Source organism: Sphingomonas sp. BK345, from assembly GCF_014193845.1.
GTDB lineage: Bacteria > Pseudomonadota > Alphaproteobacteria > Sphingomonadales > Sphingomonadaceae > Sphingomonas.
The window spans coordinates 1-57,671 of the sequence record NZ_JACHZX010000007.1; the positions used below are offsets into that span (position 1 = coordinate 1).

Below are 57,671 nucleotides of genomic sequence, written 5' to 3' on the forward strand. Positions count from 1 at the left end.
ACCAAGTTCGACGCCCGCCGTGCCCACCACGGCTATGGCTACGACTATGGCTATGCCTACGGCCGCACCGACCGTGCCAAGGCCTGAGCACACCAAAGCGCGGGAGTGGCTGACGCCGCGGCGCCGCGGCGAGTGGATCGCGCGCGGGATCGTGACGGCACTGCTGGCGCTGCTCGGCTACGAGGCGGTGACCTTCTCCGTCGCACAGACGATCAGACGCGCCCAACCGGCCGCGGCATACGCACTGGCCCCTTACGACGGCCGCGTGGCCGCGGCGTACGCAACCTCGCTCGCCGGCCCCGAGGCGAGCAGGAGCGACCGCTCGCGCGCCGATCGCCTCGCCATCGAGGCGCTGCGCCACGACCCCACCGCGGTGATCGCCGCCGCGACGCTTGGGCTCGACGCGCAGGTCCACGGAGATCTCGCCGCCGCGCGGCGCGCCTTCGGCTACGCGCAGACGCTGTCGCGGCGCGACGTTCGCGTCCAGCTCTGGTCGATCGAGGATGCGGTCGCGCGCGGTGACGTCCGCGGATCGTTGCGCTGGTACGACATCGCGCTGCGGGTCAAGCCGGACATGGGCGAGCTGCTCTTCCCGATCCTCACCGCCGCTGCCGCCGAGCCGTCGATCCGTCCGGCGCTGATCGACACGCTCGCCTCGCGGCCAATGTGGGGTGAGGGCTTCATCAAATATGCCGCCGGGCGCGGTACCGATGCGCGGGACACCGCCGCCTTCTTCCAGAGCCTGCAACGACGCGGCGTGGCGCTGCCGGCGAGCGCGCAGGCCGCTGCGGTCGACGCGCTCATCCGCCAGGGTGCCAACGCCACGGCCTGGTCCTTCTATGCCGCCACGCATCGCGGCGCCGATCCACGCCGCTCGCGCGACCCGACTTTCGCGGCGCTCAGCGACTTTCCCACCCAATTCGACTGGGTCGCGGTGACCAACGGCGAGGCGACCGCATCGCTCCAGCACGGCGCGTTCGACTTCTCCGCGCCGCCGAGCGTCGGCGGACTGCTACTGTGGCAACGTCAGATGCTGCCACCCGGGCGCTATCGGCTGAGCGGCGCCACGGAGGACATCGATCAGCCCGCCAGCTCGCGTCCCTATTGGACGGTGACGTGCGAGGGCGACGGCGAGGTGATGCGGTTCGATCTACCCGATTCGGCTGATCAGGGCGGCCGCTTCGCCGCTGCTCTCACGATCCCGGCGAACTGCCCGATCCAGCGGCTCTCGCTGTTCGCGCGGCCGAGCGACTCGGTCGACGGCGTCACCGGGCGTCTCACGCGCGCCGAAGTGACGCCTGCGGCATGACCGGGCCATCCGCACGCGCGCGCCGGTCGTGGCGTCGCTGTCCCGCCCTCCTCGCGCTGGCGGCGTTGCTCGCCAGCGCGGGCGCGGCCGCGCAGTCGGCGGGCGCAGCGTCGCCCAACGCGCGCAACGCCCAGACCGTGACCGGCCAGGTCGGACAGCGCCAGCGCCGCGATCAGGTGGTCGGCGTCGTGCCGACCGCGCGGATCGACAGCCGTATTCAGAACCGGGTGATTTCCAGGCTACAGACCCGTCTCGATGAGAATTATGTCGGCGTGCAGAGCGGCGCCACCGTGATCGAGAACGCCGGTGAGCGCAGCCGCCGTACCGGCGTGCGCCGCTGACGGGACCTGCGGCAGGCGGGGAACGTGACGAGGCAGAGGGCGCAGCGGTCGAGCGCGGCTGGTCGCGTGCGATCGCTGGGTTGAGTTCATCCTCCGGTCAAGCCCGCGCCGCCATGATCCGGCGAGAGCCAGTTCGGGAGTAGCATCATCGTGACCGATACCGACGCCCCCTCGCGCCGCGGCGTGCTGGCCTATGGCCTGTCCGGCGCGCTGCTGCCCGCTACGGCGACATCGGCCGGAGCGGCGGGGCTCTCTCCCGCATCGCCGCCCGGGGTTGCCGCTGGCGCGCCGGGACAGGCGAGCGTGTCGGTGCGCGACTTCGGTGCGCGCGGCGACGGCGTCGCGCAGGATCAGGCAGCCTTCGCCGCCGCGGCCGCGGCGCGGCCGCGGGGGGGGGCGCTGGAGATTCCTGCCGGCGTGTACCGCGTTGGCGGCCAGACCTATGGCCCGGCACGCGGCAACGTGCACGCGTTCGACCATGCCGAGATCGGCGACGAGGAGGTCATCGCCGTACCCGATCTCGCCGGCGGTGCGCGCGGCTGGTCGCTGCGCGGCTTCGTCCCGGCGTCGGGCGGGATCGCGCGCGACGGTGGCGCGGCGGCGCGCGCCGTGACGGGGGTAGAGATCGCCGCCTACACAACCTACCTGATCACGCTGCGTACGCGGACCGACGCGGTCGGCGGTCTCGCCTTCGCGCTCGCGGGCGAGCCGCTCTTCACTGTCCGCGACCATAGCTATCTGCCGAGCGGTCGCGATACCTATCAATTCGCCTTGTTCAGCTATGCCACTGCGGGCCCCGTCGAGTTCGAGATCACCGCCGACCCCGAGTGGCGCGGCGTGATCGAACGCGTGTCGCTGCGCCGGGTGCGGTGCGAGGCGCCGTACGACTTCATCAGCCTCTCCGCCGACCAGCGGAGTTTCGCCAACCCCCAAGGCATCAAGTTCGGCCGTTTCCTCGCCGGCAATATCGCGATCGGGGACCGCCTCGCCGGATCGCTCTTCTCGGAGAAAGCGGCGTGGAACGTCGCGATTGGCGCGCGGGCGCTGTCAACGACCACTGACGGCTTCGAGAACACCGCGCTCGGCGCCTTCGCGCTCGAGTATAACCAAGTCGACCGCAACACGGCTGGCGGCTATTCCGCGTTCCGCTACAATACCAAAGGTATTCAGAACACTGGATGGGGCTACAAGACCTTCGGCCGCAACTCGACCGGCAGCAACAACACCGGCGTCGGCTTCTGGGCGAGCATGTATAACAAGACCGGCGGGTTCAACTCGTCGTTCGGCGCGCTGGCGGGCTATTACAATTGCCACGGCGAGTATAATTCGGCGTTTGGCGCTCAGGCGGGTCTGCAGAACGATGGCGGCAAGGGCAACACCTATGTCGGCGCGATCGCCGGCCCCTACACGGCGGGCGCCAAGACCTTCGCTTATGACCTATCGACCTGTGTCGGTGCCGAGAGCCACGCTTATGGCTCGCACACTACCGCGATCGGCAGCCGGGCGCGCTGCGGCGCGGATCCTCACGCCGGTGGCAGCGCGCTCGCCGACGGCGCCACGGCGGTCGGCCATGCGGCGGTGGCCGGCGGCGAACGCACGTTGGCGGTGGGGGGACGCGCCAGCGCCACGGCTTCCGCCAGCGTCGCGCTCGGCCATGACGCGCGCGCCGGCGCGCCGGGTGCGATCGCGATAGGCCATTCGGCCGGGATCAACCTGACGGCAGCGCGATCGATCAGCATCGGCGAGGATGCCAACCACTTCGCCGCCGAGCGACATCATGAGAATTGCGTCGCGATCGGGCACGGCGCGCGAAACACGCGCAGCGATCAGGTCGTGCTCGGCAACGCCGCTACACAGGACATCTCGATCGGCCAGGCGGACCTCACGGTCGCGGTGGATCCGGCGCGGCAGCGCGCGCCGCGTCCGCTCGTCGCGCGTGACGCGAGCGCCTTTGTCAGGAACCTCGCGCCGATCGCCTGGGAACAGGACCGCGCGCCGGCACGGCTCGGTGCCGGGTTCGACGCGGCCGCCCTGCTGGCGCTGCAGGGACGCTCCGCGCTGCGCACCGCGCCCGTCGTCACTCGAACGGAGGCGGGGGACCTATCCTACGCGCCGATCAATCTGATCCCCGTGCTGGCCGCCGCGCTGCGTGACGCGCTGGACCGGATCGAGGTGCTGGAGGCGCGATCAGCTTCCCGATCGCGGTGAGGCTGCGGCTGAGCGGCGCGATGCGGCGCGGGGGAACGCGCGCGCCGTCTTGCCAGCGGCAGCGCTGGCGGCGGGCGCGGAGAGGGCGACCGCGGCGACCAGCGCGACCAGCATGACCAAGCGAGCATGATAGAAGACGCCGTCCACGAGCGACATGATCAACAGCGCGTCGAGTGCCATCTGCAGCGGTAAGATATTCTCCCGGGCGCGGTCGCGTCGCTGCACCGCCGCCCACAGCCTGGCGATCAGGTACAGCGCCGCGGCCGTCGCCGCGATGCCCCAGCTCTCCAGCATCTGTATCGGTGTGTTGTGCGGATGCGCGAAGCTGACGCCGTGCCAGTTGACCAGCCACATCATCGAGCCTTCGCCCCAGCCCGTCAGCGGTCGCGCGCGGAACAGGTGCAGCGCGGCTACCCACAGGTCGACGCGACCACTGGTGAAGCCGCCGACCCCCGTCGCCGGCGGCGTGATGCGGAAGCCGAACGACTCGCTCGGGGGGAGCAGCTGCTGTGCCACCGCACCGCCGAGCAGCAGCGCGGTGGCGACCAGCAGCACCGAGGCCGGGCGCGGCAGATGGCGCCGCCCGACGATCGTCAGCGCGATCGCTCCGGCGACGCCGAACAATGCCGCCCGCGTTCCGGACCAGCAGACCGCGCCGCCGAGCAGCAGCAGCGCGGCGAAACCGAGGCGCACCCCGCCCAGCGCACGCGGGTCGCGCCAGACCAGACCGATCGCGAGCGTCAGCACCGCACCCCACTCGATCCCGAAATGCCGGACGCTGAGGTAGCCCGGCAGCGCCGAGGTCCACACGATCGCCTCCAGCGCCGCCGGCGAGCCTGTCGGCGCAGTGAGGAAGTGGACGGCGAGCAGCGGCAGATAAGCGATGCTCCCGGCGACCAGCAGCATGATCCAGCGCCGCACCGCGTCGGCGTCCGGGGAAGGGCAGAGGTGCCATAGCGCGGCGCCGAACAGCAGGTGGATCGGCCAAAGTGCGGCGCGCATGAGCGAGAAGGGCATCGGCCCGGTGACGAAGACGGTACCCCACCAGAAGGTCGCGAGGAAGAGGACCAAGGCGACACGCGCGCCGCGCGGCATGCGCCGGAAGGTCGCCGCGTAGGAGAAGCCGCGATGCCGGGCGAGCAGCACCACCGCGATCTCCACCGCAGCGTAGAAGAGGTCAAGCTGGCGTACGACCTCGAACCACGACGGGTGCACACCGTAGGAATAGGTCCGGAACGTGAGTCCCGCAGCGATCGGCAGCAGCGCCAACGACGCGACGAGTCGCGTCCAACGATCGCTCGACGAGAGCTGCTCGATCCAACCACGGGCGGCGCGATATACCATGCGGCGGATCCTGCCCGACCGCGGATAACATATCGTAAACAGATATTTGCCATGAAAGCGCCGATGCACTCCGGCTCAATCGCCCCGCCCGCGCGATCGCGCGGCATCGCGGCACCCGCGCCGCTGTGGCTGTACGCGAGCATCGTCGTCGCGGCGGTCTTGATCCGAGCGCCCGCCTTCGGTGACCCCAATTACCACATCGACGAGGGCTTCTACCTGCTCGTCGGCGACCGGATGCGCGATGGCGCGCTTCCCTATGTGGACCTGTGGGACCGCAAGCCGTTCGGCCTGTTCGTGATCTACTGGGCGATCGCGGCGATCGGGGGCGCCAGCGCGAGCGCGGTACAGCTCGCCGCAGGTGCGAGCGTGGCAGCCACCGCGATTGTGCTCGCGCGCGTCGCGCGGCGCTGGGTCGCCGACCCGGTCGCGCTGCTCGTCGCGATCACCTACGTTGCTGCACTGGAGGCGCTGGCCGGCGGCGGGGGGCAGACACCGGTCTTCTACAATCTGGCGATCGCGGCGATGGCGGCGTGGTCGGTGCGCGCGCGCGACGCGCCCGACCACGCGCAGCTCACCCGCGCCGCGGTCGCGGCAGCGCTGTGCGGCGGCATAGCGCTGACGATCAAGCCGACCTGCCTGCCCGAATGTGTCGTGCTGGGAGGGTTCATCGCCGCTCAGCTCACGCGGCACAGCGGAAGCATGCGTGGCGCGTTGCCCCGCATCGCTCTCATCGCCGCGATCGGCGTGCTCCCGTCGCTCACCTGCGTCGCTTACTTCATCGCGATCGGGCACGGCGCCGACTATCTGTTCGCGACTGTCGTCTCGGCGACGCGCCGCTTGCCGCCGTCGCTGGACGAGCGCGTCGCGCAGGCGCGCTACCTGGTACCGCGCCTCGCGCCGCTGAGCCTGATGGCGGCGGCCGGCGTGGCGCTGCTCTATCGCACCGACCGAGGCGACGCGACGTGGCTGGCCGCCTGGATCGGTGCGGCGCTCGTCGGCTTCCTCATGGTGCCGAACTTCTACGACCATTACGCGCTGCCGCTGTTACCCAGTCTTTGTGTCGCGGCGGCACCGGTGTTCGCGCGCCCGGCAACCGGCGCGATCTTCGCCGCCATCGTTGCAGGTTGGGCCCTGCTGCTGGCGGGCTGGCCGGCGATCGAGCGGACGCAGCGATCGCGCGCAGCGATGGCGACGGCGACCGAGCTGATCCTCTCGAACCGCGGCGGCCACTCGCTCTACGTCTTCGATGGACCGCCATCGCTGTACACGCTGACGCGCGCGCCGCTACCGACGCGTTGGGTCTTTCCCGAGCATCTCGCCACCAGCGAGGAACGGGACGCGATCGGGGTGGCGCCACTCGGCGAGCTCGCCGTCATCCTCCGTCGCCATCCCGCGGTGATCGTCGCGGCGGACGGCGACGGCCCACGCCACCCGTCGCCCGCCGCGCACCGACTGGTCCGGGTCGTGCTGGCGAGGCGCTACCGACGCGTCGCCAGCGTCTACCTTCCCGATCTCGCCGGCGGACGACGTGTCGGGATCTTCGCGCTCCGCGGGTCCGTTGCGCCACCCGCGGCAAGCGCACCCGCCACCCCGCTCAGAAGCGCAGCCGCACCCCGGTCGTGATCGACTCCTGGTGGTCGTCGCGCCCGGTCTGCGCCGTGGCGGCGCTGAACAGGTTGACCGCGGCGCTCAGGCGATAGTCGATGCCCGCCGCGGCGGTGCCCACCACCGACGCGCGCGACGCGCCGACCGCGTCGAGCCCGAGCGGCCCGCCGGTGAAGCCCGCCAGCGCGCCGACGCGGCGCCCCTCGACCTGGTGGCGCAGCCCGAGCGCGACGTGCGGGCGGAAGCGCGCGTCCGAGGCGTCGTCGCGCGCCAGCGTCAGCCCGGCGTCGACGAAGCCGGCGACGTGGCGCTCGCGCGCGACCTGGAGCGCGAACGGGCTCGCCCCGTCCTCGCTCAGCCCGTCGCGCGTGGTGCGCACGTAAGTGACACCGACGCGCGGGCGCAGCGTCCAGTCGCCCCCGACCGCGAGCGTGTGGTGCAGCGACGCGTCGCCGACCCAGCTGTGCAGCCCGTAGCGCGCGCTCGCCGCGACCGTGCCGGGCAGCGCGCGATCGGTGCGCGCCTCGCCGCCGTCGTACAGCAGCGAGCCGCTGAAGCCCCAGCCCGCCGGCGCAGTGTAGCGCGCGTGCACGCCGGCCACGACGCCGTCCGCGCGCGTGCGTGCGCCCAGCGCGCCGATCTGCTGGCGGCCGTTGAGATAGCCGGCGAACGCGCCGACCATCCAACCGCGATCGCCGTAGCCCAGCCCGCCGAGGAAGCCGTAGCTCTGGGCGCGCGCGGCGCTGCTGCCGCTGGCGGCGTCGCCGGCGAGCCGGTGCCACTGGCCGACCGTCTGCGCGAAGGTGAACGCGCCCGCCTCGGCGCGGTCGGTCGCGAAGGCGCCGCCGCGCGCCACCTGCGCCAGCGACAGCGCCTGGTCGACGCCCAGCTGGGTCGCCGAGGCATAGGCCTCGGGGGTGAGCCGCGCGAAGGCGCGCGCGTCGGTCGCGCCCGCGGCGTCGAGCAGCGCGGGCACCGCGGCGAGCAGCGCGGCATCGCGCGGCGCCGCGGCGAGCGCGGCGTTGACGTAGGCGACGCTGTTGGCGGCCTGAGGCGCCAGGCTGGTCGGCTGGGCGAACTGCGCGAGCAGGCGCAGGCTGCCCGCGTCCTGCACGACAACGCCGGGCTGGCTGCCGGGCAGCTGCACCGTCGTGAAGGCACCGTTCACCCCGCCGGTGGCGGTGATCAGCTGGTAGCTGGTGCCCGCGCGCAACGGCGTGTCGGAGACGAGCTGCAGCGTCGCGCCGGACGCGATCGATACCGCGCCGTTGACGACCAGCCGGTCGTACACGCTGGGCGTGATCTCGAACAGCGCGGTCGCGCCGCCGGCGAGCGCGACGTTGCCGTTGACGGTCATCGTGCCGGGCGAGGCGCCGGGGCTCAGCGTGCCCGCGATCGCGAGGTTCGCGTCGACCGTGCCGGCCGAGCCGAAGGTGGCGCCGCGCGCGACGGTGATCAGCGGCGCGCTGATCGTCGAGCCTGCCAGTCCGACCAGCCGCCCGCCGCTGACGTCGAGCTGGCGCAGCGCCGCGGCGCCCGCGATCGTCGCATAGCCGCCGGTCACCGACAGCTGCTCGACGTCGGTGAGACGGGTGAAGGCGATCGGCGTCGCCGCGGTGCCGCCGGTGACGGTGACCGTGTCGGTGCCGGCGCCGCCGTCGATCGCGCCGCCGAAGCTGCCCGCCAGCGTGACACGGTCGTCGCCGTCATCGAGGAAGATGTCGCCGATGAGGCGGCCGGTGCTCTCGATCCGGTCGGCACCGGTGCCCAGATCGATCGAGCCGATGATCGTGCCGATGTTGACGATGGTGTTGCCGCCGTCGCTGCCCTGGATCGCGCCGGGAAGATAATAGCTCTGCCCCAGGGAGTCGCCCGACGCGATCGTCGCGCCCGCACCGCCGCGGATCGTGCCCGCGTTCACCAGCGTGAGCACGCCGCCGTCGGCGGTGATCGCGGTCGACTGGCCGCCGGTCGACTCGATTACGCCGCGCGCGTCATTGGTCACGGTCAGCGCGGCATCGGCGTTGCCGTAGAGCGAGAGCGCGGTGGCGGGGATGGCGAGATACGGATCACCGACGTTGACCGTGTCGCTGCCGCCGTTGGCGCGGATCGTGCCGCCGTTCGTCACCGTGACCGAGCGCGCCGCGGGATTGCCGGAGAGGCTGAGGACGCCCAGCCGCACCGCGCTGCCCGCGGCGCCCGTGGCCTCGATCAGCCCCTGATTGTCGAGCGACAGCGCGGCGTCGCGCGCGAGATAGCTGCTGGCGGTGACGCGCAGCGTCGCGTCGGCCGCCGACATCGTCCCGCTGTTGGTGAAGGCGAGCGTCAGCGCGCGCGGGTCGGTCACGCCGAAGGAGAAGTCGGTCCGGTCGAGCGCGGTCGCGCCGCGAATCGTGCCCGTGTTGCGCGCGGTCAGCGCCGCGCCGGCGCTCAGATAAAGCGCCGACTGCTGGCCGCCCGGCGCGGCGGTGATGCTGCCCTCGTTGGTGAAGTCGCGCACCGTGCCGACGATGCTGCCCGTGACGTCGCCGCGATTGACGAGGCTGGCCAGCGCGCTCATGTCCGCGTCCGGCAGCAGCTGAGTGCTCACCGCGCTGATGGTCCCGGTGAGCGTCGCGGTGTTGACGATCGTGGCGTCACCCGTGAGCAGCAGGTCGGTGGTCAGCGGTGCGTCGGCGCGCAGCGTCAGCACGGTGCCCTCGCCGGTCGCGCGCGCACTCTCGCGCTCGAAATCGGCGAGCAGCGGCGCGCCCAGCGTCACGGTCGCGCTGGTGTCGCGCGCGTGGACGACGGTGTCGTAGCCGTCGCCGCCGTCGATCGTGCCGCTCACGCCGGTATCGTCGCCGTAGCTCACGAACTGGTCGTCGCCGCTGCCGAAGCGCAGGTCCCCCGCGATCGTGCCGCCCTGCGCGACATAGGTCGCCGGGGCGTAACTGCTGCCGTAATCGTTGAAGCCGAGCAGCACGTCGCCGGTGATCGTGCCCGCGTTCGTCAGCGTGCCGCCGTACATCCGAACAGCAGTGCCGCTGCCCGCGATCACGCCGCCGGTACGGTTGACGATCGTGTCGGTAGAGCCGCCCGCGATCACCGCGGCGGTCGCGCTGCTGACGAGCCGGCCGCTGTTGTCGATGGTCGTGCCGCTATACTGACCGCGAACAGCCGCGCCGGCGACCTCGATCGTGCCGGTGTTGACGAGGTCGAGCCGACTGTAGCTGCCGATGATGCCGTCTGAGGCCGAGCCGCCCTCGACCTGGCGGATCGCGCCGGTGTTGACGATGCGCCCTGCGCTCGCGGCGCTGACCGCGCCGCCGAGCAGGATCGTGCCGGCGTTGGTGTAAGTGTCGCGCTCGCCCAGGCTCACCGCGGTGGCGGGATAGAAAGTGGCGCCCGGCGCGCGCACCAGCGTCAGCGTACCACGGCTGGTGACCGCCACCGCGCCCGACGTGGCCGGCTGCTCCCCCGGCGCATAACTGACGAAGCCCGATCCGATCGCGGGCGAGATGTCCGCGACGATGTCGCCGCTGACGTCGACGCTGCCGTTACCCGCGAACAGGAGCGGCGCGCTGGCACCGGTCAGCGTCAGCGCCGCACCGTCGAACAGGTCATAAACGATCGAGGCGAAGCCGGCCGGGGCCGCGGCCTCGGCGGCGCGCGTTTCGCGGACGCGATAATGCAGCGCGCTGTTGGTGGCGTCGACCGTACCATTGATCCCGGCAAAGGTGCCCGTGCCGCTGCCCGCGAGCTCCACCACCAGCGTGTCGCCGCTGCCCAGCGTTAGATTGCCGTTGAGAACGCCGCCCGCCGCGGCGAAGTAGCGGTTGCCGTTGTAGCTGTCGCGGCGCGTGTCGCCGCTGAGCGCGACATCGCCGTCGATTGTCCCGGCGTTGATCACGGTGGCGTAATAAGGCGACCTGCCGCCGCTGGCGCCGATCGCGAGCGTGCCGCCGCTGATCCGTCCGCCCGCCCGATTGTCGATCGTGACAGCGCCATCGAGCTCCACCGCCGTTCCGGGCGAGCTGAGCACGCCGGTGTTGACGAAGTCCCGCCCGAGCCGAATCGCCGCGGCCGCCCCGGCGATCGTGCCGCTGTTGCTCGCCGGCCGACCCGATCCGTCGAGGACCGCGCCGATCCCGCCGTAGGAGTTGATCGTCCCGCGGTTGGCGAAGGCCATGCCAAAGCCCGAGACGCCGGTACCGCCCGCGGTGATCGTGCCGTTGTTGACGAAGTCGATCCCCGCGGCGGTGACCCCCGATCCGACCGCGGTGATCGTGCCGTTGTTGGTGAAGGTCGCCGCGTTGTTGTCGATCCGCACACCGTCGCCGGCGGCGTCGATCAGACCCCGATTGTCAAGCACGCGCGCGTTGGTCCACACCGCGGTGCCGCCACTGACGGTGGTCCGCAGGGTGCCGGCGTTGACGAAGACGGGCGGCTCGGAGAAGCCCACCCCGGTCACGACCTGCACCCCCCCGGTCAGCGCCACCTGGTTCACGATCGTGCCGGGGCCGCCGATCTGGATCGGGCCCGTGAAACCGTCACCCAGCGTGACGGTGACGCCGGACGCGGCGACCAGCCCGGTCTGCTCGAAGTTGGTCGGCAGCGGCACTGCGCCGAGCGTGACGTCGGCGTCGATGCCGAGGCGCAGCGTGTCGACACCCTCGCCGCCGTCGATCGCGCCGGTCACCCCGGTGATCACCTGGCCATCGACGTACTTCGCCACCAACGTGTCGTTGCCGCGGCCGAAGGTGAGATCGCCGCGGATCGTGCCGGCGGATGAGTCGACCGTGGCGTCGTAACCGTTCCCCGACTGCGCGAGCACCGCCCCCTCGATCGTGCCGCGGTTGGTGAGCGTATTCAGGAACGAGTCGATCGCGACCCCGCCGGCATCCCTGATCAACCCGTCGTTGACGATACCGCGGACCAGACCCGAGATGCCGTCGATCACGCCCGTGGCGGTGTTGGTGATGAGCGGGTATGGACCGGATCCGATCGCGCTGTCGATCAGGATCGCCGGGCCGGCGGTACCCCGCATCGTGCCGGCATTGGTGAGATCGGCGGTCACGTTCGCATCGAAATTCCAGAAGTCGCGGCTGAGCACGAGCGCGTGCGCACCCGTGACGAGCGCGCCCTGCGCCACGCTGATCGTCGCGGTCGCGGTCGGCCTCACCAAATAGACGTGACCTGGCTCGCAGAATCCCGGAGCTACCGTGTAGCCGGCGCAACCCGCGCTGTAATACGCGGCCGCGTTGACGCGGATGCCGGCCACCGCGCCGCCGTCGACGATGCCCGCGATCGCGACGCGGACGTCGCTCGCGCCGACGTCGATCGCCGCGGCCTGGCCGGCGCGGACGATCGCGTCGGCGGCGACGTCGACAATCGTGCCGCGCGTCTGGACGAACAGGCCGTCAGGGTCGGTACCGACGCAGCTGGTCGTCGCGTCGGCCACGGTCGGGTCCGGGCTACACTGCGCTGCCGCCGGGCTGCTGGCCGCGCCGATCGCCACGATGCTCGCGCCGAGCGCGAGCGTCCACCGGCGCACGCGCACCGAACCCTGCTTGTTCAAGTTAGTTAACCCCCGGATAACACGCGATTCCCCAATCGCAGGTCAGCGTGCTAGTCGGTTCCGGGCCGTTCCGTCGAGTGAATTTTTCGACCCAGATTGACCCAAGCGCCCATCAGGAGCGCCGGCAGCGATGACAACGGCTTCCTTCGTGGGTCTAGCAAGAAGGTCCGCGATCCGCATCGGCGATCGCGTCGGACGATCGGGTCTGAACGCGCGATCGGAAGCCTGGCGTGCGAACCTGCCGAGCGGCCGCGACCGCGCGTCGTCCCAGGTTACGCCACCTGCTCGATGAACGGCAGCGTGACTTCCCAATCGAGCGCACCCGTCACGACGGCCCTGATCTCCACCCCGCTGACCGGGGTGGCGAGCTGAATGCGCCGGACGAGCAACTTGCCATCGACGAACTGATCCGCGGGAAGCGCCTCTTTCCAGTGCGTGGTCGTACCCCGGTCGCTCACAACATCGATCTCGATCGACGCGCCCGACGTGGCGCTCCCGGCCTTGCAACGGCCGGAGAAATTGAACTCGTACGTTCCCGCGTTCAGATCGATATAGGGCCCGTAGAGCAGCGCGCCCTCGCGTCCGTCAGTCTGGCGGAACCCGCGCTGGCCCAGCACATCGCTGCGGTGACCGGCGAGGCTGTGGAAGCGGCTCTCGGGCAGATTGAAGCCATTCGGACGTACCGGACTGAGGCCGATCGCCGTCGCCTGCTGGGCGATCTCGGCCCGTCTGCCATCGTCCATCGTCGCCACGGCGATCTCTCCACCGAGCACGCCGCCCGAGAAGAAGGCCAGGGTCATGCCGCAGCGCGCGAAGCAATCGCGGATGAAGTCGTGCGACCAGCCGGACTCGAACCATCCGAGCGAGCGCGCCACGAAGAGCGATTCCTCATCGAGGCGGAGACCCCAGTTGCGCCACCAGATCGCCTGCACCGGCTCGCCGGCGAAGGCGATGACCCCGCCCGCCTTGAGCTTCTTCTTCAGTGTCGCGATCAGCTCCCACGGTTTCAGGCAGTGGTGCAGCGACTGGAAGAAGAAGGCGGCGTCGTAGTGATCGTCTTCCAGTACATCGACGTCGTCATAGTTCATCTCGCTACGAACGAGGTCGAGGTTGCGGATCGCCGCGCGCTCCCGGCTGACCGCGCCGAGACCAGGATCGATGTCGATGGCGTGAACTTTGCAATCGGAGAAAGCGAACAGCTCGGAACTGAGACCATGGCCGGCCCCCATATCGAGGACCCGCGGCTGTCGCGGCAGCGCACAGAGCGAGAGCATCGTGGCGAGGGCGCGGACATGCTCGCTCGTCGCGCGCGCATCGTTCAGCCCGAGCGGGTTGGCGCTCGCGAGGAGCGCGTCCCTGTCGATCGGATGAAGCTCGCCCTCATGCTGGTTCAGCTCTCGCCCGGCGATCTCACGATACAAGGCCAGCTGCTGCTCGAAATACTCCGCCGAGTAGGGCGACAATGACTGATCGACCTTTGTGTCGAATGTCAGGTCGATCGGGAGAAATCGGCTGGCGACATCGGGGTGGCGTAACTCACCATTCCTCGCATTCACCGCCTCAACGAATTGGTCGAGTTGAGAGACGTGGAGCTCGGCCATGGTTCATTCCTACTCGATCGCGGGCTGCGAAGATGGCCTGCGGGACAGGTCGCCCGTTACCAACGTGGGACGCAGATTGGCAATCGCTCTCCTGCTGTCGCTGGCAATTCGACGGCGGGTGCAGATCGCTCGCGTGCGCCTCCCCTCGGCCGACGCGAGCCCGTGCGCGCCGTCGCGCTGTGCCGCCTGCTGTTCGCAGACCGTTTCGGCGGCGTCGAGCGGCGGAACGGAGCATCGCGCTCGCGGCGACGCTCGCGGTCCTGGCCGGGCACGGTCGCGTCTGGCTGGCTGCGTGCTGCGCCGGCGCTCACCCGATCGGCATGCCCGGCGGGACCGCGGGCGGCCGCGACGCCGGCGCGAGCGCGCGGTCGAGCGCGTCCTTGTCGCCGAGCAGCCGCGCCACGCCCTGCGCCCAGGTGTCGCGCCGGTCGTGCGCGAGCCGCTCGCGCGTCGCCACCAGCGCGGCCTCGAGCCGTAGCGCCACGTCCGCGCCGGTCGCGGTCGCGCGCGCCGCCGCGGCGATCGCCAGCAATGTGCGTAGCGCGATCCGCTGCGCCACGGCGTCGTCGTGGCGCGCCACCACGTCGCGGTCGAGCCGGTCGAGCAATGTCTCGACGCCGGGCAGCGCCGGGTCGGCGGCGTGCTGGAGGTGGAGCCGGGTGAGCCGCGACGGCGCCAGCAGCGTCTCGAGCGTGACCTGCGCCGCCACGTCGGTCGCGACCAGGGGATCGAACACCGCGCCGCCCGCGGTGTCGAGCACCTCGCTGTCATATTGCGGGTCGGCGCTGCCGTTGACCCCCGCCGACAAGGTCAGCGCCAGCGCGGGCGGCACGGTGAGCGCGGCGGGGCTGAGCGTCGCCATCAGCGCGTCGAGCGCTTCTCCCTGCTCCGCCGCGGTCGCGCGGGTCGGGGGCGGGGCGCTGTCGCCCGCGGTGGCGTAGCTGTAATGGACCCCCCCGAGCGTCTTGCCGATCGCGGCCACGGCGTAGCGGTGGAACAGCCACAGCGGCACGAAGCTGCGGCGCAGGTCGGCGAGCGGCGCGCCGGGGTGGAGCACGCCCGGGCCGAAGCGCGCCAGCGCGACGCGGCGCACCGCCATCACGTGCGCGAGGTCGGCGGGCGAGTCGGTGCCCTCGGTCCACATGCTGTCGCCCGGCACCGCCAGGCTCGAGTCACGCCCGTCGATGTCGGTGAGGTAGCGCATCCCCGCGCGCTGCGCGGCGTCGGCCTTGGCCATGGCGGCGACGTCGGGATCGGTGCCGGGGACGGGCTGGCCGTAGAGCCAGTCGACGGTGAACTTGTCCCACGCGCCGATGCCGCTGGCGTAGGCGTCGGAGAGGTCGATCGCGTCGCCGTCGAGCGCGATCTTGGCGAAGGGATAGTCCATCACCGAGGCGCGCTCCTGCGTGCTCGCCGCGAAATTGTGCGCGAAGCCGAGCGCGTGGCCGACCTCGTGCGCGCCGAGCTGGCGGATCCGCGCCAGCGCGACGCGGACCGGATCGTTGGCGGTGCCCTTGTTCTCCTCGGCGGTGCCGACCAGTCCCTCGAAGATCCAGATGTCCTGGCGCAGCCGCAGCCCCTCGAGCACGACATTGCCCTTGATGATCTCGCCCGTGCGCGGGTCGGTGACGCCGCCGCCATAGGACCAGCTGCGCGTCTGCCGCTCGTTCCAGTTGACCATGTTGTAGCGCACGTCCTGCGGGTCGGCGTCGGCGGGCAGCACGCGCACCTGGAAGGCGTCGACATAGCCGGCCGCGTCGAACGCCTGGTTCCACCACGCCACGCCCTCGGCCAGCGCGGTGCGGATCGGCTCGGGCGCCTTGTTGTCGATGTAGAAGACGATCGGCTTTCGCACGCGCGAGCGCGCCGCGCCGGGGTCAAGCTTGTCGAGCCGGAAGTGGTTGGCATATTGCTGCAGCACTGGCGCGCCCAGCGGCGTATTGAACTCGTACACCGGCGTCGCGAAGGTGCCCGAGCGGATGTCGAAGCGGCGCGGCACGAAGCCCGGTGCGGGCAGCCGCACCAGCGAGTGGTGGACGGTGAAGCTCACCTGCCGCCCGTCGGGGGCGATCGTGTCGACCTCCTGGCCCGGCGTGTCCGAGGCGTAGGTCTGTACCGCCTCCATCTCGATATTGTCGGGGAAGGCCTTGACCGAGCCGGGGTCGACCGCGCTGAGCGAGTCGACCAATTTGAAGCCCTTGGCCGCGGCGTTGAGCTTGTCGGCCAGCCGCATCGTGTCGCGTAGCAGCAGCGGGGCGAGGTCGACCGTCACGGCGCCGCCGGGCGCGGTCGCGGCGACGTCGAGCATCGCGACCGTGCTGAACGGGAAGTCCGCGCTCGCGCCGCGCCGCTCGAGCGCGTCGCCCGAGGAGCGGTAGCGCGGGTTCTCGAACACCACCGCCACCTTCCTGCCGAGCCGGCGGAAGGCGAGCAGCTGGGTGTCGCCGACCATGCCGTGATCGATCCGGATCGGCGCCGAGCCCAACCCGGTCTTGAGCGCGGTGGCGTAGAGGAAGCGCCCCGAGACGCCGTCGGCGTCAGGGGCGGGGAGGGTGACGAGCAGCTTGCCGCTCTCGCGCTCGACCGTGACCGGGAGCAGCGTGGCGGTGGTGGCTGGCACCGCCGCGGCGGGGGCGCGCTGCGCGAACACGGCGGGGGCGGCGACGCTCCCCGCGAGCAGGAGCGACGCGCCGAGCGCGCGGCAGAGACGGTCGGTGCTGGTCATGCGGCCCCTTCGTGTTGCGACCTGACCGAGGCTAGCACGCCGGGCGCCGAGTATCCTGCCTCTTCTGCCGGGGGCGGGCACGACACCATGCAGGTCGCGGCATCATGCAAGAAGAGGCTGGCCGATCCTCCCTCTCCGGTGATCGTCGCGTCATCTCTGCACGTTATCCTGCGCACGCAGGAGCCCAGGGTCACGCACATCGTGAGGGGTGGTTCTGCGTGACCCTGGTTCCGGCTTTCGCCGGAACACGGGCATGCGCCGACCGTGCCGAGCGGTCGCGCGACGATCCCCCGCGACGTGCGGGGCGGCGCCGGCCGCTCCCCCTACTTGGCCGCCGCGGCATTGCCGGCGACCGCGTCCCCGCCCTCCGCGGCCGGGGTAGGCGCGGGGGTGGCGGCCGGAGCGGGCGCGGGCGCAGGCGGGGGCGGCGCGACATGCACCTCGACGCGGCGGTTCTTCTGGCGCGCGACGGGATCGTCGCTGCCGTCGGGGTGCGCGTTGGGGACGAGCGGGGTGGTCTCGCCGAGTGCGATCACGGTCAGGCGCGCCGGGTCGATCCCCTTGGCGGCGAGATAGTCGCGGACCGTCTCGGCGCGGCGGCGCGACGCGCGCAGGTTGGCGCGATCGTCGCCCCGCGAGTCGCTGTGGCCGCGCAGCGTGAAGGCGCCGCCGGCGCGCGCCGCGGGGCTGGCGACCAGCGCGTCGAGCGCCGCCTTGGCGTCGTCGGTCAGGAGCTTGCCGGCCTCGTCGAAGCCGACCACGACGTCCTCGGCGCGCACCGCCTCCTCCTCTGGCGCGGGCGCGGTGACCTCGGGGCGGAGGATCGATTTGGCGGGCGCGACCGCCTCGGCCTCGTTGCCGGGCACGGCGACATTGTCGGCGTTGTCGGCCGCCTCGGCGACGTCGGCGGCGTTGCCGCGGTCAGCCGCGGGCGGCGACGAGCAGGCCGCGAGCGCGAGCAGCGTCGCCATCCCGACGGCCTCGATCGCGCCGATCCGCCTGGTCTCCGTCTCGCTCATACGCTCACCTCCTGCTGCGCGCGTCGCGGCCCGGCGGGCGGGCCGAAGCTGATGATCGTGTCGCCCGACTGCGGCACCGGCCGACTGGCGTGCGAGAAGAAGCGCAGCGGCGCGCCCTTGCGCAGCAGCAGCAGCATGTCGGCCTCGTCGGCCATGTCGGCGCGCGCGGTCGCATAGTCGAACTTGTCGGTGATCCGTGTCTTGCGGAACGCCCAGCCGTCGTCGACGCGGCGGACGATCTCCTCGACGCCGTGCCCGCTGGTGAAGAGCGCGCGGCCGCGCAGCGAGGCGGGCAGCGCGCGCCGGTCGTCCTCGTCCGTGCCGGCGCCGAGCTGATACACGTTGTCGCGGCCGAGCTCGGGGGCGAATTCGTTGCACACCAGCGCGTTATACGCCTCGTTGTCGGTCGTGGCGACGAGCACCTGGTAGCGCGACAGGTCGAGCCGGTCCTCGGTCGCCTCGGCGAGGATCTCGCCGTGATAGGTGTCGATCCCGCCGCGCCGCGCCGGCGCGAGCCGCTGCCAGCTGGTGTCGCAGATCGTCACCGGCACCTCGAGCTGGCGCAGTTGCGCCGCGAGCGCGTGGCTCCACGGCGTCGCGCCGACGATCAGCAGCCCGCGCTCGGTCGCGCCGGTCACCTTGAGCCAGCGCGCCACCGCGCCGATCGAGAAGCCGTGCGCCACGATCGTCGCCACCACCACCGCGAAGGAGAGCGTGACCAGGATCGAGCCGTCGTCATAGCCGAGATTGCCCAGCCGCAGCGCGAACAGCCCCGAGATCGCCACCGCGACGATGCCGCGCGGCGCGATCCAGGCGACCAGCAGCCGCTCGTTCCAGGGCACGCGCGTGAAGGCGAGGCTGAGCAGCACGGTGGTGGGGCGCACCAGGAACAGCAGCGCCAGCAGGAAGGCGGCGAAGCGCCACTCGAAGCGCTCGAGCACGCCCAGGTTGAGCGTCGCCGACAGCAGCACGAACACGCCCGAGATCAGCAGGACGGTGACATTCTCCTTGAACGGGTGGATGTCGCGCAGCGAGTCGAGCCGCAGGTTGGCGAGCGTCACGCCCATCACCGTCACCGCGAGCAGCCCGGTCTCCTGCTGGACGAGATTGGACACGACGAAGGTGCCGATCACCGCCACCAGCAGCACCGGCGCCTTGAGATATTCGGGCACGTGCCCGCGCGGGAAGGCCCAGGCGACCGCGCGCGCCGCGCCATAGCCGATCAGCCCCGACACCACGCTCGCGGCGAGCAGCGACAGCAGCAGCTGCGGGATCGTCACGCCCTCGCCGGCGCGGCGGAGGTACTCGTAGGTGACGACGCCGCACAGCGCGCCGATCGGGTCGTTGACGATCGCCTCCCACTTGAGGATCGCGCGCGGCCGCGCCGCGATGTTGCTCTGCCGCAGCAGCGGGAGCACCACCGTCGGCCCGGTGACGACGAGGATGCCGGCGAACAGGATCGCGACCGGCCAGACCAGCCCGCCGATGTAATAACAGGCGAGCGCGCCGAGCAGCCAGCCGACCGGCACGCCCACCAGCAGCAGCCGCGTCACCGCGCCGTCGGTGCGGCGCAGCTCGCGGAAGTTGAGGCTGAGCCCGCCCTCGAACAGGATGATCGCGACCGCGACCGAGACCAGCGGCTCGAGCAGCGCGCCGAAGGTGCGATGCGGGTCGATCAGGCCGGTCACCGGCCCCGCGACCACGCCCGCGACGAGCATCAGCGCGATCGCGGGCCAGCCGGTGCGCCACGCCACCCATTGCGCGCCGATGCCGAGCGCGCCGATCAGCGCGATGACGAGTGCCTGTTGTTCCATCCGATGCGCATACGCGTGACGGCGCCGAAAGGAACCGTGCCCGCGCCCGTCCGCGGCGGCGTGCGGCTCAGTGGAGCGCGCGCAGTGCCACGTAGCGGTGGACGCTCGCGGGCGCGACGTCGGCGAGGAACAGTGCCGTCCGCGCGCGCGCCAGCGCCGGGTCATGCACCGCGGCGTGCAGCGCGTCGCGCAGCGCCGCCACCAGCGCGGGGGGCGTGGCGCGCGCGGTGACGAACGGCAGCGCGGGGGAGGAGCGGGTGAGCGCGAGCTGGCGCAGCCCCGCCACTGCGTCGGGCTCGTCGCGCGCGAGCGCCGCGTAGGTGACGGCGTCGATCGCGGCGACGTCGGCGACGCCGTCGCGCACCGCGGCGGCGCTGGCGCGGTGCGAGCCGGTCTCCGCCAGAGCGGCGAAGACCCGGTCGAGCGGCTCGCCCGCCAGCGTGGCGCGGAACAGGTTGGCCCCCGTGTTCGAGGAGAGCGCGTTGACCGCGGCGCGGCGGCCGCGCAGCCCCGCCAGCGTCGTCGCCGGATCGTCGGCGCGCACCAGCACGCGGCTGGCGTGGCGCCCCGGCGCGCAGTCGGGCACGGCGTAATGCGGCACCGCGACCACGCGCAGCGCGAGCGCGGGATCGGTCACCAGCGGGTAGCCGCAGCATTGCGCCAGCAGCAGCCGCGGGTCGCGCCAGATCGCCTCGACCGGGCGGTCGCGGTCGAGCGAGTCCGGCGCCGCCACGCCGCGCGCCGCCAGACGCGCCGTGATCGCCTGCCACAAGGCGTCATTGGCCCAGCGCTGCGCCGGGTGGTCGTACATGCCGAGCGAGGCGACCGCGCCGCTCACCGGGACGCCGCGGCGGGATGGACCAGCCGGTCGTGCGCGCGCAGCGCGAAGCGGCGCACGATCTCGCCGTAGCTGCGGTGGATCCGCCCCGCCTGCGCCTCCAGCCGCGCGGCGTGGCGGCGCTGATAGGCCGGCAGCCGGTACCAGGCGAGCCCGGGCCGGTCGTGGTGCGCGGTATGGAGGTGGTTGTTGAGATACAGCAGCCCGAGCACGCCGCCGCGCGCCACCGTCGCGGCGCGGCTCGGCCCCGGCAGGTCGGCGCGATGCTCGGCGAAGGAGCGCAGCAGCGTCAGCGCGAGCCCGGGATAGACCATCAGCAGCGCGTAGCGCGCCACGCCCAGCCCGGTCCACTCGAGCCAGGCCACCAGCGGCACGAGCGCGGCGAGGTGCGGCGCCCAGTCGCGCAGCACCGCGGCGGGCGCGCGCCGCAGCCGTCGCGCCTCGTCGATCGCCAGCGCCAGCACCGCGAGCGGCGGGCCGAGCACCAGCCGCCCGAGCAAGGTCGCCTGCGCCGCGGCGACCGCGCGGGGCAGGCCGGTCCCGGCGACGTAGCGTGACTCGGGATCGTGGCGCGGGTCGGTGATGTGCGGGCTGCGATGGTGCGCGCGGTGGCTGTCGCGGTACACGCCGTAGGGCAGCCACACGGCCAGCGGCACCGCGCCGATCGCGCTGTTGAGCCAATCCCGGCGCGTCGGATGGCCGTGGATCGTCTCGTGCTGGAGCGAGCCGTGCCACGCCACCAGCCACCCACCCGCCACCACCAGCACGGGCCAGGGCAGCAGCGCGTGCCAGCGCGTCAGCGCGAGCCAGCCGCCGTAGATCAGCGCCGCCAGCGCCACCGTCGGCCACTCGATCCCGCCGCGGCGCGCCGGCTCGCGCTCCTCCGTCGTCGCCTGCTCGTCGGACATCGCCACCTCCGGCCGCGATCATCCACCTAGCCGATAGGAGTTGGAATGACTATTTCTGATGAGGCGGATAGGAGGGCTATGCGGCCCGTGCCCGGTCATAGGCGAGCGCGGCCTCGGCGAAGGCCTGCTCGTGCGCGAGCGCCCAGTCGCAGAGCGCCTCGAACGGCGCGCGCAGCGAGTGGCCCAGCGGGGTAATGGCGTAGACGACGCCGATCGGCGCGGTCGGGATCACGGTGCGCGTGATCAGGCCGTGGCGCTCGAGCCGCTTGAGCGCGTCGGCGAGCGACTTGTGCGTGATGCCGTCGAGCCGCCGCTTGATCTCGTTGAACCGGGCGGGCTCGGGGCACAGCACCGTCAGGATCATGATCGTCCATTTGTCCGCGATCTTGTCGAGCACGGGGCGGATGCGCGGCACGTCCATCATCGCCTGGCACGACAGCGCCGCCAGATCGGTATCGCTCGCCATATCTACTCACCTCCGAGTGCGTTCTTGATAGCAGATATGTGTCGTATATCTCGCCGCCCTCCATGACGAGGAAGAACGGACGATGACGCGGATGGCAGGCAGGATCGCGCTGGTGGTCGGCGGCGCACGGGGGATCGGTCTCGCGACCGCGCGCGCGCTGGCGGAGGAGGGCGCCACCGTGGTGCTGACCGGCCGCAAGGAGCAGGAGGTCGCCGCGGCCGCCGCGGGGATTGGCGGGGCGGCGCAGGGGATCGTCGCCGACGCGGCGGCGCAGGCCGATCTCGCGCGCGTCGTCGCCGAGGTGCAGCACCGGCACGGGCGGATCGACGGGCTGGTGCTCAACGCCGGCCTGTCCGAGCCGGCGACGCTGGCGGAGGAGACCGTCGAGCACGTCGACCGGCATTTCGCGGTCAACGTGCGCGGCGCCTTGTTCGGCTTGCAGGCGGCGCTGCCGGTGCTGAGCGACAGCGCCGCGGTGGTGCTGGTCGGCTCGATCGCCGCGACCATGGGGGTGACGCCGTACAGCACCTATGCCGCGACCAAGGCGGCGCTGCGCTCCTACGCGCGCAGCTGGGCGGCCGAGCTCGCGCCGCGCGGCATCCGCGTCAACGTCGTCGCGCCGGGGCCGACCGACACCGACATGATGGCGGCGGTACCGGACGAGACGCGCCGGGCGCTGATCGCGCCGATCCCGCTCGGGCGCATGGCGCGCGTCGACGAGGTCGCGGCCGCGGCGCTGTTCCTGCTGAGCGACGCCGCCAGCTTCGTCACCGGCGCCGAGCTGTGCGTCGACGGAGGCATGCGCCAGGTCTGATCGCCGGCGAGAGGCCGCTGGCCCCGTGCCGCCGCGAGCCTGGGTCGCGCGGCGGCATGGGGCTGCCGGTCAGAAGCGGAACGCGGCGGTGGCGCGCAGAGAGTGCCAGCGGAACTTGTCGTCGCCGCGGATGAAGTCGGTGCCCGACGCGCTGCCGCCGTTGTTGGCGTTGGTGAAGGGCGTACCCGCGGGCCCGGCGGCGCGGACGACATAATCGTCGTCCTGATACTGGTGGTAGATGTACTCCAGCCCGATCGAGAAATGCCGGCCGAGCCGCTGCTCGACGCCGCCGCCCCCTTGGAAGCCGAACTGGTTGCGCTTGCCGCTGCCCTCGAACGTGTTGGTGGTGTTGGTGGAGCCGAAGGCGCGGTCGATCCGCGCATAGCCCGGGCCGAAGGTGCCGTAGAACAAGGTGGTGTCGTTGGGGGTGTAGCCGGCGCGCGCGCGCACGCCCGCCTCCCAGTCGATCCCGCGGTTGAAGACGTAGCTCGCCGGCGTGCTCGAGAAGGCGCTCACCCCGTCGGTGATGTTGGTGGTGCCGAACTCGCCGACCACGCCGACGACGACGCGGCCGCGCTGCGCGTCGAACCCGACCCGGCCGTAATAGGCCCAGTCGTCCTTGTCGTTGGTGCAGCGACCGCCGTTGGCCGGGCTGAGCTGGTTGCTGGCCTGGCCGCCGCAGAAGCCCGGGCCGAAGGCGTCGGCGCCCGAGCCGGTGCGCACCACGTCGCCATATTGGCCGTCGAGGTTGCGGTCGAACAGCACGCGCGAGCGGCCGCCGTCGTTGGGCTGGACGTCATAGCCGCCGGCCGCGCCGACATAGACGCCGCTGAAGCCGCCATCGCTCTCCTGCGCGGTCGCGGGCAGCGCATAGGCGGCGAGCAGCGCCGCCGCGGTCAATCCGATCACCTTCATGTCTCACTCCCTCGTGAATCACCGGGGAGGAGGCGCCGGCCTCCTCCCCTGTCGTCGTCATCCCCGTCGTGCGGCGGCCGCGCGGCGCACCGCGCGCGGCATCAGGGCAGGCCCACCCGCAGCGTCGGGTTGGGATTGTTCGTCCCGTTGGGGAAGAAGCCGCCCCCGTTCTGGTTGGCGCCGGTGGCGTTGAGGTAGACGATGTTGTGCACCTGGCGGCTGTTGCGGCTGTAGGCGATCGCGTCGGCATCGGCGGGGACGAGATTGGCCGCGCCGCCCGTGCCGGTGAGGCCCTGGTCGGTGTCGCCGCCTTGGTCGAGCGCGTCGCGCGCGTCCGAGATCTTCCCCGCCGCGGTGACCAGCGCCGGCGCGGCGATGCCCTTGGCGTAGAGCACGGTGCGCACCAGCCCGGCATGGTAGGCCTCGGCCGCGAGGATGCCAGCGGCGGCCTCGAGAAAGACCTTGCTCGACAGCAGCGGCGCCGCGCCTTTGTAGGCAGTGACCCCGACGTCCTCGAACAGATAGGCGCCGAGCAGGAAGTTCTCGGGCGAGGAATAGGGGTTGAACGTGTCGCTCGCGCCGATCACGCCGGCCGCGCGCGCCGCCGCGGTGAAGGCGCCGCTCGCATCGCCCGAGATGTTGATGTTGGGCATGGCGATCGCGGCGGAGCCGAGCGCGGCACGCAGGAAGGCGACGTGCGCGGCCTCGTCCGCCGCGATCTCGCGGGCATAGGCGCCGACCAGCGCGTCACCCGAGAAGTCCACCTTGGCGCCGCCGGTGACGCTGCCGCCCGCGGTGCCGGTGCCGCTCGCGGTCAGATTGGCCGCCAGGCCGCTGCCGTTGACGGCGTAGAGATAGTATTGCGCCTCGAGATACTCGAGGTTGAGCGCGAGGTTGAGGATGTCGCTGTCGGTCACCGCGGCGGGGGTCGGCGTCGGCGTCGGCGTGGGGTTGGGAGCGTCGTCGTCCTCGGAGTCGAAGCAGCCGGACAGCAGGCTGATCCCGCCGAGCGCGAGCGTGCCGCCGCCCGCCACCTTGAGGAAGCGGCGCCGCGCCGCGCGGCGCGTGTCCGCGGCGGCGAGCAGGTCGAGGGCGTTGCGATGATCGATCATGTGCGTGGTTCCTGTGACGAGGGAGGGACGGGGCAGGGGAGCCGCCGCACGCTCACGTGGTCGATCGGATGTTGCCGTTGACGCCGTTGGGGAAGAACCCGCCCATCGTCGTCGTCGCGGCGTTGAGGTAGACGATGTTGAGCACCTGTCCGGTGCTGCGGCTGTAGGCCAGGCCGTTGACGTTGAGCGGCGCGATGTTCGAGGTCAGCGTCGCCCCGCTGCCGCTCGGCATGATGCCGGCATCGTCCTTGGGCGCGATGCCGCGGATCAAATCCTCGGTCGGGCTGCCGTCGAGCGCGTCGCGCGCCGCCGAGATCTTCTCGGTCGCCTCGACCAGCGCTGGCACGCCCTTGGCGTAGAGCGTCGTGCGGACGATCGCGGCGTGATAGGCCTCGACCGCGAGGATCCCGGCCGCGGCCTCGAGGAAGGTCTTGTTGCTGAGCAGCGGCGCCGCGCCCTTGTAGGCGGTGACCCCGACGTCCTCGAAGATGTACGCGCCGAGGAGGAAGCTGGTCGGGTCGGCATAGGGGTTGAACACCCCGCTGGTGGAATCGACCACGCCGGCCGCGCGCGCCGCCGCGGTGAACGGGCCGTCGGCCGCGCCCGAGATGTTGATGTTGGGCATCGCCACCGCCGCCGAGCCGAGCGCGGTGCGCAGGAAGTTGACGTGCGCCTGCTCGTCCGCCGCGATCTCCCGCGCATAGGCGCCGACGACCGGATCGGTCGTGAAGTCGACCTGCGCGCCGCCCGTCACCGTGCCGCCCGCGGTGCTGCCGCTGCCGGTCAGCGTCGCGGGCAGCCCGGTGCCGTTGACCGCATACAAATAGAATTGCGCCTCGAGATATTCGAGGTTGAGCGCGAAGTTGAGCACGTCCGCGTCGGTCACCGCGGACTGCGCCAGGGCGGGATCCGAGTAGGCGAAGGCGGAACCAACCGCGGCGGCGCCGAGCGCCGCGGTGAACAGGGCGCGGCGGTCGTGGCGTCGCTGGGCGCGTGCCTCGAGAGCGTCGATGACCAGATCGTCTTCATTCATGAGTGGCATCTCCCTACGCTCACAGGAGAGGGCCATGTCCCCACGCGCGAGCGCCGAGAGATACGGCGACGGGATCGAACGGGATGTCTTGGGACACGAATGTTTATATTTTCGCGCTCTGGAACTTCTCCGGTCCAGGCGCGTGCCGGCGCATGCTGGCCCTTTCGCTGCGGACTCCGAGATCCTGCGCCACCTACACCGGTCACGGATAAAAAAGAGAGAGAGAGAGAGAGAGAGAGAGAGAAGGCCGCCCACATCTCGAGAGCGGACCTTCCGCTTTCGCGGCGAGGTGGCCGCTGCATCGGGGGAGTGAGTCGCAATGTTTGCGGTTGTTACGGACAATGGTGCGGCTCGGCACGCACATCGGCACCTTCCGCAATCCGCAGCCGCCGGAGGGCATGGTGGATCCGTTTGATGATGCGAATCCACAGCCGGCGCTTCCAAATCAGTGATCGGGGCGGCGGCCACCTCCGCGGCGGTCATCCGGCGGGACGTCAGTTACCGCCCAGATCCGGACGTTCAAGCCGGCAATCTGTGGCCCCGAAACCGGCCTCTAAGTCAGGGTGATTATTCCCGTTTCTCCATCCTTGAAGGGCATTTTCGAGGAAGAGCAATCGGGAACAGATTATGGGAAAGCGGATGCTACTTCGCGCCGCGCTGCGGCGCTCGACCCACGCATACAGGCCCGGGAGCAGAAGCAACGTGAGGATCGTCGACGTAACGATACCGCCGATCACCACGGTCGCGAGTGGCCGCTGCACCTCGGCGCCGGCACCGGTCGCGATCGCCATCGGCACGAAGCCGATCGAGGCGACCAGCGCGGTGGAGAGCACGGGGCGCAGCCGGTCGCGCGCGCCGCGCCGCACCGCCTCCTCCACCTCGACCGGCTCGCCTTCGCGGCCGTCGCGCAGCGAGTTGATATGGTCGATCAGTACCAACCCGTTGAGCATCGCGATGCCCGACAGCGCGATGAAACCGATCGCGGCGGTGATCGAGAAGGGCATGCCGCGCAGCCACAGCGCCAGCACCCCGCCGGTCACCGCGAACGGGATGCCGGTATAGACGATCGCGGCCTCGCGCACGCTACCGAGCGCGGCATAGACCAGCGCGAAGATCAGCACGAGCGCGGCGGGCACCACGATCGCGAGGCGGCGCCGCGCCGCCTCGAGCTGGTGATATTGCCCGCCGAACTCGACGCGATAATCGGGCGGCAGCCCCACCTTGCCGTCGATCGCGGCGCGCGCGGGTGACATAGCCCTCGAGGTCGCTGGTGGACAGATTGACCATCAGCGCGGCGCGGCGACTGCCGTTGTCGTGCAGGATCGGCTCGACCATGCGCGTCTGGCGCAGCCTTGCCACGCGCGACAACGGCACCATACCATCTTCGCCGACGCGCAGTGGCAGCGCCAGGATCGCCGCCGGGTCGGCGCGCAGCGCCTCGTTCATGCGGATCACGATCGCGTGGCGCGCGGCGTCGTGCGGGATGAAGCCGACCTCGGCGCCCGCGATCGCGTCGGTGATCGCGCGGTTGACCTCCTGCGTGCCGAGCCCGAGCCGCAGCAGCGCGGCGCGGTCTAGCTCGACCACGATCGTCTTCGGCCGGCCCGCGGTCTCGAACTCCACCCCCTCGGTGCCGGGCAGCCGCTCCAGAATGGCCTTGGCGCGGGCGGCGGCGCGCTCGAGCACGTCATAGTCGTCGCCGTAGAGTTTGACCGAGACGTCGGCGCGGACGCCCTCGAGCATCTCATTGAAGCGCATCTCGATCGGCTGCGCGAAGTCGAAGTTCTGGCCGGCGTAGACGCCCCGCGCAACGCGCTCGATCCCGGCGATCAGCTCCTGTTTCGTGCGCGGCTTGCCCTCGCGCTGCGGCCAGTTCTTCTCTGGCGTATAGAAGACGTAGAGGTCGTTCTCGTTGGGCGGCATCGGATCGGTCGCCACCTCGCTCGTGCCGATGCGCGAGAAGGTGTGCGTCACCTGCGGGAAGGCGCGGCGGATCGCCCGCTCGGTGCGCTGCTCGATCGCGAGACTCTGCTCCAGCGAGAGACCGACCGGACGGTACACCATCGCCGTGATCGCGCCCTCGTCGAGCTGCGGCGTGAACTGCGAGCCGAGCGAGCGGAACGCCAACGCGGTGCCGCCGAGCAGCGCCAGCGCGGCCAGCACCAGCAGCAGCGGATGCGCCAGCGCTCGCTCGAGCAGCGGGGCATAGCCGCGCTGGGCATAGCCGATTACCCCGGTCGCGTTCCCGTCGCCATGATCGCGGGAGGGCGCGCGCAACAGCCAGGCCGACAGCGCCGGCACGATGGTGAAGGTCCAAGCGATACCGGCGACGATCGCCAGCATCACCGCCTGCGCCATCGGCTGGAAGAGCTTGCCCTCGACCCCGCCGAGGCTGAGCACGGGCACGTAGACCAGGGCGATGATCGCGATCCCGAAACAGGTCGGCCGCGCCACCGTCCGCGCGGCGCGCGCCACCGTCTCGCGGCGCTCCTCCGCGGTGAGATCCTCGCCCTTGTCGCGACGGCGGGCGGCGAGCAGGCGCAGGCTGTTCTCGACGACGACGATCGCGCCGTCGACGATCAGGCCGAAGTCGAGCGCGCTCAGGCTCATCAGATTGCCCGACAGGCCGATCGCGTGCATCCCGCTGACGGTGACAAGAAAGGCGAGCGGGATCACAAACGCCACGATCAGCGCCGCGCGCCAATTGCCCATCACCACCAGCAGCACCAGCGCGACGAGCAGCGCACCCTCGCCGAGGTTGCGCTCGACGGTATGGATGGTGCGGTCGACCAGGTCGGCGCGGCTGTACTGGCGATCGATCACCATGCCCCGCGGCAGCGCGGCGCGGACGCCGGGCAGCGCGTCCTCGACCGGCAGCGCGACCTGGCGGCTGTTCTGCCCGACCAGCATCATCACCGTGCCGAGCACGGTTTCGCGCCCGTTCTGCGTCGCCGCGCCCTGCCGCGGCGCGGCGCCGATTACCACGTCGGCGAGGTCGCGCACCTGCAGCGGCAGCACGCCGCCCGCGAACTTGACCGGGATCGAGCCGATCTGCGTCGCATCCATCACGCGTGCGTCGGTGCGGACGGTGAAGCGCTCGCTCCCGCGGCTGACCACACCGCCACCCGCATTCTCGACGTTGCGCCCGACCGCCTCGGCCAGCTCGGCGGCGGTCACGCCGTGCAGCATCAGCCAGCGCGGGTCGGGCTCGACCACGAACTGGAGCTCGAGGCCGCCGTTCGAGTTGACGTCGGCGACCCCCGCGACCGAGCGCAGCATCGGCCGGACGGTATATTCCTGCGCCTCGTACAGCGCCATCAGCTGCTGCTGCGGCGACATGCCGGCGGGCGGCCGGCGCCACTCCAGCTCGTAATAATAGATCTCGCCCAGCCCGGTGGTGATCGGCGCGAGCTGGGGCGTGCTGCCCGCGGGCAGCTGGTCGCGCACCGCGGCGAGCCGCTCGGTGACGAGCTGGCGCGCGCGCAGCTGGTCAGTGCCGTCCTTGTACAGCAGCGTGACCTGGCTGAGCCCGGTCTTGGTGAGCGAACGCGTCTGGTCGAGGCCTGGCTGGCCGCCCATCGCGCGCTCGAGCGGCAGCGTCACCAGCCGCTCGATCTCCTCGGGCGCGAGCGCAGGCACCTGGGTGTTGATCTGCACCTGCACACCGGTGATGTCGGGGATGGCGTCGATCTGCAGGCTGGCGAACGACCACAGCCCCAGCGCGGCGACGATCGCACCGATCAGCGCGACCGCGAGGCGGTGGTGGGTCACCCAGCGGAGCAGCCGGCTCATCGCGGCAGCGCGTCGCCGCCGTTGAGCGCCCGCAGCTGGAGCAGCGCCTCGATCGCCTCGCGTCGCGTGTCGAGCACCGCGGTGGTGGCGTCGACATAGGCCTGCTGCATCTGCGTGTAGGTCGCCAGCGGGATCGCGCCGAGGCGATAGTTGCGGTCGGCGCCGGCGGCCGCGGCGGCGAAGCGGCGCGGCGCCTCATCGCCCCAGCGCGCCAGCGCCGCGCGCTTGGCCTCATATTGGGCTGACCGGTCGAACACGTCGCGCGTGACGCGGCGCTCGGCGCTGATCAGCGTGGCGTTGGCTTGCGCCTGGCGCCCCTGCTCGGCGGCGACCTCGCCGGCCTGGCGGTTCCACAGCGGGATCGTGGTCGACAGCCGCACGCCGTAGTTGGTCTCGCGGATGTCGGAGCGCGCGCGATCGTAATAGGGGCCGACGCTGACCACCGGCACGCGCGCCTCGCGCGCGAGATCGACTCGCAACCCCTGCTGCTCGAGCTGGGCGCGGAGCGCGCGCAACTCGAAGTTGTTCTCGTCCGCCGCGGCGGCCAGCGTCGGACCGGCGGGCAACGCGTCAAGGCCCATGTCGGGGCGCACCACCCGCAACCGCGCTGCGAAGGGCTGACCGCGCAGCTGGTTGAGCTCGTACAGGATCGAATTGGCGTCGGCGTCGGCCGCGGCGGCGGTGCGCTCGGCAGTCACCGCGCCGGCTTCCAGCGCGGTCGCCTCAAGCACGGGGGAGGGCCCGGCCGGATCGCGCGACACGATCACGCGCGTCAGCGTGCGCATCCGCGTAGCCACCGTGCGCGCCGCCGCGGCCTTTTCGTCGGCGGCGAACAGGCCGTAGCCGAGCGAGCGCGCGCGCGCCGCCAGCGTCGCGTCGAACTGGCGCAAGCCCAGCTCGGCGAACCCGAGCTGGCGCTCGGCGATGGCGCGGCGCAGCGCGATGCGGCCGCCGAACTCGATCGGCTGCACTATCGACACCGCGTAGGTCACGCCCTCGCCGGCGAGCGCGCCGCTGGTCACGTCCTGCGCGCGGCGCTGGCCGAACTCGACCACCGCCTCGGGATCGGCCCAGCGGCCCGCGACCTGCTGCTCGACCCGCGCGGTGGCGATCTGGCGCTCGTAATATTGCCGCTCAGGGTTGTTGGCGACGACATCGCGCGCGAGCGCATCGAGCGAGACGGCCGGTGCGGCGACCGCCTGCGCCATCGCCGGCGCGGCCGATGCCAGCGCGGGCAGGAAGAGGCAAGCTAGCATTGCGGGCGCGACACGGCGCATCGATCACTTCCGTTCCTTCGCCCCGCTCCCTGCTAGCGGCGCGGTGCGGGTACCGTCGACTAAATCCCGGTTCAGAGTCTGAACTGCTATTCAGTTGATTCAGCGCGCCGGTCGGACGCACATCCATGCGCGTGACGCGGATCCTGCTCCTCGAGGACGACGCCGGCACGGCGACCGAGATCCTGCTCGAGCTCGCCGTCGCCGGCCATCAGGCGCTCCACCGCACCACGCTCGCCGGCGCGGCCGACGCGATGCGCGAGAGCGCGATCGACGCGATGATCGTCGACCGCCAGCTCCCCGACGGTGACGTGTCGGCTCCCCGGCCTCGGTGTCCGATCCGGCCTCCTCGACGCCGACGGTGTTGTAGGGCCCATCAGCCGCAATGAAGATGTCCGTTCGTTCGATCTCGAACTGCTGGACCAGTCGCTCGACCGTCATCCCCGCTTCACGCCGCGTGTCGAATTTTGCACTAAGGCTCGTGCTCATGGTGTTCTCTTCTCAGTAGAGGGGCTCACATCAGTAGGCAGAAGGTTGGACAGGTCGGGCCGTTAATCGGCTCCTTCGTTCGCATCGATGTTGCGACCGGCTTGGGCGAGCTTCTCGGTCTTGTGGGGATCGTCCGCATCGACCTGCGAAGCAATATCCTGATCAGCTTTCGACGATCTGTTCTCGTCCTTCTGTGATCCACTCGGCCGGGATGTCGCGTTCAGCGGCTTCTGATCGTCGTTCAGTTCGCCGTCATTGCCATCTTCGGTGACGCTGGCTTCGTCCTCACCGCCGTCGGGATTGAACGGCCTCTTCGCCGCATCGTCATAGAGCTCGTGGTTGTTCGAGCCGCGGTCGTCGCCCGGTGCGTTGGCGTCAGTCATGGGTGTTCTCCATCCACATTGACCACGCAATGGCTGCGACATTGGGCTCAAGGATCCAAGCGATTGTAATTACGGTGCTTGTAGGCGCTCGCGGCATATCGGTCGGGCCTGAAACGCAAGCAGGATCGTTGGCCGTTTCGAACGTATCGCCGAGCCGTGATGCGAACCCCCGACAAGGAGATCTCCGATGCGCGCACTCTGCTGGCATGGAAAAGGCGACGTACGCGTCGACGCCGTTCCTGAACCCGAGATCCAGCATCCACGCGACGCCATCATCAAGGTGACGGCCTGCGCGATCTGCGGATCCGATCTTCATCTCCTCGACGGCTATCAGCCGACAATGGAGGCAGGCGACATCCTCGGTCACGAGAACATGGGCGTCGTGGTCGCGTTGGGCTCCGAGGTGACCAACCTGAAGATCGGTGATCGGGTCGTGGTTCCCTTCACCATCAGCTGCGGCGACTGCTTCTTCTGCCGCAGGGGTCTGTTCTCGGCGTGCGAGCGCACCAACCCCAATGCCGAGATGGCGATCAAGGCGATGGGCCACTCGCCTGCCGGCCTGTTCGGCTTCAGCCACATGCTTGGCGGCTACTGCGGCGGTCAGGCCGAGTACCTGCGCGTGCCCATGGCCGACGTTGGCCCGATCAAGGTGCCCGACAGTGTGACCGACGAGCAGGCGCTGTTCCTCTCCGACATCTTCCCGACCGGGTACATGGCCGCCGAGAACGCGCAGATTGAGCCCGGCGACACCGTCGCCATTTGGGGCTGCGGTCCGGTCGGCCAGTTCGCCATCCGCTCCGCACTGATGCTGGGGGCCGGACGGGTGATCGCCATCGACGACGTTCCCGAGCGCCTCGCGATGGCCGAGGCTGGCGGCGCAGAGACGATCGACTTCTCTCAGGTCGAGGACGTCTACGACGAGCTGCAGTTCCGCACGAAAGGCCGTGGACCCGACAGCTGCATCGATGCCGTCGGCTGCGAGGCCTCAGCGCATGGCTCGGCTGACTCCGTTCTAGACAAGGTCAAGGCGGCGACATTCCTCGCTACTGACCGCGTGCACGTCCTGCGCGAGGCGATCATGAGCTGCCGGATGGGCGGTACCGTGTCGATCCCGGGCGTGTACGTCGGAATGGGCGACAAGATCCCGATCGGGGCGATGATGAACAAGGGCCTGACCATCAAGACCGGGCAGACCCATGTTCAGCGCTACACGGCACCCTTGCTCGCACGCATTGAAGCGGGCGACATAGATCCAAGCTTCGTCGTCACGCATCCGGCCAGTCTCGAGGACGCGCCCGCGATGTACGAGAAGTTCCGTGACAAGAAGGAGGGCGTCATAAAGGTCGTCCTGCGCCCCCACGGCTGACGTGCGCCGCGGACGTCGCCGAAGACTGATCCGTAGCGATCATGGGGTCTCACCGGCCCATGATCGCGCAGGTCGTTGCTGCACCAATGGCGTGTGCAGCGCGCCTCCTCAGCCGTTCAGCGGCGAGGCCTCGAAGTCAGCGAGCAGGGCGGCGACGTTGTCGTACAGCGCCACGGCTCCCGCGTCCGTCAGCGTCTCGTCGCTGAACTTGCCCGAGCGGACGCCCACTGCGGCGATGCCGCACTTGGCGGCCGCTTTGATGTCGTAGGGCGAGTCACCGACGACGATCACCTCATTGGCACTGAGCGGCGACAGCTTCTTGAGCGCGGTGGCAAAAATGTCAGGCGCAGGCTTGGTCTTCTCCACGTCATCCGAAGTGGTCGAGACGCCGACGATCTCCCGGGCATCCAGCAGTCCGAGATAGTGCGCGAGTTCATCCGAGGATGCAGATGACGCCAGTACGACTTGCCGGCCGCTGTCCTTGACCCTGACGAGCAACTCCTTCGCGGCGACGAAGGGTTTCACCTGTTCCAGGTAATTGGCCTTGAAGATCCGGCCGCGCTCCTCGCCTATCCTATCCTGCTCGGCCTCGCCGGTGTTGGGTAGTAGCGTCGGCACGAGCATGTCGGTGCCCTTGCCGATTTGGTCATGGACCACCTGATCGTCGAATGTCGCGCCAATCTGGCCAAAGACGGCCTGCCATGCCGCCACGTGGTAGTCGTTGCTGTCCACGAGGGTGCCGTCGATGTCGAATAATACCGCCTTGATCGTCATGGTGTCGCCGCTCCTGAGTGACCGTTCCAACGCACGGCAGACGGTGATCGGCACCACGAGATAGTGCGTTTGGCACTGCTGCTTGGTGGGCTGCGAGTTAGACGATGAAGCATCAGGGATAGCAGCGGACCGTTCATCGTCACCGCCTCCGATCACGATGAACAAGTGTCCGCTTCCGGGGCAGATCAAAATGCCGGTGAATGACCGGAGATGGGTCTAGGCGATCAGCTGATCCTGCCGAAAAAGGCCATTCACCGTTCGCCCGGCTGACCGCCGGGAACAGGGTCACGATGCCCATCCACAGGCCCGATACCCGTGGCCGTGTGCTTGCCCTCTGCGTCGCTACGGATCGGGTCACGCTCGACCTCACGGTCTTTGGCGTCGGCGCCCGCCTGACGATTGGCTGCATCCAGCCGGGCCTTGAGCAAGGGCATCTCGGACTTCTTCATGGATCAGTCCCTTGTGATCGCGTGCCTATCCGCGCCGGGTGCCCAGCTCGAGCTGGCGTGCGAGCTCCTCGTGGTTGATCGACAGGATGCCGGCGGATGCCGGCGAGCGCTTGAATTCGTAGTTGGCGGTAGCAATCGGGCTGTGTCGGCGAGGCTGCATCGGGTCGTTGAACGTCTTGAACATCGCTGCCCGTCTACACGATCAGCCGGGTCGGCGCCACCACATGACCGATCCAGGAGCGCTGTCCGGCCTAGTTTCTGTGTGGTGAACTCTCGGGCTGAAGCCAGGCGAGCGCGGGATCTACGCTCTTGTCCTGCTCAACCACCCTTCGCACCAACTTTGGCGTATCCATCGGAAGCCGGATCGCGCCAGGCGTTTGCGATAGTAGCTCGAGCAAGTTGGTGGTGACGATCTCGCCGCTCCGGCGCGCTCGCCGGTAGGCTCTCAGTGCCTGGTCCATGGACCCGCCTACGCGTCGCCGCAGGTTGGTGCAAAGCAAGATCTATCCAGAGCGGATTGTTCCGCGCATCGTCACAATCCAAAGCGTTAGCGAGCTCGGCTGTCATAGAGCGACATCCAGCCATTTGCGTGATTGGCGCGGGTCACGTCATCTGCGCGCCTCGGATCCGCCTCTCCGCTTGCCTGTCAAAGCCAGCCAGCCGACCGTTCTGCAGTACGCCCCGAAGACCGGGCACCGGTGTGAACGAGCGGCCGGACTTGGGAGGCGGGTGGGAGCCCTTGAATGGCCGCTTCTGGTCGTCCGCCTCAAGGGGAGAGGAGCCATTCGCTCCACCGTCCGCTCGCCGCCCTGTGCTGACTCTATCGTCCCATTGTACTCGATTGAACCCAAATGATGCCAGCAGCGCCTGTGCCTCCGCTCCGCGCAGATAGCTGGCTAGCCGCTTAGCGGCCCCCATGCGACGGCCGTCCTTCGATGTAGAGACTATTGTCATTCCGTAGCGGATCGGAACCGCGAGCGCCGCTGGCACGCGAGCCTTTGCTACGCTCGTGTCGGGCCTCGCGACCCGCGAGCTGCAATAGCCCATTGATGTGTCAATGTTGCGCCGGATCATGCCATCGGCTGCGCTACCGGTCGGTGCCGCAGCAGGTTCCTCGATCCGGCTTCCCACGACAGCCCTCGCCGTCTTCACCGGATCGATGGCCGCTTCGTCGCCCGCGACTGACTCCATGTTGAGGTTGAATTCGCCTGAGGTTCTCATGTCAGTCCGACGCTGACCCCCGGCTCACGCCGACCCGTGCCGATCCACTCTCCCTAACTCAAATGTAAATTCAAATACTACAGCAGAGCTGATCGTAACGCTCACGGTTCGATTAGTGCAGACTGCAATAAAGAGGTTTGCCGTTGAACTAGGAGCCTGCACGGACGTTAGCGCGACAAAATCATATAAGGTGATGGTTATGGCTCAGAAGCACCCCGCCGTCACAGCGTTCTTGCCTTTCAGACCCGGCGCGCTGCCGTGGCCGACCAGCGGCGTCGCAGCTTTGGTCGATCATGCCCGGCCCTCAGGTGACGTGCATGACCGCGCCTCGCGCGCAGTGTTGCTGCACCGCATCGCCGCACTGCTCGACCAGCCGCTGCTGCCGCCGATGGACGCCGCCGCGGCAGCCTCTACCACCGCTATGCTGGTCCCCGGCGATGCACTGGTCGAGGAGGACGCGACCGCGGCGGGCATCTTCGATCGCGGCGATATCCTTGGCGGCGTGGTGCCGGCCTTCTTCGTCGGCACGAAGGCAATCTCGCACGGGCTGGTCGGCGCGCACGCCGCGCGGCCGCGCGACTGGTCGGAGGAGATGGCGCATCGGCTCGGCGACGCGGCGCTGCTGGGCTATACTGCGTTCTCGCGCGCCGACGCGGCCGAGGCGGGGCGGCGGCTGCTGCGCGACGGCCCGGTGCGGATCAAGGACGTCTGCGGCAAGGCGGGGCTCGGCCAGGAAGTGGTGCGCGACGCTGCCGCGCTTCCGCGCTGGCGCTCGAGGGTGAGGGTGAGCTGGCGCACTGCGGCATCGTGCTTGAGCAGAACCTCACCGACGTGGTCACCTACAGCGTCGGCGTGGTCGAGCTTGGCGGCGCGACGATCAGCTATTGGGGCAGCCAGAACTTGACTCACGACCATCACGGGCGCGAGGTGTACGGCGGCTCCGACCTCACCGTGGTGCGTGGCGGGCTGAAAGCACTACGCAGGCTCGACCTACCCGCGCACTTGGCGCGAGCGGTGGAGTGCGCGGCACAGTTCGACGCGGCGGCGCACGCCTGCTACCCCGGGCTGATCCTGACACGCCGCAACTATGACGTGATCGAGGGCGTCGCGCCGAATGGTGAGCGGCGCACCGGCGTGCTCGAGCAGTCGTGGCGTGTCGGCGGCGCGAGCGGCGCGGAGATCGCCGCCTTCGAGGCATTCCGCGCCGAGCCCGGCACCGACCGGGTGCGCTGCTCCACTGTGGAAGTCTACGATCTCGTCACGCCGCCCAGCGGTGCGATCACTTACTATCGCGGCACCGACCCCACGGTCGGGGCCATGACCAAATATGCGGTGCGCTACGCGTGAGCGACCTGGGTGAGGTGGAGGAGGATGCCGTCGCGCTCGCGGTCGACCGGCAGCGCGTCGCTGGCACGCTGCTGCGTCCGGAAGTGCCCGTGCCCGGCTTCCTCTTCGTCCGCGGCTGGGGCGGCGACCAGGAGGACGATCTGGGCGACGCCGAGGAGCTGGCCCGGCTCGGCTGTGTGTGCTTCACCTTCGACCTGCGCGGCCACGCGGATAGCGACGCCGAGAAGGAGCGCGTGACGCGGCAGGACGGGCTCGATGACGTGATCGCCGCCTACGACTATCTCGCCGCGCAGCCAGGGATCGATCCGACCGCGATCGGCGTGATCGGCACCAGCTAAGGGGGCTATCTCGCGATGCTGCTGACTCGCGAGCGGCCGGTGCGCTGGCTGGCGATGCGCGTGCCCGCGCTTTATCCCGACGGCGACTGGGACGTGCCCAAGGCCAAGCTGGATAAGGCGGCGGTGCGTGCCTATCGCGAGCACCCGCCCGCGCCTGAGCAGGACCGTGCGCTTTCCGCCTGCACCGACTTCGCAGGTGATGTGCTGGTCGTCGCGTCGGAGCGCGACGATCGTATCCCGCCGACCGCGATCACCGCGATCCAGGCGGCGTTCCGGCGTGCGAACTCGTTCAGCCACCGCATAATTCAAGGCGCCACGCACGCGATGCGCGACCAGCGTCACCAGCGTGTCTATCGTCGACTGCTGGTCGGCTGGATCGAGGAGATGGTCCACGGTAGTCGCCTGCCTACAGGCTAAGCCGTTCTGTTTAAGGCACTGGCGCAATCGGATGATGCCAGCCTAAGCCGTGCTTGGCGGAAGCATCCCGCGATAGAAGGCGATCACTTCTCGGCACTTCGTCACTAGCAGGGCGTTTGCACCCACACAGGGGTAATTTTCCCTTCGTGGTTAAGTCGGTAGATATGACCCTTAGCCTCCTGAGCGTCTTTCGCCGAGTGCTTGATCCATCGAGTCACGAAGCCCTATTAGCGAAATTAGACAAGCTACCTGCGGCTTTGTCAGCCAACAATGCCGAAGAGCCTACGGAAAACGTTCTTCTGAAGCCAAGGTTGCAGCGCTCATCTATACAACGGACAGACTTGGGTAGGTAGCTGCCGCGCCGCTCAAATCCGGTAGCCGGCAGCTGTCGCATCTCAGATCCTAGAAGCGGCCGTTCCGCTCTCCTGCCGAAACCCGACTAGGCCAACGCCTTTGCGGCGTGTCATGCGTCTCGGCTGCAGAGATTACTAGGCCTCCGAAGTTGGGAGCCGGGCAGGGCGCCGGGAATGACCGCTTTTGGGTCCTCTTACCAACGCTTTTCAGGCGCAACGACCGCAATCTCTATACACAACGCGACACGTTCACGTCCGTGCCGTTGTCCAGCCTCGTCAGGTCGCGCTCGACGCGCGCCGGCATCGCCGCGATCTCCACGATCATCGGCGAGGAGAGCAGGTTCAGGAAAGTCAGCGGCTCGTGCCGATACGCCACCTCCACGAACATGGCCGGGCGATCGGCGTCGGCGAGGATGCGCGAGTCGCTCGGCCCCATTCCGGGGAAGCTTGTGCCCTCGGCCCCGGCGTTCTCCACCCCATAGGAGGACCGATGGTCCAGCCCGCCGCGGCAGCGTTGCCAGTGGATCCACTGTCCCTTGTCGGTATTCTGCTCCAGGCTGGAGAGGATGATGCGGCCGCGGTGCGCGAAATCCAGCCCCTCGCCAGCGACGGTGCCGCCGAGTAGCACGTCGTTGACCTGCGCCTCGGTGAGCCGTTGAGGTCCGGCCAACTCGACGCTGCCCAGTCGGCCGGCATTGTCGGCGACCTGCAACGCAATCTGGCTGAGCCGCTGTTTCATCAAAGCATAGTGGCACAGCTCGGCCAGGCCCATGATCATCAGCAGGAACAAGGGCAGCGCGAGCGCGAGCTCGACCAAGGCGACCCCGGAGCGATCGCGGCGCAACGCTTGCGCCGCACCGGAATGGCTGCTCACGGGCAGCTCCGTTCGATCACCGCGGTCTGCTGGTCATAGGGCTGGTTGCGGAAGGCGGTTCGGGCGACGATCGGGCGCTCGCGCCGCAGCGGGTTGATCGCGATCGGCATCAGCCGCGCATGGTGGACGGTGGCGGTGTAGACGACGACGTCGCGCGCGTTGCCGTCGCTCTCGTCGTTGCCGCCGCGCTCGTCCCAGCGGCCGTTGTTGTTGAGGTCCTGGTAGGTCTCGTGCGCGTCGCAGACGCCGTTGGCGTTGACGTCGTTGAACGGCTCAAAGGGCGCGTCGACCTCGGCATAGTCGCGGAAGGAGCGGCGCGTGAAGGTCACGCTCGCGGTGGGCGCGAGCTGGTGCACCGTGTCGCGCACCCGGTTTTCGATAAAGGCGCGCTGCGCCGCGTCGCCAGCGGTTTCCAGCGTGCGGCTGCGGCTGGCGCGCTGCATCTCGCCTTCCACCACGGTGCGGACGTAGGCGTCATAACCGAGCTCGAGCCCGCCGGTTACGAGGATCAGCAGCACCGGCGCGGCGAGTGCGAACTCGATTGCGGTTGCCGCGGTGCGATCGTGAAGTAGCCGCCGCATCAGCGCACCAGCCGCAGGTGCGAGATGCGCTTGGCGATGTCGGAGAAGGCTGCCTCCAGCTCGGCGGCATTCTTCGCCTCGAAGGCATGGCCCTGTGTCGCACAGCCGCTCAGCAGCGGTGTGAGCGAGGTGCCGAAGGCGATCACCCAGACGGTGACGCCCTTGGCCTTGGCGACCAGGCAGAGGCTGCCGAGCCGCTGCTCGACGAGGCTGTTCTGCTCGCCCGCGGTGGGCAGGCGTGTGGCCGGCGTGCGCCGCCGGTCCAGCGCGGAGAGGCCATAGGCATCATAATCGGCGACGTGGGTCTCGGTCTGACCGTCCGTCATGAAGATCAGGTGACGCGCCAATTTGCTGCCGAGCGGCGCCTGATTCTCGCTCGCGAATAGGCCCTGCGCGGAGAGCAGGCGTAGCCCCCAGAGGAAGCCGACGTCGTGGTAGGTCAGACCCGCCGGCTTGAGCGAGGCGAGATAGCTGCTTAGCGTGGTGGCATCGATCACAGACAACTTGCGCGCGTAGGTCGGGCAGGCGGCTCGGACGGCGGTGTCGCTGCTCGGCGTGATGTAATTGTCATAGCTGTGCAGCACCGTCGTCGGCGCACCCCAGCGGTCGTCGCGGATGTCGTTCGCATTCCACTGTTTGCGCGAGTAGACCAGCCCCGGCAGGGCGGGGCGCCATTGTGTCTTGGGATCGCCCACGATCGGGACCGTGTCGACGTCAAGGTCGAAGCCCGGGTCGGCCTTCATCGCGTCATGGTTCAGCGACGACTGGCGTTCCTCGATGCAGGCGTTGCTGCGGGTCCAGCTGATCGTGCGCATCTGATGATTGTTGGCGACCTGCGCCGTGAACTCACCACCTGAGACAGCACCAAGCCCATCAGCGTTGCGCAGGCTCGCAAGCGCGTATTCCACGGGTGTGTAGTCCCACCAGTAGCGATTGTCGTAGGTGACGGCGCCGGCATCTGGATTCTTGTACCTTCTCCATGGCTGCTTTTGCACGTAATCCTTGTATCTCACTTCGGTCACCGTGCAGGTGCCTCCACTTAGACGAGCGCTTCGATCGATGTTGTTGATTATCTGAACAGCTGTCCACGTCGCGGTGCCGTCAGGATTGTTCACACGGTTTTCATCGTATGGTTTGTAGTTCTGCTCGGATGTGACAGTGCAACGCTCAGCCGGGATGGTGTATGTTGTCGTGTCCTTGCTGCCGCTGACGTACGCCCATGGTCCAGTCGGCTCCTCCTTGAACTCTGAGCCCGTTCTAGGAACACTCTCTACCTCTTTTGCGACGCGCGACTGATAGGTCCAGCGGCTTACGAGCCAGTCTGGCTTGAGCAACGTTCCCACGTTAACAGTGGAGGCATACGGCACGAAGCCGTAGCGCAGCCGCGTCTCGCTGCCCTTGGCCTTCTGCAGAACCGTATAAAAATTCTGCACCGACGAGCGAAGCGCCGCGATGCGGCTGATCGAGTCGCCGGGGTTGGATTCCGCCATCGACAGCGTCGTGTCGAGCACGAACATGATGTCGGCATTTGGCAACTCCATCTGCGCCTCGCAGCTCGCCTGCAGATCTATCGCGCCGAAGCCGAACACCTTCATGATTAGCATGGGAACGCTGGCCGAAGCGGTGGCGTGCACGGTCGAAATGCCCCGCGGCTCGTAGATGATACGTGACCCCGTCGAGCCATACTGGCCAGTGCGGAAGTTTGACTGGAAGTAGCGGTCGGCCTTTTTCTGAGCTACACTGCTCCAAGCCTCAGCCCCCATACCAAGCCGACCGGCGAGCACCGCGGCGTCGCACGCTTGTTGCAGCCGAGTGCGAACGAGGTAGGCACGCGCCATATCGAAGGCACCTCCCAACATGCCGAGGAGTGGCAACATGCTCGCCGCGCCGATCAGCAGGACGTTGCCACGCCGGTCGCGCAAAAGTCGGCGCGAGAAGCCGGAGAGCTTCGTCACGATCCATCACTCCGCTTTGGCGCTCTCAACGGAGCGCGTTTCCGTCAACCTCAATTGCAACGCAAAGGTTTAAAATGGCGTGTTTGTTGATCGACGGCAGGATGAAGCTTGGACAGCTGCGCTGCGCGCCTCAGCATGGCAGCCGCCACAAAACGGCATTTCGGGCAGCTCCCACGTGATGAACGATTGACCGGAGTTGGAGAGCGGTTGGAGCCTCCTGAATGACCGCAAATGGGTCCTGCCCGCCAAACAGGCACTGTTGTGCGATCGAAAAGACTGTTCTAAACGCGGACTGCTGCGGAAAACGACGGTGTGGTTGCGACCACCCTCGCGCACACGCCGGTCAACAACCGGCTAGCGGCTCCACTGATGTCGATGCGGGTACGCCCGCGGGACCAAGGAGCGCGTACACATGCGAAAAGACGTCACCATCATCGGCGCAGGGCTCGGCGGCCTGGTGCTTGCCGGCATGTTGCATCGACACGGGATCGAGGTCGCCGTGTACGAAGGGGAGGCGTCGGCTGATGGGCGCACGCAGGGCGGTCTGCTCGATCTTCAGGAGCAGAGCGGGCAGCGAGCGCTGTACGAGTTAGGCCTTCACGACGCGTTCCTGGCGCTGGTGCGGCCTGGCGAAGATGCGAAACGGGTCGTGGACTTCCAAGCCACGTTGCTGCTCGACCGTCCGGCCAATCCTGCCTCGGTCCGGCCGGAGGTCGATCGCGGCGAGCTACGCCGGATGCTGCTGGACGCCCTGTCACCGGAGGTCGTGCGGTGGGGGCATAAGGTCTCTTCGGTCCGTACGATGGGGGGCGGTCGTCACGCAGTGGCGTTCGCGAACGGCTCGACGATCGAGACGACGCTGTTGATCGGCGCGGACGGCGCCTGGTCGCGGGTACGCCCGCTCCTCACCAATGCTAGACCCTTTTTTACCGGCACCAGCTTTATCGAGCTGCACCTCGCTCCCGACGACCCGCGCGCGCATGTTGCTGCGGCAGTGATCGGGTCGGGTACGCTGATGGCGGTTGCACCCGGCCAGGGGATCCTGGCCCATCGTAACGCCGACGGCAGCATTCACACCTACGTCGCGGTGAACCGGCCCGAGGCTTTTGCAACCGCGGACGCGCTGATCGCGACCGAACGCGTGGCGGCTCTCTTTGACGGGTGGGCGCCTTCACTTCGCGCGCTCATCGCCGAAAGCGACGGCGTGCCTATCATCCGCCCCATCTATGCGCTGCCCCCGTCGCTGAAGTGGCGGCGGGTGCCAGGGGTGACATTGCTCGGCGACGCAGCCCACCTCATGTCACCTTTCGCTGGCGAGGGCGCCAACCTGGCCATGTTCGATGGCGCGGAACTCGCGCGCGCCTTGATAAGCCATCCTGGTGACCATGAAGCTGCCCTCGCCACCTATGAGGTGCAGCTGTTCGCGCGCAGCCACCCGGTCGCGCATCTCAGTGCGAGCAACCTCGCACGCTTCTTTGGGCCGGACGCGCCGGCAAGCGTGGTGGACCTGTTCGCGAACCGATGAACGGACGTCCGCTTTCGGGAAGCGATTATGTAGCGCTAAGTAACCGGTCTTGGGTCCGCTCAGCCGAGGTCCTCTTGAGGTATGGGTCAAGCGCACCTGCCGGGGGGGGGGGGGCGTCTGGTGGATTCACAGGAGGGCAGGGTGGCCTACCTGGTTGTGAAGGAGCGTCGTGTCACTCGTGCGTCGGCACGAGGATGGCTATCTCGACCGTCGCAGGGCGCGCTGCTGCTTGAGATGGCAAGCAGGCAAGCCATGCCACAAACAGCCTACCCTCATTAGTTAATCCGGTAAGTGGGCTTATCTGGTAACGCTTTGCGCTTCTGCTCGAGAGTGTCAGGTTTTGCCGATTTTGTGGGGAGCGCGCAGGACGGTTCCGGCGGTGTTGCTTATGCTTCGATGCCTGCCTGCGGCAGGCCAAGGCCTGCGATGAACTCGTTCCAGCTCGCGACCGGCAGCGCGCCACCGGTAGCCTGGGTATGGCCGTTGCCATATCGTCCGTCAGCGCCGACGGGACGGTGCTCGGCCAAGAAGGCGATCAGGTCGCGGCCGCTCGCCGACCGTGCCGCGAAATGCACCCACCCTGCTCGGTACCCGCTGTTGGCGGCGATCACGATCTTGTCCTTGAGGCGGCCGCGCCACTGCTGCGCGATCAGTGGGTGAATCTGGCAGCGTGAGTCGAGGCGGATCAACGCTACGTCCCCCACGACGAGCGGAGGAACACGCTTGCCCTCGTCCATCGCGACGCGAACCTCTGCCTTGGCTGCACGCAGCGCCTCCGCGTCGGCATCTTCACCCTTGGTGATCCGCTTGGGCCCGTCGGCGTCCAGCAGGAGGCGCAGCGCCGGCGCAGCGTCGGCAAGAGCGGTGCGGCGCGGCGCGTTGATGAGGGATGTCGCGTCCCGCAGCGCAGTCTTGCCCCAGCGGGCTTGCGCTTCGGCTAGCTCAGGAAAGCCGTGCTCGTCGGCCATGTCCCCGATGAGCCCCACCGTCGCGAGCCATAGCAGATCTGTCTGGTCGCCAAGAGCACCAGCCGCCCACCACGCCAGCAGCGCCGACGTCGGCTCTGGGTCAAGCCCGTTGCCGCTGATCGTCACGGCTCCCTCGGGCTCACCTGTCGGCACGTGGTGATCGATAATCAGGGTCGGGCATCCTGGAAGCACCGGCTCGGCTCGGGTGCCCAGGTCTGTCACGATCAGTCCAGCCGGCTCGAGTGCCGCAAGGCGGCCACGAGTGAGGGCCTCCCATGGAGAGCCTGTCTTGCCGATTATCATCGGTTGCGCAGCCCAACCCGCTTGGCGAAGGGCGCGTGTCAGGATGGCAGCGGCGCCAAGGCCGTCGGCATCGAAGTGGCTGAGCACAACAATCGGGCCCCGCTGGTCGAACGATGCGAGCGCGTCGGTCATGGCCGCGCGAACGGCAGCCCTGGTGTCTTTTCCTTGTTCAAGTCTCCCGATCATCCTGCTGCCAACGCCGCATTGAGCCTTCGGGCTCCGCTATGCAGCACGGCACGTGCTCGCCGCTTCAGTTGTTTGCTGAAAGCGGAGTGCAAGACGGTGGTAGGCGGCGGCTTTGTGGATGATGTCGCCCGCATCTACACGGCGCTCCGTCACTGAGGCGCGGCCGGCCTTCGCTTTGTACGGCTCCGCCTTCTCGTCGGCTTCTCTGCTGCAAGCCGTATCCATGTCGGCGCATGATCGCTGGTCTTCTCCCAGCCACGAACATGCCTGTCGACCTGCGCGTCTTCCAGCCGCTCGGCGAGCGACGGGCTGAGCAGCAGATGGTCGATCCGGAGACCCGCATCCCGGCCGTACGCATTCCGAAAATAGTCCCAGAACGTGTAGATCGTCTCGTCCGGGTGGAGCGTACGGAGCGAGTCCGTCCAGCCCTGGTCGATCAGGCGTGCGTACAGAGCTCTCACCTCAGGGGCGAAGAGGGCGTCGTTGGCCCAGCGCTCCGGTTTGTAGACGTCAGCGTCCGTCGGCATGACGTTGAAGTCACCGGCGAGAACGACCGGCAGCCCGCTCGCGAGCAGGGTCGCCGCGTGCTCGATCAGCTTCTCGAACCACGCAAGCTTGTAATCGAACTTGGGACCGGGCCGCGGGTTGCCGTTCGGCAGGTAGAGCCCGCCGATGATGACGCCGTTCACCGCAGCCTCGATGTAGCGGCTCTGCGTGGGGTCGGGATCGTCCGGCAGTCCGCGTCTCGTCTCGAGGATCTCGCCGACCCGGCTGAGGATGGCGACGCCGTTCCAGCTTTTCTGACCGTGCCAGACCGCATCGTAGCCAAGGTCCCGGATGGCGGTCTCGGGAAACTTCTCCTGCGGCGCCTTCAGCTCCTGCAGGCAGACGACGTCCGGCTCCTCCTCCTCAAGCCATCGCAGCAGCACGGGCAGGCGGCCGTTCACCCCGTTCACGTTGTAGGTGGCGACCTTCATGCGCGTGCCGTCGTCCTTACCCGCCTACGCCGACCAGCGGTCCGGTGCCGTTGAACCGGCCGGCCTGATAGTCGCGTACGGCTTCACTAATCTCTTCCCGCGTGTTCATCACGAACGGTCCATGCGCTATCACCGGCTCCCTGATGGGATCGGCGTGGCCGAACAGCAGCGTAGCCTCGGACATCGCTTCGATCCCGACCGCCGCTCCGTCATCGTTGAGCGTCACAAGGTGCCACTGATCGACCGGGATTCCCGCGACCGCGATCGTGCCGGAAACTACGTAGAGGAATACGCTACGAACCGGTGGTGCTGGCAGCTTCACGTTCGCGCCTGATGCCAGATGCACGGTGGACATGAACACGTCCGTCAGCGACCGGATAGGTCCTGTGACGCCCTCGTAGGCGCCGGACACCAGCCGCAGCGTGCCGCTGCCCTCGGCGAGGGTAATTGCCGGGATCTCATCCGCCTGGACACCGGTATAGGCCGGCTGCGTCATCTTCAGCCGTGCCGGCAGGTTCACCCAGAGCTGGAGGATCTCCAAAGAGCCGCCCTGACGCTTGAAAGACGGCGGCGACACCTCTGCGTGGATCAGCCCCGACCCGGCGGTCATCCACTGCACGCCGCCGGCCTCGATCACGCTCTGGTGGCCGCCGGTGTCGTGATGCGCTAGATTGCCGGTCAGGATGAAGGTCACCGTCTCGAACCCGCGATGCGGATGCGGACCGAACGGCAGACCGTTGTTGCCCGGCGGATAGGTCTGCGGGCCGTGATGGTTGAGGAAGAGGAACGGGTCGACCTGCGCGAGGTCTGCGCTGGGCACCGGTCGGCGGGTCGTCAGATCAGCGATGTCATCGCGTTGGGCGAAATACGCTTGTGCCACGCTGCGCAACGTCATCATCTTCTCCGTCTCGGCTCAGCGGATCGAAACGGTCGAACGACACGTCCGCTCCGCTCCTGGCACGTGAGAACAATGACGGGCCAAGCTGGCAGATGCGGCTGGGAAATGGATGATTGACTGGAGCTACTTCACACCTGAACTCGTCTCGGTAGCCCAGAACTGAACAGCGAGTGTGACCCGAGCAGCTCGATCACTGGACAACCAAAAATGCGCGCTCGCTAGAGCGCGGGGATGACCACCACATCCTCTGAGCGAAGCGCGGACGCGCACGCCGATACGATTGCCTTGGCCGCGGAGTTGACGACCGCATGGCTCACCAATCCGCACACGCGTGCAGGCTCGGCTGAAGTGCTCGCTTCTCTGACCTCGATGCACGAGGCTGTGTCGGGCTTGTCCAGTCCTGCCCCAGCCAAGGACGTCGCGTCCGCGGTTGAGAACGTGCCGGCGGTGTCCGTGCGCAAGTCCCTCGCCGATCCGAACCGCATCATCAGCATGATTGACGGCAAGCCGTACGCCAGCCTGAAACGCCATCTCGCCAGCCACGGGCTCACGGCCGCCGAGTACCGTGCGCGCTTCAACTTCAAGGCCGATTACCCGATGGTGGCACCGGGCTACAGTGAGCGGCGTCGCTCGCATGCAAATCAGATCGGGCTGGGGCGAAAGGCGGCGGCCGCTGTAGAGGGCGTCGGCGCTGCCATCGAGCAGGTGGCCGAGGAGGTCGTCGGCAACGTGGAGGAGGGCGGCAGAGCCGCGCTCGCCGCCGCACGAAAGACCCTTGGTATCCGCACTTAAGCTCGGTTCGCTATGGGCCTAAGCGAGCTGACAGCCGGATAAACGATACGACGCCTGGTCAGACGTGGATCCTCGAAGAGGTCGCGCATGGCTCGACGCCGAAACCTGTTCCACCAACGCTGCCAACGGTGCTCCGCTGCATCGTGGACCAGGTGACAACGCTGGCAGAGCGCAGCCAGGTTGGAGCGCGCATTGTTGCCGGGATCGTGGTCGAGGTGGGCGCAAGCGAGCACGACCTTGGTCGTCCGTATCGCCGAGAGTGCGAGATAGCCAGACAGCGCTGTTCGCTTTCCCAGATGCGACCTCCAGCACCCGGCGTCGGCGTCCCACCATCTGCCATCTCCCAGGTGGATCACCCTTCGTAGGTGAGGGCGACCGCAATGATCGCACCGCGCCCTCGCGCGTTTGAAGCGCACCGACGCCGACAGCTGCTCCCAGTCGATCGGGTAGAGCCAGCGGTTCTCGGGACGTATCGGCATGTCGATTCTATGAGTCAGCGAGCGCCAGAACAAAAGGGAAAACTGACGCATGACGCAGGAGCAGCTGGACTTGATTGCCGCTGTTGTGAGCCGGACACCTGACTGGATCCGCCGGGATCTGTCATCCACCGAACCTGCGTTAAGGCAAAGAGCAGAGGAAGCGCTCGCCGCTATGCTCGCTGCAGCAATCGGCGGTCGTCAAACGAGGAGGGACGGCAGGAACTGAGAAGCACCTCGTATTGCGTGGTCGGTACAGGCGCAAACATATGCGCAAGAAAGGGGATAGGATATCGATATGGATATCCTAGCCGAAGTCGATCTCAGGCGACGCCTATTACAGCGGTGAGCGGGTCGCCTCGTCGTCCGTCAGCAAGGGCCTCGATTGAGCTACTTCGGAAGCCCGCGCGCTCCAGGTACAACGCGATCAGTGCGGCGTGCCCGGCTGGATCGAGCCCGCGCCAGATCGCCACGGCCTTCGCCGGAAAGCAGCGGTTCGAGAAGCTGACGATGAATGGCGCGCCCTCGCCCAGCGTGCGGTGCACCTCCGCGAAGACGTCGATAGGCCGCTGCAGGTATTGGACGCCGACACAGCAGAGGGCGGCATCGAACATGGCGGTGGCGAGCGGCAGGGCGGGATCGCGGTTCAGGTCTTGGACGAACCATCGATCGAGCTGTGGATTGGCGGAGAGTTCGCGCTCGTTCATGCCGTGGCCTACGACCTCGGCGTAGGTGCGATCGTCCGGCAGGTGGCTGACCCTGCTCGACATGAGGTCGAGGACGCGGCCCTGCTCGGGCAGCAGCTCCCGATAGCGGGCCGTCAGCGCGGCAACCGCGCCCTCGTCAATGTGCGTGACAAGCCGGGGCAGGGCGTAGAAGGCGAGGTCGTCACCTTCGTCTTGGCGAGCAAAGGCCTCGGCGGGGAGATCGGCGTCATCGGCCATCGTGATCACATCCTTAGCGCCTGATCGTAACCGGTGAGTTCGAGGTAGCCGCGGCCGCGGGTCGTCCGCACCGCCCCTTCCCAATAGACCGGCAGACCGCTTCGCCGAGCGTCGAGTTCCTGCGCGGCGAACATCGGCGTAAGGCGCCAGCGCACGACCCGGCCGTCTACGCGGACGCTCACTTCCTGCGACACCGGGTAGACCGCGCCGGTGGCGCTGCTGCGCCACGTCGCCAAGGGTCTGAACGCGACGTCGCGAGGTCCCAGCGTGCTGATGGCGCCGTCGGGCGCCGCAGCGAACCGCCGGCCCACAGTGTGCCGCCGCCTTTGCGACGGATGCGAAATGCCATCAGGGCAGAGCCGTCGTCGAAGTTGAGCCCGGTCCAGTCCCAACCCTGCGCCTCAGGGGCGAGGTAGTCCGACGACCACTCCCGGTCGAGCCACGCCTCGCCCGTGACAGCGACATCGCGGTCGTTGCGTCGTACGCGCCCAGAGACGCGCAGGTGCGGCACCGAGTAATAGTAGCTCGCCTGCTCGGGGCGCGGGCCCTTGCGGCTGTACCCTCGCGCGCCTTGTGGCAGCGGCGGCTGCGTCGGCTGGAAGGCGAGCGCCAGGGTGAAGTCGGTTGCGGCGACGCGGGTGGCCCAGTGTCCGTCCGGCGCATGGCGCAGTCGCCAGTCGCGGATGCGGATGTCGGCGTCACCGGTTCGCGCCGCTGCCAGGCCGAAGCCCTCGCGCGCGGCGCGCTCGCCGTGGCGCAGGCGGCGGGTCGATGGATCGGACAGCGCGGCGTGCGCGAACAGCACCTGGCTCGCGGTGAAGCGGCTCGGGTTGCGTCCATCAACGGGCGGTCGGGTGCGGAAGAAAGTGACCTGGAAGCCGAGATCCTCTCCCGCCTCGGTGCGCAGCCACCCGGTGACGTACCACCATTCGGTACGGAACGCCGGGTGTGCACCGTGATCAGCGGGGAAGGCGAGCGTGATCCCCGGGCGCACTACAGGGTAGCGAGCGATCGCAGGTGCCGCGACAGCGATCGCTGCCAAGCCGCCTGCAAGCAGCGTTCGCATCACCAGTCCTCCCTTACGGATTGCACGGCATCTTTCGCGGTCGCACGGCGACCGGCGAGCACGGCGGTTACGGCCGCGGCGCCAGTCAGCGCCGCTGCTACGCCAAGCAGCGTGCCCACCGGCACCTGCGTTGTCATGGTCCAGTTGAAGGATTGCGGGTTGATCACATGGATCAGCACCTGTGCGAGGATCAGACCCAGCCCGATCCCGGCGAGTGCGCCGGTCATGCCGACCAGAGCGCCCTCGGTCGCGAGCATGGCGCTGAGCTGCCCGCGCGTCAGGCCCAGGTGGCGGAGCATGCCGAACTCGCGCTCGCGCGCGATCGTCTGCGCCGACATGGTCGCGGCCACGCCCGCGAGACCAACCAGGATCGCTACCGCCTCCAGAAGGTATGTGACCGCGAAGCTGCGATCGAAGAGCGTCAGCGCCATTCGCCGCAGCGTCGCTGGCTGCGTTATCTCCACTTGCCGGCGAAGGTCGGCCGGCAACCGCTCCGCCATGGCCTTGCCTACGATATCTGCATCGCTGCCGGACGAGATCATGACCGACACCTCATCGCGCCCCTCGTCGCCGGTCAGCCTCTGATAATCCGTCTCGTCGACCAGTACGGCGCCGGCCTGGCGACCGTAGTCACGCCACACGCCAGCGATCATGAACCGAGTTCCGCCGTCGAGGGGCAGGGTGATCGTCTCACCTGGTTCCCAGCCGTAGAGCCGTTGCGCCGGCTCGGACACCCAGACCGGCAGCGCCGCGGTCGGCATCGTGGGAGCGCGCTCGATCAGGACAAGGAGGGGATCACGACCATCGCGCTCAGGCCGCGCGATCAGGCTGACGGGTGGACGGTCCGCTGCGATCGTCAGAGGCAGTTGTCGGCTGAAGGCTAGGTGTCCGACGCCGGGCGTCGCGGCGAGACGCGCGCGAGTGGCAGGGTCGAAGCTCGCGCCGGCATTGGTGCGCAGATAAAGGTCGGCGCCGAGAACCTGACCGAGCCACGTGTCTACGGCTCCCCGGAAGCTGGTCACCATCGTCACCATGGCGATCATCAGTGCGGTGGATGCGACGATCCCGCACAGCGCGGTCGCGGCTTCAGCGGGCGCACCGTACAGGTGTCGCACGGCAAGCTGCGATGGCACGCTTCCCACCATACGCTTCGCCAGCGGCTGAAGGATGGTCCGCGCGAACCACGGCACGCCGGCAACGCCGCCGGCCAGCATGAGCGCCATGCCGAGAAAGCCGAACAAGGGGAGGCCGCTCACCGTAGGCAGCAGGGCCGCGGCCGCGCCCGCGGCGAGGAGCAGGGCCGCAGGCCACCACAAGGCAGGCCGACGCGGGTCGAGGACGTCACCGGCGTTCTTCAGCGCGGCGGCAGGTGCGGCGCGCGCCGCGGCGCGCGCCGGGATCGCGCTGCCGAGCACGGCGGCTGACAATCCCAGCGCGAAGAAGCTCGCCGCGGCGACCGGCTGGAAGACGACGCGCGTCCTTGCGCCTCCGAAGTAGCCTGCGCCAAGATCGCCGCCGAACCAGTGCAGCGCCGCCCAGGCGAGCCCATAGCCGCCGACGAGTCCCGCGAGCGCACTGACGATGCCGATCGCCACGCCTTCCACGATGACCGCCGCGATGACGCCGCTGCGGGACAGGCCGAGCGTGCGGAGCAGGGCGAAGGCGCGTTGGCGTCGCGCGACGGCCAGCGACTGTGCCGAGTAGACCAGGAAACCGCCTGTCAGCAGCGCCACGAGCGCCAGCATGTCGAGGTTGACACGATAGGCTCGCGATAGCGCGGAGCCCTGTGCGCCGCGTGCGGCTTCCGACGACAGGATCGCGTCGGCGGGGAGCAGGCGCGCGAGCGAGGCCTCCGCTACCGCGCGGTCCGACAGGCGCAGGTCGATCCGATCGATCCTGCCGAGCCGCCCGAAGCGCCACTGAGCCGCAGCGATGTCGATTACTCCGAGCGCGGCCTCCGCGTCCGCGCTAGGCAGCGTACCGGCGATATGCAGGGGCACGGCACGACCGTTCGCCGTCACGGTCACGCGGTCGCCCACGGCAACGTGAGCCTGAGCGAGGGCGGTGCGCGACAGGAACAGCGACGTCTCATCGAAGACGGCGTCGCTGCCCGTGTCCGGTCCGCGCGGTGCGATGCCGACGAGCGACGGCGTCACCGAGCCCGCGCGCAAGACATCCAGGCCTAGCAGCGTCAGCTTGGCGCCTCCGATCCTTGCATCCAGCCGTACGACGGGACTGGCGTCGAGCACGCCCGCGGCGCCGGCCACGCGCGGGTAGAGCCGCTCATCGACGCCGAGCGGGCTCGTCGCGCGCACGGACAGTTCGGCGGCGCCGCTCACGCCGCGAACGGCCCCGTCGAACGAGGCCAGCGCCGAGCCGTTGACGAGATGGACGGCGAATCCGAGCGCTACACCCACGGCGATCGCGACCGCGGTCGTGAGGAAGCGGGCGGGGTGGAAGCGCCACTCCCCGCCGATCAGCCAGCCGAGCGCCAGTCGTGCTGACAGGAGGCCGGGCTCAGCGGCCACGTCGCTCCACCAACCCTTCCGCGCGAAGCGTCAGCACCCGATCGGCGATCGCGGCGCTCGCGTCCGAGTGCGTGACCATCACGCCGGCTGCACCATTTTCCCGCACGGCGTTCGCAAACAGGGCGAGCACGCGGGTGGCGGTTTCGGGATCGAGGTTGCCGGTCGGCTCGTCCGCCAGGATCAACGCGGGTCGGTGAACCAACGCTCGAGCGATCGCGACCCGCTGGAGTTCGCCGCCAGACAGGTCGCGCGCGTAGCCCTCTCCACGATCGGCCAGGCCGACAGCCGCGAGCATCTCGGCGGCGCGCGCGTTCGCCGCCGAGCCGTCGGGGAACGTCAGCGCGAGCGGCAGCGCGACGTTCTGCAGGAGCGTAAGATAGGGAAGTATGTGGAAGGCCTGAAACACGAAGCCGATGCGCTCTCGTCGCAGCCGGGTCCGTGCCGTCTCGGTCAGCGAGCCCAGCACCGTGCCGCCGATCGCGACAGATCCCTCGTCGGCCTCGTCTAGGCCGGCGAGAATGTTCAGCAGCGTCGACTTGCCCACCCCCGACTCACCGATGATTGCGACGAGCTCGCCGGCTGCCACCTGGAGGTTCAGCGACTGAAACAATCGTCGCGGCCCGGGTACCGACTTGGCGAGTCCATGGACGTCGAGGAGGATCGTCTGCTCGGTCATAGGTCCCAAGTGGCGGAGATGCGGCAACGACGCATGGCGGTCACGCGGCCAGCGATGGCGGACCGAAGACCGACCATCCCGTTTGCGCCACCAGCATCTCGAGCCCGCGAACGCCGAGGATCGAGTTGCCGTGCTGGTCGAGGTTTGGCGACCATGTCGCGATCGCCGCGACCTCTGGCGCCACGGCCAGGATGCCGCCACCCACGCCGCTCTTGGCCGGAAGTCCCACGCGTACCGCGATGTCGCCTGACGCGTCGTAGTGACCGCACGTCATCATGAGCGCGAGCACGGTTCTGGTCTGACGAGCGCGACAATCCTCCGCGGGATTGTCTGGCGCAAGGCGTGTTCCGACAAGGAAGCGCCCGGCGCGCGCCAGCCCCTCGACATCGACCGAGATGGCGCACTGTCGAGCGTACGCGTCCATGACGTCGTCGCTCGAGCCCCCGATGTTGCCGTGGTGACGCATGAAGCTGAGCATCGCCCGGTTCAGGTCGCCGCCTTCGGTGAGGACCGCCTCGTCCAGCTCGACGTCGTCGCCGGTCTGATCGCGTACCAGGTCAAGCACCGCATCCCTGGCTGCTGCACCGTGCTGCTCCACCAGCATGTCGACGACGACCAACGCGCCTGCATTGATGAAGGGGTTGCGGGGAAAACCTTCGTTCCTCTCCAGATCAACGAGCGAGTTGAAAGGGTCGCCGGAGGGCTCTTTCCCCACCCTCTCGAACACGCGATCCTCAAGAGCCCGCAGCGCCAGATCCAACGCAAACACCTTGGCGATGCTCTGTATCGGGAAGCGGTTCGCTGCGCCTGCTGATACGACGACGCCGTCCTTGTGAGCGATCGCGATGCCGAAGGGCCCAGGTGTCGCATCAGGCACCTTGGCGTCCGCAGCTCCCTCGATCTCGACGGCCTTCCGGTCGATCTCGCCGGCTATGTCCGCTAGGATCTGCTCTAGGTCCATGTTGTCTTTCTGCCGCCGCGAAACCCTGTGGCTCAGCAACGAGGGGAAAGGAGTTCTGCTCCTTCAGCAGCTGCCATCATGTGGAGAGCGCCAGTGAGGCCCAATCCGCTGATCGAGCCGGGCAGATCAGGCCCGCGCAGCCGTCCTTAGCTGATTGGGCTGACCAAGCCGCTCAACTCGTCCCAAGGACGCGACAGCAAGCCGAGAGGCGGCTGTCGGTCTGCTTGAGGTATGGGTCAAGCGCACTCATCGGCGCAATTGGTGAGGCTAGGCGGGGCAGCGAAGCGGCGTCGTTGTCGGGAGCAGTAGGAGTCCTCTTGCCGCGACGAGATGGTACTCAGCTACTACCGTCAAGCTGCGGGTAGGGGGATTACAGTTGCACTGGTTCTATCTCGCGGGGGCGATTGGGTTCGAGATCGTCGCCACCTCGGCGCTGAAGGCGGCCTCCGGCTTCACGCGGCCAATCCCCTTGATCATCGTCATCCTAGGCTACGTCGCCGCCTTCTACTGTTTGTCGGTTGCGCTGCGCGTCATTCCGATGGGCATTGCCTATGCGATCTGGTCGGGCATCGGCATCGTGGTGATCTCGCTCGTCGGCCTGTTGGTGTACCGCCAGCGGCTCGACGGGGCAGCGCTGCTCGGCATCGCCCTGATCCTGGCGGGCACCATAGTGATCAACCTGTTCTCGGGCGCGCGGCACTGAGCGTCGGGTTGGACGCGGGCGCACGATCGGCGACTGGCACCGCGCAGGCCGCCGCGAGCAGGCAGAAGACCAGGCCTAGCGGCCCGACCGGCGCGTAGCTGCCCAGCACCTGAGCGACGATCCCGGTCAGCAGCGACCCGACCGAGGTCATCGTCAGCCACACCGCCGAGCAGAGCACGGGCAGGCGCCCGCTCCGATCGACCCGGTAGGCGATCCCGAGTAGCAGCGGGTAACTGACGAACCAGGCGACATTATAGGCCACCAGGGCGACGGCGAAGGCCCAGGCGGCGCTGGAGAGCGTGAGCGCGCAGCAGGCGGCGCCGCAGGTGGCCAGCGCGAGCGCCACCGCCACGTCGCCGCGGATACGGCCGACGATCGCCGCCAGGACGACGTTGCCGAGCGCGCTGGCGAGTGTCGCGGCGCTCTGATAGCGCCCGAACGCGACCGCGGAGATGCCGATGGCGTGGGCGGCTCGCTCCATGAACGGCCAGATCGCCAGACTGCCGAAGGTGAACAGCGCCATCGCGAGCAGCACGCGCCGCTCCGCCGCGCCCAGCGGCGTTCGGGGCAGCGGCGCGGCGTCGCGCGCGGCGACGGGTCGACCGGGTAGCGCCGACGCGACGACGGTCAGCACCGCGGACAATGCCGCGAGCGCCAGGAACATGCCCGCGACCCCGCCCTGCCTGCCGACGAGCGGCAGCACGATATTGACCGCCGCGTACAGCAAGGTCTGGCATGTGATTCCGATCGAGATCGCGCGCGCGGGATGCCGGGTCGTCCCCGCGGCGAGGTTGACCGCGGCATTCGCGAGGCCGAAGCCGATCCCCGTGCCGACCCGGGTGAGCAGCAGCAGCGCGTAGCCGCCGCCCAGCGCGCCCGCTGCCTGCGCGAGGACGACGAGCAGCCCCGCCCAGATCGCCAGCCCGCGCGGTCGGACCGTGGTGGCCCGCGGCGCGATCACGAACATGGCCGCGGCGTAGGACAGCGTCTCGGTCATGCTCCACGCCCCCATGGCCGCCGGGGAGAAGCCGTAGCGGTCGATCAGACCGCCGATTAGATAGGTGCTGAAGTTATTGCCGATATGCGCCGCAGCGGTTGCGGCGCCGATGCCGAGCAGCAGCCGCCACGCTGGCGCCGGGCGCACCGCGGGAGTCAAAAGCGATAGCCCAGCGAGACACCCGCGGTGCGCCGCTCGCCCGGGTAGGTGCTGATCGAGCGATTGAAGAACATGCCGAATGCATTGGTGTTGTACGCCCTGTCGGTCAGGTTGCGGACCCAGGCGGCCACCTCGACGCCGCCCGGCAGCCGATAGGCGACGGTGGCGTTGCCGAGCCATAGATCGTCCTGGCTGAACGTGTCGCGGACGAGCTGGCGGATCGCCGCGTCGGCGAGGAAGGGCGCCGGATCGTTGTTGGTGGCTTCGGACCAGACGTGGAAGCGGTAGCGGCTGGTATAGCGCCAGTCGGTATTGAGCCGCAGCGTGCCCGTGCCCAGCGGCGTCTCGTAGCTCGCGGCCAGGTTGACGGTGTGGCGCGGCGCGCGCTCGAGCGGCTGCCCCGACAGGTCGAGCGGGGCGCCGCGGTTGATCGGGAAGGGCACCGAGGCGTCAGCGAAGTCCTTGTAGCGCGAGTCCTGGTACCCCCAACCGGCGGTCAGGCTGAGCCCGCCGAGCGGCCGCGCGACCGCCTCGAGCTCCAGCCCGTTGACCCGCGCCGCGGCCGCGTTCTGCGTGCGGGTGCCGGCGTCCTGCAGCACGGTGACCTGCATGTCGTCGAAATCATAGTGGAAGCCGGTCAGGTTGAGCGTCAGCCGCCGGTCCAGCAGGTTGGTCTTGATCCCGGCCTCGTAGGAGGTGAGCGTCTCCGGGTCGTACACCGAGAGGTCGCCGGGCGTCGCGATATAGGTGTTGTAATTGCCCGAGCGGAAGCCGCGCGCCACGCGCGCGAACAGGTGCGCGGCGTCGGACAGCGCATAGTCAGCTGACGCGTCCCAGGTCAGCTTGCGCCACGCGCGGTGCGGCGCGACGGGGACGAGCGGAGCGCCCGTCTCGTCCACCGATCGACCCGCGCGGGTGTCGACGTAGACGATCGTCTCGTCGCGGCTGTCGAAGACGTCGTTCGGGTTGGTGGCATATTCGAAGGCGCGCCCCTCGATCCCCTTGCGCTCCCACGTGTAGCGCGCGCCGGCGACGAGCTTGAGGCGCGGCGTCACGCGATAGCTCAGGCTGGCGAAGCCGGCGAGATTGTCGGTGGTAACGTCCAGGTCATAGGCGATGCCATTCACGCCGAAATTGGTCGGGCTGTAGAGGCCGAGCTGACCGAAGCTGTTCGTACGATCATGCAGGTAATAGCCGCCGACGATCCAGCCGAGCCGGTCGGTGTCGGGCGAGGCAAGGCGGAGTTCGTCGGTGAACGTGTGCGACCCACCGCCGTAGCGCTCGTGGTAGCGCGAGATCGGGTTGGCGTCGTCGTCGGAGTAGATCAGCGAGTCGGCCCACTCGAAAGCGGCGATGTTGGTCAGCGTGGCGCCGCCGAGATCGACGTCGAGTTGCGCGTCCACGCCCGCGCGATGCGCCGAGGTATAGCCGCCGCCGTTGTTGCTGAGCGCGTCGCGATTGGCCCGCTCGACATAGCCGTCGCTGTCCGCGCCGCCGGCGAGGATCCCGACGTGCTGGAGCGGCTGATCCTGTCGCGTGCGGCCGCCGTGCCCCTTCATGAGCAGTGTGGCGCCGGGCGCCAGCTCCCAGCGCAGCTGCGCGCGCAGGTCCCAGATCTCGTAGCCGCCGGCCCTTCGGCCGGTCGCGTCGTTGAAGAACTGCCCGTCACGATGCTTGTAGACGCCGGCGACGCGGTAGCTGAGCGACTCGCCGAGCGGCCCGCCCAGGCCCGCCTCGGCCTCGCGCGTGTCGTCGGTACCGTAGCTGAGTTGCGCCTGGCCCGACGAAGTCCCGCTCGGCTTGGTCGTTACATAATGGATCGCGCCCGCGGTGGTGTTCTTTCCCCACAGCGTACCCTGCGGGCCGCGCAGCACCTCGATATGGTCGAGGTCGTAGAGCGGGCGGCTGAGACCCGAGGCCGCGCTGATATAGACCTCGTCCTCGTAGATGCCGACGGGTGACGCGGTGGTGGGGGTGAAGTCGTTGGTGCCGATGCCGCGCAGGCGGAACCGCGGCATCGCCGCGCCCATCGCCGACTCGGCGACCAGGTTGGGCGTCTGGCGCGCCAGCGCGATCCCGTCCTTGAGGTGCTGCTCGGCGATCGTGTCAGCATCGACCACGGTGAGCGACAGCGGCACGTCCTGCGCGCGGGCGGCGCGCTTGGTGGCGGTGACGACGACTTCGCCGCCCGTCTCCGTCGCGGTCGCGCGGTCCTCCGCGTTCGGGACAGGGGCGGCGGGTGCGGCCGTCGCCGCCAGGACCGCGCCGAGCGCGGTGGTGCCGAGAA

Annotated in this window: 43 protein-coding genes and 3 pseudogenes (1 of these 46 running past the window's edge); 14 read left to right on the top strand and 32 right to left on the bottom strand. The window is 69.0% G+C overall.

From position 1 onward, the window contains the following. The first annotated feature begins 46 nt into the window (after nucleotides 1-46). The 3 genes from FHY03_RS17890 to FHY03_RS17900 all read left to right on the top strand — a co-directional run bounded on the left by FHY03_RS17890 (nucleotide 47) and on the right by FHY03_RS17900 (nucleotide 3,858). Nucleotides 47-1,309 carry a hypothetical protein gene (locus tag FHY03_RS17890; protein ID WP_183931893.1) on the top strand — a complete coding sequence of 421 codons (1,263 nt, stop codon included), beginning with the start codon at nucleotides 47-49 and terminating at the stop codon, nucleotides 1,307-1,309. Continuing rightward, entirely contained in the window at nucleotides 1,306-1,650 is a 345-nt protein-coding gene (locus FHY03_RS17895) for a hypothetical protein (protein WP_183931894.1), read from the top strand. Before FHY03_RS17890 ends, FHY03_RS17895 begins: the two co-directional genes overlap by 4 nt. A gap of 150 nt (nucleotides 1,651-1,800) precedes the next feature. Further along, nucleotides 1,801-3,858 (top strand): hypothetical protein, encoded by a 2,058-nt coding sequence (locus tag FHY03_RS17900; RefSeq protein ID WP_183931895.1) that lies wholly within the window; start codon nucleotides 1,801-1,803, stop codon nucleotides 3,856-3,858. Here the strand turns inward: FHY03_RS17900 and FHY03_RS17905 are convergent. Continuing rightward, nucleotides 3,838-5,202 (bottom strand): O-antigen ligase, encoded by a 1,365-nt coding sequence (locus FHY03_RS17905; protein ID WP_183931896.1) that lies wholly within the window; start codon nucleotides 5,200-5,202, stop codon nucleotides 3,838-3,840. The genes FHY03_RS17900 and FHY03_RS17905 overlap by 21 nt on opposite strands. Nucleotides 5,203-5,265: 63 nt before the next feature. On the opposite strand from FHY03_RS17905, the gene FHY03_RS17910 reads away from it, so the two are divergent. After that, nucleotides 5,266-6,825, top strand: coding sequence for a hypothetical protein (locus FHY03_RS17910; RefSeq protein WP_183931897.1), 1,560 nt, complete (start codon nucleotides 5,266-5,268; stop codon nucleotides 6,823-6,825). Here the strand turns inward: FHY03_RS17910 and FHY03_RS17915 are convergent. The 8 genes from FHY03_RS17915 to FHY03_RS17950 all read right to left on the bottom strand — a co-directional run bounded on the left by FHY03_RS17915 (nucleotide 6,797) and on the right by FHY03_RS17950 (nucleotide 21,738). After that, nucleotides 6,797-12,367, bottom strand: coding sequence for an autotransporter domain-containing protein (locus FHY03_RS17915; protein WP_183931898.1), 5,571 nt, complete (start codon nucleotides 12,365-12,367; stop codon nucleotides 6,797-6,799). The two genes, FHY03_RS17910 and FHY03_RS17915, sit on opposite strands and share 29 nt — an antisense overlap. Before the next feature lie 272 nt (nucleotides 12,368-12,639). Then, nucleotides 12,640-13,968: a bifunctional 2-polyprenyl-6-hydroxyphenol methylase/3-demethylubiquinol 3-O-methyltransferase UbiG gene (locus tag FHY03_RS17920; protein ID WP_183931899.1), complete on the bottom strand. Its 1,329-nt coding sequence runs from the start codon at nucleotides 13,966-13,968 to the stop codon at nucleotides 12,640-12,642. A 307-nt stretch (nucleotides 13,969-14,275) separates the two neighbouring features. Further along, entirely contained in the window at nucleotides 14,276-16,693 is a 2,418-nt protein-coding gene (locus tag FHY03_RS17925; protein ID WP_183931900.1) for a zinc-dependent metalloprotease, read from the bottom strand. A gap of 323 nt (nucleotides 16,694-17,016) precedes the next feature. Beyond that, entirely contained in the window at nucleotides 17,017-17,712 is a 696-nt protein-coding gene (locus tag FHY03_RS17930) for an OmpA family protein (RefSeq protein WP_260159393.1), read from the bottom strand. Then, a complete protein-coding gene (locus FHY03_RS17935) occupies nucleotides 17,709-19,526 on the bottom strand; it encodes a sodium:proton antiporter (RefSeq protein ID WP_183931901.1) in 1,818 nt (605 codons plus the stop codon). The genes FHY03_RS17930 and FHY03_RS17935 overlap by 4 nt, the downstream gene beginning before the upstream one ends. Nucleotides 19,527-19,593: 67 nt before the next feature. Continuing rightward, nucleotides 19,594-20,364 carry a PhnD/SsuA/transferrin family substrate-binding protein gene (locus FHY03_RS17940; protein WP_311722255.1) on the bottom strand — a complete coding sequence of 257 codons (771 nt, stop codon included), beginning with the start codon at nucleotides 20,362-20,364 and terminating at the stop codon, nucleotides 19,594-19,596. Then, nucleotides 20,361-21,272 carry a fatty acid desaturase gene (locus FHY03_RS17945; protein ID WP_183931902.1) on the bottom strand — a complete coding sequence of 304 codons (912 nt, stop codon included), beginning with the start codon at nucleotides 21,270-21,272 and terminating at the stop codon, nucleotides 20,361-20,363. The genes FHY03_RS17940 and FHY03_RS17945 overlap by 4 nt, the downstream gene beginning before the upstream one ends. A gap of 76 nt (nucleotides 21,273-21,348) precedes the next feature. Beyond that, nucleotides 21,349-21,738, bottom strand: a complete 390-nt coding sequence (locus FHY03_RS17950) for a helix-turn-helix domain-containing protein (RefSeq protein WP_183931903.1) — start codon at nucleotides 21,736-21,738, stop codon at nucleotides 21,349-21,351. 82 nt (nucleotides 21,739-21,820) lie between these two features. Between FHY03_RS17950 and FHY03_RS17955 the strand changes: the two genes are divergently transcribed. Beyond that, entirely contained in the window at nucleotides 21,821-22,552 is a 732-nt protein-coding gene (locus FHY03_RS17955; RefSeq protein ID WP_183931904.1) for an SDR family NAD(P)-dependent oxidoreductase, read from the top strand. 69 nt (nucleotides 22,553-22,621) lie between these two features. Here FHY03_RS17955 and FHY03_RS17960 read toward each other — a convergent pair whose 3' ends face one another. The 5 genes and pseudogenes from FHY03_RS17960 to FHY03_RS17980 all read right to left on the bottom strand — a co-directional run bounded on the left by FHY03_RS17960 (nucleotide 22,622) and on the right by FHY03_RS17980 (nucleotide 30,660). Beyond that, nucleotides 22,622-23,467: an outer membrane protein gene (locus FHY03_RS17960; RefSeq protein ID WP_183931905.1), complete on the bottom strand. Its 846-nt coding sequence runs from the start codon at nucleotides 23,465-23,467 to the stop codon at nucleotides 22,622-22,624. 101 nt (nucleotides 23,468-23,568) lie between these two features. Then, nucleotides 23,569-24,579, bottom strand: coding sequence for a ferritin-like domain-containing protein (locus tag FHY03_RS17965; RefSeq protein ID WP_183931906.1), 1,011 nt, complete (start codon nucleotides 24,577-24,579; stop codon nucleotides 23,569-23,571). A gap of 52 nt (nucleotides 24,580-24,631) precedes the next feature. Continuing rightward, the gene (locus FHY03_RS17970) at nucleotides 24,632-25,612 is read right to left on the bottom strand and encodes a ferritin-like domain-containing protein (RefSeq protein ID WP_183931907.1); all 981 of its coding nucleotides are present in this window, start codon (nucleotides 25,610-25,612) and stop codon (nucleotides 24,632-24,634) included. 656 nt (nucleotides 25,613-26,268) lie between these two features. Further along, nucleotides 26,269-29,404 (bottom strand): annotated as a pseudogene (locus tag FHY03_RS17975) (efflux RND transporter permease subunit); the annotation flags it as partial. Continuing rightward, complete coding sequence (locus tag FHY03_RS17980) at nucleotides 29,401-30,660, bottom strand: TolC family protein (protein WP_260159395.1); 1,260 nt, start codon at nucleotides 30,658-30,660, stop codon at nucleotides 29,401-29,403. The gene FHY03_RS17980 and the pseudogene FHY03_RS17975, both read right to left, overlap by 4 nt. Nucleotides 30,661-30,812: 152 nt before the next feature. On the opposite strand from FHY03_RS17980, the gene FHY03_RS17985 reads away from it, so the two are divergent. Continuing rightward, nucleotides 30,813-31,067 (top strand): response regulator transcription factor, encoded by a 255-nt coding sequence (locus FHY03_RS17985; RefSeq protein ID WP_183931909.1) that lies wholly within the window; start codon nucleotides 30,813-30,815, stop codon nucleotides 31,065-31,067. Nucleotides 31,068-31,229: 162 nt separating this feature from the next. Here the strand turns inward: FHY03_RS17985 and FHY03_RS17990 are convergent, their stop codons facing one another. Then, a complete protein-coding gene (locus FHY03_RS17990; protein WP_183931910.1) occupies nucleotides 31,230-31,550 on the bottom strand; it encodes a hypothetical protein in 321 nt (106 codons plus the stop codon). 187 nt (nucleotides 31,551-31,737) lie between these two features. On the opposite strand from FHY03_RS17990, the gene FHY03_RS17995 reads away from it, so the two are divergent. Continuing rightward, entirely contained in the window at nucleotides 31,738-32,916 is a 1,179-nt protein-coding gene (locus FHY03_RS17995) for a zinc-dependent alcohol dehydrogenase (protein ID WP_183931911.1), read from the top strand. 108 nt (nucleotides 32,917-33,024) lie between these two features. Here the strand turns inward: FHY03_RS17995 and FHY03_RS18000 are convergent, their stop codons facing one another. The 4 genes from FHY03_RS18000 to FHY03_RS21435 all read right to left on the bottom strand — a co-directional run bounded on the left by FHY03_RS18000 (nucleotide 33,025) and on the right by FHY03_RS21435 (nucleotide 35,360). Further along, nucleotides 33,025-33,846, bottom strand: a complete 822-nt coding sequence (locus FHY03_RS18000) for an HAD family hydrolase (RefSeq protein ID WP_311722314.1) — start codon at nucleotides 33,844-33,846, stop codon at nucleotides 33,025-33,027. Between the two features lie 95 nt (nucleotides 33,847-33,941). Further along, on the bottom strand, nucleotides 33,942-34,139 hold the full coding sequence (locus FHY03_RS18005; protein ID WP_183931913.1) for a hypothetical protein: 198 nt from the start codon (nucleotides 34,137-34,139) through the stop codon (nucleotides 33,942-33,944). A 25-nt stretch (nucleotides 34,140-34,164) separates the two neighbouring features. After that, entirely contained in the window at nucleotides 34,165-34,323 is a 159-nt protein-coding gene (locus tag FHY03_RS18010) for a hypothetical protein (protein ID WP_183931914.1), read from the bottom strand. 419 nt (nucleotides 34,324-34,742) lie between these two features. Next, a complete protein-coding gene (locus FHY03_RS21435; protein ID WP_183931915.1) occupies nucleotides 34,743-35,360 on the bottom strand; it encodes a substrate-binding domain-containing protein in 618 nt (205 codons plus the stop codon). Nucleotides 35,361-35,559: 199 nt separating this feature from the next. Between FHY03_RS21435 and FHY03_RS21185 the strand changes: the two are divergent. The 3 genes and pseudogenes from FHY03_RS21185 (at nucleotide 35,560) to FHY03_RS20780 (ending at nucleotide 37,462) form a co-directional block, all read left to right on the top strand. Next, a pseudogene (locus FHY03_RS21185) lies at nucleotides 35,560-36,707 on the top strand (DUF3182 family protein). Next, complete coding sequence (locus FHY03_RS20775; protein WP_221190328.1) at nucleotides 36,704-37,045, top strand: S9 family peptidase; 342 nt, start codon at nucleotides 36,704-36,706, stop codon at nucleotides 37,043-37,045. The pseudogene FHY03_RS21185 and the gene FHY03_RS20775 overlap by 4 nt, the downstream one beginning before the upstream one ends. Before the next feature lie 15 nt (nucleotides 37,046-37,060). Further along, complete coding sequence (locus tag FHY03_RS20780; protein WP_221190329.1) at nucleotides 37,061-37,462, top strand: prolyl oligopeptidase family serine peptidase; 402 nt, start codon at nucleotides 37,061-37,063, stop codon at nucleotides 37,460-37,462. A 582-nt stretch (nucleotides 37,463-38,044) separates the two neighbouring features. On the opposite strand, the gene FHY03_RS18035 is transcribed toward FHY03_RS20780, so the two are convergent. From FHY03_RS18035 to FHY03_RS18045, 3 genes are read right to left on the bottom strand one after another with little or no spacing between them, the layout of a single operon-like run. Further along, the gene (locus FHY03_RS18035) at nucleotides 38,045-38,632 is read right to left on the bottom strand and encodes a TadE/TadG family type IV pilus assembly protein (protein WP_183931918.1); all 588 of its coding nucleotides are present in this window, start codon (nucleotides 38,630-38,632) and stop codon (nucleotides 38,045-38,047) included. A 53-nt stretch (nucleotides 38,633-38,685) separates the two neighbouring features. Then, nucleotides 38,686-39,270, bottom strand: a complete 585-nt coding sequence (locus FHY03_RS18040; RefSeq protein ID WP_183931919.1) for a TadE/TadG family type IV pilus assembly protein — start codon at nucleotides 39,268-39,270, stop codon at nucleotides 38,686-38,688. Beyond that, on the bottom strand, nucleotides 39,270-41,225 hold the full coding sequence (locus FHY03_RS18045; RefSeq protein WP_183931920.1) for a TadE/TadG family type IV pilus assembly protein: 1,956 nt from the start codon (nucleotides 41,223-41,225) through the stop codon (nucleotides 39,270-39,272). Before FHY03_RS18045 ends, FHY03_RS18040 begins: the two co-directional genes overlap by 1 nt. A 412-nt stretch (nucleotides 41,226-41,637) precedes the next feature. Between FHY03_RS18045 and FHY03_RS18050 the strand changes: the two genes are divergently transcribed. Beyond that, entirely contained in the window at nucleotides 41,638-42,750 is a 1,113-nt protein-coding gene (locus FHY03_RS18050; RefSeq protein ID WP_183931921.1) for an NAD(P)/FAD-dependent oxidoreductase, read from the top strand. Between the two features lie 386 nt (nucleotides 42,751-43,136). On the opposite strand, the gene FHY03_RS18055 is transcribed toward FHY03_RS18050, so the two are convergent. From FHY03_RS18055 to FHY03_RS18065, 3 genes are all read right to left on the bottom strand, one after another. Next, nucleotides 43,137-44,153: a DHH family phosphoesterase gene (locus FHY03_RS18055; protein WP_183931922.1), complete on the bottom strand. Its 1,017-nt coding sequence runs from the start codon at nucleotides 44,151-44,153 to the stop codon at nucleotides 43,137-43,139. 203 nt (nucleotides 44,154-44,356) lie between these two features. Next, entirely contained in the window at nucleotides 44,357-45,184 is an 828-nt protein-coding gene (gene xth, locus FHY03_RS18060) for an exodeoxyribonuclease III (RefSeq protein ID WP_183931923.1), read from the bottom strand. Between the two features lie 16 nt (nucleotides 45,185-45,200). Continuing rightward, on the bottom strand, nucleotides 45,201-46,079 hold the full coding sequence (locus FHY03_RS18065; protein ID WP_183931924.1) for a pirin family protein: 879 nt from the start codon (nucleotides 46,077-46,079) through the stop codon (nucleotides 45,201-45,203). Nucleotides 46,080-46,313: 234 nt separating this feature from the next. Between FHY03_RS18065 and FHY03_RS18070 the strand changes: the two genes are divergently transcribed. Further along, nucleotides 46,314-46,874 (top strand): MucR family transcriptional regulator, encoded by a 561-nt coding sequence (locus FHY03_RS18070; protein WP_183931925.1) that lies wholly within the window; start codon nucleotides 46,314-46,316, stop codon nucleotides 46,872-46,874. 528 nt (nucleotides 46,875-47,402) lie between these two features. Beyond that, nucleotides 47,403-47,579, top strand: coding sequence for a DUF6771 family protein (locus FHY03_RS21370; RefSeq protein ID WP_311722269.1), 177 nt, complete (start codon nucleotides 47,403-47,405; stop codon nucleotides 47,577-47,579). Between the two features lie 94 nt (nucleotides 47,580-47,673). On the opposite strand, the gene FHY03_RS18075 is transcribed toward FHY03_RS21370, so the two are convergent. The 5 genes and pseudogenes from FHY03_RS18075 to glsA form a co-directional block, all read right to left on the bottom strand. Next, nucleotides 47,674-48,294 carry a methyltransferase type 11 gene (locus tag FHY03_RS18075; protein ID WP_183931926.1) on the bottom strand — a complete coding sequence of 207 codons (621 nt, stop codon included), beginning with the start codon at nucleotides 48,292-48,294 and terminating at the stop codon, nucleotides 47,674-47,676. 5 nt (nucleotides 48,295-48,299) lie between these two features. Further along, nucleotides 48,300-49,360: pseudogene (locus FHY03_RS18080) on the bottom strand (lipocalin-like domain-containing protein). Further along, on the bottom strand, nucleotides 49,360-51,888 hold the full coding sequence (locus FHY03_RS18085) for an FtsX-like permease family protein (protein ID WP_183931927.1): 2,529 nt from the start codon (nucleotides 51,886-51,888) through the stop codon (nucleotides 49,360-49,362). Before FHY03_RS18085 ends, FHY03_RS18080 begins: the two are co-directional and overlap by 1 nt. Further along, a complete protein-coding gene (locus FHY03_RS18090) occupies nucleotides 51,878-52,564 on the bottom strand; it encodes an ABC transporter ATP-binding protein (protein ID WP_183931928.1) in 687 nt (228 codons plus the stop codon). Before FHY03_RS18090 ends, FHY03_RS18085 begins: the two co-directional genes overlap by 11 nt. A 40-nt stretch (nucleotides 52,565-52,604) precedes the next feature. After that, complete coding sequence (gene glsA, locus FHY03_RS18095; RefSeq protein ID WP_183931929.1) at nucleotides 52,605-53,525, bottom strand: glutaminase A; 921 nt, start codon at nucleotides 53,523-53,525, stop codon at nucleotides 52,605-52,607. A 376-nt stretch (nucleotides 53,526-53,901) separates the two neighbouring features. Here glsA and FHY03_RS18100 point away from each other — a divergent pair, with 376 nt between their 5' ends. Further along, nucleotides 53,902-54,228 carry a multidrug efflux SMR transporter gene (locus FHY03_RS18100; RefSeq protein ID WP_183931930.1) on the top strand — a complete coding sequence of 109 codons (327 nt, stop codon included), beginning with the start codon at nucleotides 53,902-53,904 and terminating at the stop codon, nucleotides 54,226-54,228. Here the strand turns inward: FHY03_RS18100 and FHY03_RS18105 are convergent. Beyond that, nucleotides 54,200-55,372 (bottom strand): MFS transporter, encoded by a 1,173-nt coding sequence (locus FHY03_RS18105; protein ID WP_183931931.1) that lies wholly within the window; start codon nucleotides 55,370-55,372, stop codon nucleotides 54,200-54,202. The genes FHY03_RS18100 and FHY03_RS18105 overlap by 29 nt on opposite strands. Before the next feature lie 8 nt (nucleotides 55,373-55,380). After that, nucleotides 55,381-57,671, bottom strand: partial view of a TonB-dependent receptor gene (locus tag FHY03_RS18110; protein ID WP_183931932.1) — the 3' portion only. It continues 13 nt past the right edge of the window; only the last 2,291 of its 2,304 coding nucleotides appear in the window; the start codon falls outside the window, past its right edge; the stop codon is at nucleotides 55,381-55,383.

Excerpts from the sequence above, each read along its gene's own strand:
- FHY03_RS17890 (WP_183931893.1), top strand. The coding sequence starts at position 47 with ATGGCTATGCCTACGGCCGCACCGACCGTGCCAAGGCCTGAGCACACC.
- FHY03_RS17895 (WP_183931894.1), top strand. The coding sequence starts at position 1,306 with ATGACCGGGCCATCCGCACGCGCGCGCCGGTCGTGGCGTCGCTGTCCC.
- FHY03_RS17905 (WP_183931896.1), bottom strand. The coding sequence starts at position 5,202 with ATGGTATATCGCGCCGCCCGTGGTTGGATCGAGCAGCTCTCGTCGAGC.
- FHY03_RS17910 (WP_183931897.1), top strand. The coding sequence starts at position 5,266 with ATGCACTCCGGCTCAATCGCCCCGCCCGCGCGATCGCGCGGCATCGCG.
- FHY03_RS17920 (WP_183931899.1), bottom strand. The coding sequence starts at position 13,968 with ATGGCCGAGCTCCACGTCTCTCAACTCGACCAATTCGTTGAGGCGGTG.
- FHY03_RS17925 (WP_183931900.1), bottom strand. The coding sequence starts at position 16,693 with ATGACCAGCACCGACCGTCTCTGCCGCGCGCTCGGCGCGTCGCTCCTG.
- FHY03_RS17930 (WP_260159393.1), bottom strand. The coding sequence starts at position 17,712 with ATGAGCGAGACGGAGACCAGGCGGATCGGCGCGATCGAGGCCGTCGGG.
- FHY03_RS17935 (WP_183931901.1), bottom strand. The coding sequence starts at position 19,526 with ATGGAACAACAGGCACTCGTCATCGCGCTGATCGGCGCGCTCGGCATC.
- FHY03_RS17945 (WP_183931902.1), bottom strand. The coding sequence starts at position 21,272 with ATGTCCGACGAGCAGGCGACGACGGAGGAGCGCGAGCCGGCGCGCCGC.
- FHY03_RS17950 (WP_183931903.1), bottom strand. The coding sequence starts at position 21,738 with ATGGCGAGCGATACCGATCTGGCGGCGCTGTCGTGCCAGGCGATGATG.
- FHY03_RS17955 (WP_183931904.1), top strand. The coding sequence starts at position 21,821 with ATGACGCGGATGGCAGGCAGGATCGCGCTGGTGGTCGGCGGCGCACGG.
- FHY03_RS17960 (WP_183931905.1), bottom strand. The coding sequence starts at position 23,467 with ATGAAGGTGATCGGATTGACCGCGGCGGCGCTGCTCGCCGCCTATGCG.
- FHY03_RS17965 (WP_183931906.1), bottom strand. The coding sequence starts at position 24,579 with ATGATCGATCATCGCAACGCCCTCGACCTGCTCGCCGCCGCGGACACG.
- FHY03_RS17970 (WP_183931907.1), bottom strand. The coding sequence starts at position 25,612 with ATGAATGAAGACGATCTGGTCATCGACGCTCTCGAGGCACGCGCCCAG.
- FHY03_RS17980 (WP_260159395.1), bottom strand. The coding sequence starts at position 30,660 with ATGCTAGCTTGCCTCTTCCTGCCCGCGCTGGCATCGGCCGCGCCGGCG.
- FHY03_RS17990 (WP_183931910.1), bottom strand. The coding sequence starts at position 31,550 with ATGACTGACGCCAACGCACCGGGCGACGACCGCGGCTCGAACAACCAC.
- FHY03_RS17995 (WP_183931911.1), top strand. The coding sequence starts at position 31,738 with ATGCGCGCACTCTGCTGGCATGGAAAAGGCGACGTACGCGTCGACGCC.
- FHY03_RS18005 (WP_183931913.1), bottom strand. The coding sequence starts at position 34,139 with ATGAAGAAGTCCGAGATGCCCTTGCTCAAGGCCCGGCTGGATGCAGCC.
- FHY03_RS18010 (WP_183931914.1), bottom strand. The coding sequence starts at position 34,323 with ATGTTCAAGACGTTCAACGACCCGATGCAGCCTCGCCGACACAGCCCG.
- FHY03_RS21435 (WP_183931915.1), bottom strand. The coding sequence starts at position 35,360 with ATGAGAACCTCAGGCGAATTCAACCTCAACATGGAGTCAGTCGCGGGC.
- FHY03_RS20780 (WP_221190329.1), top strand. The coding sequence starts at position 37,061 with ATGCTGCTGACTCGCGAGCGGCCGGTGCGCTGGCTGGCGATGCGCGTG.
- FHY03_RS18040 (WP_183931919.1), bottom strand. The coding sequence starts at position 39,270 with ATGCGGCGGCTACTTCACGATCGCACCGCGGCAACCGCAATCGAGTTC.
- FHY03_RS18050 (WP_183931921.1), top strand. The coding sequence starts at position 41,638 with ATGCGAAAAGACGTCACCATCATCGGCGCAGGGCTCGGCGGCCTGGTG.
- FHY03_RS18055 (WP_183931922.1), bottom strand. The coding sequence starts at position 44,153 with ATGACCGACGCGCTCGCATCGTTCGACCAGCGGGGCCCGATTGTTGTG.
- xth (WP_183931923.1), bottom strand. The coding sequence starts at position 45,184 with ATGAAGGTCGCCACCTACAACGTGAACGGGGTGAACGGCCGCCTGCCC.
- FHY03_RS18065 (WP_183931924.1), bottom strand. The coding sequence starts at position 46,079 with ATGACGTTGCGCAGCGTGGCACAAGCGTATTTCGCCCAACGCGATGAC.
- FHY03_RS18070 (WP_183931925.1), top strand. The coding sequence starts at position 46,314 with ATGACCACCACATCCTCTGAGCGAAGCGCGGACGCGCACGCCGATACG.
- FHY03_RS21370 (WP_311722269.1), top strand. The coding sequence starts at position 47,403 with ATGACGCAGGAGCAGCTGGACTTGATTGCCGCTGTTGTGAGCCGGACA.
- FHY03_RS18075 (WP_183931926.1), bottom strand. The coding sequence starts at position 48,294 with ATGGCCGATGACGCCGATCTCCCCGCCGAGGCCTTTGCTCGCCAAGAC.
- FHY03_RS18090 (WP_183931928.1), bottom strand. The coding sequence starts at position 52,564 with ATGACCGAGCAGACGATCCTCCTCGACGTCCATGGACTCGCCAAGTCG.
- glsA (WP_183931929.1), bottom strand. The coding sequence starts at position 53,525 with ATGGACCTAGAGCAGATCCTAGCGGACATAGCCGGCGAGATCGACCGG.